General features: G+C 37.2%; 41 protein-coding genes. 33 read left to right on the top strand and 8 right to left on the bottom strand.

Going from position 1 to position 52,686, the window contains the following annotated elements:
- The 6 genes from DRF59_RS21025 to DRF59_RS18930 all read left to right on the top strand — a co-directional run.
- A partial coding sequence (locus DRF59_RS21025; protein ID WP_206606756.1) for an RHS repeat domain-containing protein occupies positions 1-952 on the top strand: 952 nt, incomplete at its 5' end.
- Between the two features lie 6 nt (positions 953-958).
- Complete coding sequence (locus DRF59_RS18950; RefSeq protein WP_115963876.1) at positions 959-1,300, top strand: hypothetical protein; 342 nt, start codon at positions 959-961, stop codon at positions 1,298-1,300.
- 192 nt (positions 1,301-1,492) lie between these two features.
- A complete protein-coding gene (locus tag DRF59_RS18945) occupies positions 1,493-2,086 on the top strand; it encodes a suppressor of fused domain protein (RefSeq protein WP_115963875.1) in 594 nt (197 codons plus the stop codon).
- A 120-nt stretch (positions 2,087-2,206) separates the two neighbouring features.
- On the top strand, positions 2,207-2,590 hold the full coding sequence (locus DRF59_RS18940) for a DUF2750 domain-containing protein (protein WP_115963873.1): 384 nt from the start codon (positions 2,207-2,209) through the stop codon (positions 2,588-2,590).
- A gap of 184 nt (positions 2,591-2,774) precedes the next feature.
- Positions 2,775-3,161, top strand: coding sequence for a hypothetical protein (locus DRF59_RS18935; RefSeq protein WP_115963871.1), 387 nt, complete (start codon positions 2,775-2,777; stop codon positions 3,159-3,161).
- Positions 3,162-3,237: 76 nt separating this feature from the next.
- Positions 3,238-3,570, top strand: a complete 333-nt coding sequence (locus DRF59_RS18930; protein ID WP_115963869.1) for a hypothetical protein — start codon at positions 3,238-3,240, stop codon at positions 3,568-3,570.
- A gap of 87 nt (positions 3,571-3,657) precedes the next feature.
- On the opposite strand, the gene DRF59_RS18925 is transcribed toward DRF59_RS18930, so the two are convergent.
- Positions 3,658-4,002, bottom strand: a complete 345-nt coding sequence (locus DRF59_RS18925) for a MerR family transcriptional regulator (RefSeq protein ID WP_115963867.1) — start codon at positions 4,000-4,002, stop codon at positions 3,658-3,660.
- Positions 4,003-4,281: 279 nt separating this feature from the next.
- Here DRF59_RS18925 and DRF59_RS18920 point away from each other — a divergent pair, with 279 nt between their 5' ends.
- Complete coding sequence (locus DRF59_RS18920; protein ID WP_115963865.1) at positions 4,282-5,163, top strand: AraC family transcriptional regulator; 882 nt, start codon at positions 4,282-4,284, stop codon at positions 5,161-5,163.
- A 34-nt stretch (positions 5,164-5,197) separates the two neighbouring features.
- Here DRF59_RS18920 and ccoG read toward each other — a convergent pair whose 3' ends face one another.
- Positions 5,198-6,640, bottom strand: coding sequence for a cytochrome c oxidase accessory protein CcoG (ccoG, locus tag DRF59_RS18915; RefSeq protein ID WP_115963863.1), 1,443 nt, complete (start codon positions 6,638-6,640; stop codon positions 5,198-5,200).
- Positions 6,641-6,897: 257 nt separating this feature from the next.
- On the opposite strand from ccoG, the gene DRF59_RS18910 reads away from it, so the two are divergent.
- Positions 6,898-7,791, top strand: coding sequence for an SMP-30/gluconolactonase/LRE family protein (locus DRF59_RS18910; protein ID WP_115963861.1), 894 nt, complete (start codon positions 6,898-6,900; stop codon positions 7,789-7,791).
- Between the two features lie 58 nt (positions 7,792-7,849).
- Here the strand turns inward: DRF59_RS18910 and DRF59_RS18905 are convergent, their stop codons facing one another.
- Positions 7,850-9,157 carry a DEAD/DEAH box helicase gene (locus DRF59_RS18905; RefSeq protein WP_115963859.1) on the bottom strand — a complete coding sequence of 436 codons (1,308 nt, stop codon included), beginning with the start codon at positions 9,155-9,157 and terminating at the stop codon, positions 7,850-7,852.
- A gap of 120 nt (positions 9,158-9,277) precedes the next feature.
- On the opposite strand from DRF59_RS18905, the gene DRF59_RS18900 reads away from it, so the two are divergent.
- From DRF59_RS18900 to DRF59_RS18870, 7 genes are all read left to right on the top strand, one after another.
- Positions 9,278-11,200 carry a DNA methyltransferase gene (locus DRF59_RS18900; RefSeq protein ID WP_115963857.1) on the top strand — a complete coding sequence of 641 codons (1,923 nt, stop codon included), beginning with the start codon at positions 9,278-9,280 and terminating at the stop codon, positions 11,198-11,200.
- A gap of 4 nt (positions 11,201-11,204) precedes the next feature.
- Complete coding sequence (locus DRF59_RS18895; protein WP_115963855.1) at positions 11,205-13,757, top strand: DEAD/DEAH box helicase family protein; 2,553 nt, start codon at positions 11,205-11,207, stop codon at positions 13,755-13,757.
- A 254-nt stretch (positions 13,758-14,011) separates the two neighbouring features.
- The gene (rpsA, locus tag DRF59_RS18890; RefSeq protein WP_050022612.1) at positions 14,012-15,802 is read left to right on the top strand and encodes a 30S ribosomal protein S1; all 1,791 of its coding nucleotides are present in this window, start codon (positions 14,012-14,014) and stop codon (positions 15,800-15,802) included.
- A gap of 216 nt (positions 15,803-16,018) precedes the next feature.
- Positions 16,019-17,443, top strand: a complete 1,425-nt coding sequence (locus tag DRF59_RS18885) for a T9SS type A sorting domain-containing protein (protein ID WP_115963853.1) — start codon at positions 16,019-16,021, stop codon at positions 17,441-17,443.
- A gap of 256 nt (positions 17,444-17,699) precedes the next feature.
- Positions 17,700-20,336 carry a T9SS-dependent M36 family metallopeptidase gene (locus tag DRF59_RS18880; protein WP_241505635.1) on the top strand — a complete coding sequence of 879 codons (2,637 nt, stop codon included), beginning with the start codon at positions 17,700-17,702 and terminating at the stop codon, positions 20,334-20,336.
- Positions 20,337-20,464: 128 nt separating this feature from the next.
- The gene (locus tag DRF59_RS18875) at positions 20,465-21,451 is read left to right on the top strand and encodes an EamA family transporter (RefSeq protein WP_115963849.1); all 987 of its coding nucleotides are present in this window, start codon (positions 20,465-20,467) and stop codon (positions 21,449-21,451) included.
- An 82-nt stretch (positions 21,452-21,533) separates the two neighbouring features.
- On the top strand, positions 21,534-22,529 hold the full coding sequence (locus DRF59_RS18870; protein WP_115963847.1) for an alpha/beta fold hydrolase: 996 nt from the start codon (positions 21,534-21,536) through the stop codon (positions 22,527-22,529).
- Positions 22,530-22,636: 107 nt separating this feature from the next.
- Here DRF59_RS18870 and DRF59_RS18865 read toward each other — a convergent pair whose 3' ends face one another.
- The gene (locus DRF59_RS18865) at positions 22,637-23,788 is read right to left on the bottom strand and encodes a multidrug effflux MFS transporter (protein ID WP_115963845.1); all 1,152 of its coding nucleotides are present in this window, start codon (positions 23,786-23,788) and stop codon (positions 22,637-22,639) included.
- 75 nt (positions 23,789-23,863) lie between these two features.
- On the opposite strand from DRF59_RS18865, the gene DRF59_RS18860 reads away from it, so the two are divergent.
- A complete protein-coding gene (locus DRF59_RS18860; protein ID WP_115963843.1) occupies positions 23,864-24,646 on the top strand; it encodes an AraC family transcriptional regulator in 783 nt (260 codons plus the stop codon).
- Between the two features lie 114 nt (positions 24,647-24,760).
- Positions 24,761-25,204 (top strand): SRPBCC family protein, encoded by a 444-nt coding sequence (locus DRF59_RS18855; RefSeq protein ID WP_115963841.1) that lies wholly within the window; start codon positions 24,761-24,763, stop codon positions 25,202-25,204.
- A 131-nt stretch (positions 25,205-25,335) separates the two neighbouring features.
- Here DRF59_RS18855 and rplS read toward each other — a convergent pair whose 3' ends face one another.
- On the bottom strand, positions 25,336-25,692 hold the full coding sequence (rplS, locus tag DRF59_RS18850) for a 50S ribosomal protein L19 (protein ID WP_002980648.1): 357 nt from the start codon (positions 25,690-25,692) through the stop codon (positions 25,336-25,338).
- A gap of 293 nt (positions 25,693-25,985) precedes the next feature.
- Here rplS and DRF59_RS18845 point away from each other — a divergent pair, with 293 nt between their 5' ends.
- The gene (locus tag DRF59_RS18845; RefSeq protein WP_115963839.1) at positions 25,986-28,721 is read left to right on the top strand and encodes a fibronectin type III domain-containing protein; all 2,736 of its coding nucleotides are present in this window, start codon (positions 25,986-25,988) and stop codon (positions 28,719-28,721) included.
- Positions 28,722-28,788: 67 nt separating this feature from the next.
- Here the strand turns inward: DRF59_RS18845 and DRF59_RS18840 are convergent, their stop codons facing one another.
- Complete coding sequence (locus DRF59_RS18840) at positions 28,789-30,321, bottom strand: toxin-antitoxin system YwqK family antitoxin (protein WP_115963837.1); 1,533 nt, start codon at positions 30,319-30,321, stop codon at positions 28,789-28,791.
- 292 nt (positions 30,322-30,613) lie between these two features.
- Here DRF59_RS18840 and DRF59_RS18835 point away from each other — a divergent pair, with 292 nt between their 5' ends.
- Complete coding sequence (locus tag DRF59_RS18835) at positions 30,614-31,321, top strand: CoA transferase subunit A (RefSeq protein WP_115963835.1); 708 nt, start codon at positions 30,614-30,616, stop codon at positions 31,319-31,321.
- 43 nt (positions 31,322-31,364) lie between these two features.
- Here DRF59_RS18835 and DRF59_RS18830 read toward each other — a convergent pair whose 3' ends face one another.
- Positions 31,365-33,167 (bottom strand): ABC transporter ATP-binding protein, encoded by a 1,803-nt coding sequence (locus DRF59_RS18830; RefSeq protein WP_115963833.1) that lies wholly within the window; start codon positions 33,165-33,167, stop codon positions 31,365-31,367.
- 122 nt (positions 33,168-33,289) lie between these two features.
- Here DRF59_RS18830 and DRF59_RS18825 point away from each other — a divergent pair, with 122 nt between their 5' ends.
- A complete protein-coding gene (locus DRF59_RS18825) occupies positions 33,290-33,943 on the top strand; it encodes a CoA transferase subunit B (RefSeq protein WP_115963831.1) in 654 nt (217 codons plus the stop codon).
- A gap of 658 nt (positions 33,944-34,601) precedes the next feature.
- Here DRF59_RS18825 and DRF59_RS18820 read toward each other — a convergent pair.
- Positions 34,602-35,417: a DUF4197 domain-containing protein gene (locus tag DRF59_RS18820; protein WP_115963829.1), complete on the bottom strand. Its 816-nt coding sequence runs from the start codon at positions 35,415-35,417 to the stop codon at positions 34,602-34,604.
- Between the two features lie 297 nt (positions 35,418-35,714).
- Here DRF59_RS18820 and DRF59_RS18815 point away from each other — a divergent pair, with 297 nt between their 5' ends.
- The 13 genes from DRF59_RS18815 to dacB all read left to right on the top strand — a co-directional run bounded on the left by DRF59_RS18815 (position 35,715) and on the right by dacB (position 52,546).
- Positions 35,715-37,916, top strand: coding sequence for a glycoside hydrolase family 20 protein (locus DRF59_RS18815; RefSeq protein ID WP_317126579.1), 2,202 nt, complete (start codon positions 35,715-35,717; stop codon positions 37,914-37,916).
- A 9-nt stretch (positions 37,917-37,925) separates the two neighbouring features.
- Positions 37,926-38,564 carry a Crp/Fnr family transcriptional regulator gene (locus DRF59_RS18810; RefSeq protein ID WP_115963825.1) on the top strand — a complete coding sequence of 213 codons (639 nt, stop codon included), beginning with the start codon at positions 37,926-37,928 and terminating at the stop codon, positions 38,562-38,564.
- A 141-nt stretch (positions 38,565-38,705) separates the two neighbouring features.
- Entirely contained in the window at positions 38,706-39,488 is a 783-nt protein-coding gene (locus DRF59_RS18805; protein ID WP_115963823.1) for a sulfite exporter TauE/SafE family protein, read from the top strand.
- 84 nt (positions 39,489-39,572) lie between these two features.
- Positions 39,573-40,994 (top strand): MBL fold metallo-hydrolase, encoded by a 1,422-nt coding sequence (locus tag DRF59_RS18800; RefSeq protein WP_115963821.1) that lies wholly within the window; start codon positions 39,573-39,575, stop codon positions 40,992-40,994.
- A 10-nt stretch (positions 40,995-41,004) separates the two neighbouring features.
- Complete coding sequence (locus tag DRF59_RS18795; RefSeq protein WP_115963819.1) at positions 41,005-41,568, top strand: YeeE/YedE family protein; 564 nt, start codon at positions 41,005-41,007, stop codon at positions 41,566-41,568.
- A gap of 26 nt (positions 41,569-41,594) precedes the next feature.
- Entirely contained in the window at positions 41,595-42,083 is a 489-nt protein-coding gene (locus DRF59_RS18790; protein WP_115963817.1) for a DUF6691 family protein, read from the top strand.
- A 110-nt stretch (positions 42,084-42,193) separates the two neighbouring features.
- A complete protein-coding gene (locus DRF59_RS18785) occupies positions 42,194-43,186 on the top strand; it encodes an isoaspartyl peptidase/L-asparaginase family protein (RefSeq protein ID WP_115963815.1) in 993 nt (330 codons plus the stop codon).
- Between the two features lie 65 nt (positions 43,187-43,251).
- The gene (locus tag DRF59_RS18780) at positions 43,252-43,812 is read left to right on the top strand and encodes a hypothetical protein (RefSeq protein ID WP_115963813.1); all 561 of its coding nucleotides are present in this window, start codon (positions 43,252-43,254) and stop codon (positions 43,810-43,812) included.
- Positions 43,813-43,828: 16 nt separating this feature from the next.
- Positions 43,829-44,491 carry a copper homeostasis protein CutC gene (locus tag DRF59_RS18775; RefSeq protein WP_115963811.1) on the top strand — a complete coding sequence of 221 codons (663 nt, stop codon included), beginning with the start codon at positions 43,829-43,831 and terminating at the stop codon, positions 44,489-44,491.
- Between the two features lie 119 nt (positions 44,492-44,610).
- Positions 44,611-47,079: a beta-mannosidase gene (locus DRF59_RS18770; protein ID WP_115963809.1), complete on the top strand. Its 2,469-nt coding sequence runs from the start codon at positions 44,611-44,613 to the stop codon at positions 47,077-47,079.
- Between the two features lie 239 nt (positions 47,080-47,318).
- On the top strand, positions 47,319-48,227 hold the full coding sequence (locus tag DRF59_RS18765) for an AEC family transporter (protein WP_115963807.1): 909 nt from the start codon (positions 47,319-47,321) through the stop codon (positions 48,225-48,227).
- Between the two features lie 241 nt (positions 48,228-48,468).
- Positions 48,469-50,916 (top strand): replication restart helicase PriA, encoded by a 2,448-nt coding sequence (gene priA / locus DRF59_RS18760; RefSeq protein ID WP_115963805.1) that lies wholly within the window; start codon positions 48,469-48,471, stop codon positions 50,914-50,916.
- 160 nt (positions 50,917-51,076) lie between these two features.
- Entirely contained in the window at positions 51,077-52,546 is a 1,470-nt protein-coding gene (dacB, locus tag DRF59_RS18755; RefSeq protein WP_115963803.1) for a D-alanyl-D-alanine carboxypeptidase/D-alanyl-D-alanine endopeptidase, read from the top strand.
- The last annotated feature ends 140 nt before the right edge of the window (positions 52,547-52,686 follow it).

Here is a 52,686-nt window from a genome sequence, read left to right as displayed (position 1 = left end):
ACAGGAATTGCAGGAAACCGGGTTTTACGATATGAATGCCCGTTTCTATATGGCAGATCTTGGAAGGTTCGGGCAACATGATCCTTTAAGTGCTAATACACTGGATCCTTACGGATATGGATATAATAATCCTATATTCTTTGCAGATCCTACAGGCTTGGAAGGGGAGCCTGTTCCGGGAGGTTCCGGCCCGGGAGGCCCGCAAGCAATAGGTACTGCTTCAAGTCCTATAGATGTGGGTGAAATTGTTCTGAATCCTCCGATCAGGGCTGTGTCCAATAATAATTTAGCAACCTGCTCATATTGTATGACAGGTCAGGGGCAAAATCTTAGAGAGCAGCTTAACATCCCGCCGCCGCCTTCACAACCCCTGCCTAAGATAAACTATATGACCTGCGGGCATTGTTTTGATGGTCCAATAAGGTATATTGGTGGAGCTGGTGATCCTTGGGGTATTTGGGAAATATTAGGAATTGCTGCGTCTTCTCAGGAGAGTACACCTATGAAGCTGGCTATATTACCACTATTGGTGGTGACCAAAAATGGTGATGATGCTTTAAAGCTTTTGGCTGCTGAGAAAGGCCTTATAGAAAGTCAAAGCAAAATCTGGAAAGTTGGACCTTATAATGAATTAAGAGGAGTTGAAACTGGATTAGATGCTCATCATGTGGGACAAAGTGCTGTAATGAAAAAGCTAGTTACTGATTTTGAACACAATACCGGTCCATCGATTTTGGTACCAGCAGTAGGCCATCGATTTAAAGGACCCAATGGGATTGTATCTAGAAATACCAAGGGATTTGAAAATGCACGACAGCTTTTAGCGAGAGATATATTTGAACTTCGACGTGTTTCTGGAAGTCAAAAATTACCTAATAGTGCACTAAAGGAGTTAATTGAAGTTAACAAGAATAAATTTCCAGAAGCATTTAAAAAAGCAAACAATAAATAATAATATATGAAACCAGAAAATTTAGTAAAAATCCTTAATAGAGAAGTAATTGAAGGCAATTTAGAATTGTACAAGAATTTATTAGATACCACAGATGAGGCAAATGACCCGGTATGGGCTGGAATTCTGCCTATATATATAAATCTGTCGAAGGAAGAAAGGGATGTATTTATTAAATTTTTAAGAATTGTTGAAATAAATACTTTATCACATGTATTAGGTATTTTAGATGGGTCTACATATTCTGATGAAATCGAGGAAAGTTTTATACTGACAACAGAGAATAGTAACGACAAAATTAATGAAGATTTACAGAATTTATTTTTAGAGCTTACTGAAGAAGAATAAAGCTGCTAATTGTGAAAGTAGTATTCTGAATTTTTCGTATAGCAAATTTGAGTGCTAAGAAATTAGCACTCAAATTATTTGTTAATATTCCACCAGCTCTTAAATAAATTGTAGAGAAATGGAAATGAATTACGCATGTTTATGCTAAGTAACAAAAACGAGTTTTATTATATTTAACAAAATAATTTTTTGATGTCTCAACAAGCTTCTGAAGAAAACAAAAACCTTTCTAACTATATAACAAATATTGTTGGTGTTAATAAAATGATTGAGCGTCATTATGACAGAGAAAAAAAGAATTTTATCGATATTTTTACATGTGATGACCCTCTCTATCCTGGAATAAAAATTTGTGGTACGATAGGAGTGTCTGATCACCCTAATAAAATAGAAATGAATGATAACAGCTTTAAAAACATTCCAATAGAGCTTTTAATTGGTGGATATCGAGAATTCAGAATGTTGGCTAATATTCTTTCTACATCAGGGTTTTATATTACTAAGAATGGGTGGGAATGTCAACCCGGTTCAGTATTTATGAGAATTGTTGAAATGTACTTTGAAACTTCTGAAATGAAGCATATTATGTTTATATCACCATTTTTGTGGCAGGATAAATTGCAACCGCTAAAACTTGAAACGAAAACTGTACATTGGCTTTTATGCATTCCTATTTCTGATGAAGAACTCGAATATAAAAATGCAAATGGTACATCAGCATTAGAAGACATTTTTCAGGAAAAAGATATTGATATATTTGATATTAATAGAAAATCAGCAGTTTAAAACCTATAAATCAAATCACTTTTAAAACAATCTGTTTTAAGTCCATACAATACTACTTATAATTTTTTAAGTTATAATCCAGACAGGGCTTTTATTTTATGATACTTTAAAAATTAGATTATGAATCCAAAAGAAAAAGAAAACATTTTAAAATTAAAACCATTTAAAAGGTATCAATATTTCATCAAAAAAATAGCTGATTTTGAAGAGATTTGGACAATTGTCGATGAAAATGGAGATTATGCAATATCCGAGATTGATGGCTTAAATTTAATATCATTTTGGACAGCAGAAGAATTCATACGGTCTAATTTAGAGGCTGGATGGGAAAATTGTAAACCATTGAAATTGACTCTTGCAGACTTGGAGGAGAGTCTATATGATATTATTAGATCGGAAGACTATTTAATAGATGTATTTCCAATAAATGCAAAATCGGGTTTTGTCGTTAAATTAGAAGAGTTTAAAAGAGATCTTGATGAAGAGTTAGAAAAGATTGAATAAAAAGATTTTTCATTTTGAAATGTTTTGTTAGTATTTAAGCTTCAAAAGCAATTGATGAACATAATCTATCAAGTTATATATATCTTAATGACGATCTTGTGATCCTTTGATGGAGAAGGCTTAAAAAAATCTAAAAATAATATGAGCAAAGAAATTTTTAAATCACCTAAATGAATTAAACTTTATGGATATAACAAATTTAGTAAAGAATGCTACAAATTTAAATGTAAATTGGAAATATGGTGATTTTTATGAAATTATTGAGATTTTATCAACAAAATATATTGTGAACTATGAAATTAATGAAGAAAAAGTTGCAATGATTCAGCTCGAAAATGAAATAATTGGTTTTTTATTTCGAAATTATCCTTTGTTTTTTATCGAGAATAGATACTTTTTGCAATTAAAAAAACTTTTAGAAAAAAATGATTATATACAATTTATAAATGTTGCTTCTATTTATCAAGAAGATTTATCAATAGATAATGTTTTATATAATACCTATTTTGATCATATGGATAATACAAATAAATTTTCTGCACAAGATTTATATTTTTATAACGTAACATAAAGGGTTTTAAAGAAAATCTCTATAATTTAGGAGTAAAGCTACGCTTTGAAACTAAAAACTTATTCCGTAATGAACAATGAATGATATTATAATAAACGAATTATTTGAAATAAGAAATTGTTTAGATCAAGTAGTTTCTTATTTAAAGAAATTAAGATCTAATTCATTTACTCTTGATTCATTTGTTCAAACGAAAGAACACCTTTATGAAATTTACAATGACAGGCTTGATTTTAGCTTTTACTCAGGGGAATACTATAAGGGGCTAGCTGAAGTAGTAAAACGAATTAAATATTCGGATTTAAAGAATGTAAGGTTGTCAGTAATTGATGGTGACAAAAAAAGCTGTTTCATTTTTAGTAGTGAAGACTACAGCATTATTCTTGGAATTATTTTTTATGATAACTAACACTTGAAGTCATATTAAATGGACCCTTCGTTTTGTCAGCAAAGACCAGATAATATTAAAATAGAATAAAGACCGATGCGCGCTTATTTACTCACCATCCTTTTCTCCTAAAGATTCTTTTAGCTTGATGAGTTCAGCTTTCACAAACTCAAGCCTGTCGATCAGGGTTATGGTTTCAGAAATTTTGCTGTTGGTGGTCAGGGCAACGCGGGCTCCGTCCAGGGTATATCCTTTTTCTTTCACCAGATGATAGATCATCTGTAGGTTTTTAATATCTTCCGGGGTGAAATAGCGGTTCCCTTTTCTGTTCTTTTTAGGTTTGATGATAGGAAATTCCTGTTCCCAATAACGTATTAATGAAGTGTTTACATCGAAAGCTTTTGCAACTTCTCCTATAGAATAATACAGTTTGTCAGGTAAATTTATTTTCATTTTTTAAATCCTAATCTTCAAAGATAAAAATTTTTTAAAGATTCATCCAAATATATCTTTCAAACAGGGGTAAGAGCTTCAGTTCTGACATGATTCTATGGTTTTACTTTTAGCTGTTGTAAAAATAAACATAGTACAGAAAAATTTTGTGTAACCTGTTTTATAAATAAAAATATACTCATGCGGGAGTTCTTTTTTCCAATAGGGCGAAACCTGTTTCAGAGGAGTTGCAGCTTGGCGGGATTTATAGTATTTTTATCGTAAACAATCTGTTTGTGCATGTCATTGATTTCCGTTCTTCATATTGATCTTTTCCAGTCCGGCAGGAATGTACCGGATTTTTACTTTAATACCATGAAAGAGCATCTGGTAGTAGGGCACCGGCATATTGAAAAGCCCCATCGCCATGATTTTTATGCAACGGTACTTTTTACTGCAGGGGAAGGAACTCATGAGATTGATTTTCAGAAATATGATGTTTCTGCAGGAAGCCTTTTCTTTTTATCACCCGGACAGGTACACAGCTGGGAACTTTCAGAAGATATAGAAGGATATATTTTCTTTTGTTCACAGGAGTTTTATGAAACACATTATGTGAATCAGAAGCTCAGAAACTTTCCTTTTTTCGGATCTGTGTCTTTTCCAAGAAAACTTCAGCTTGATGAGGTGGAGCTAAAGAAAAATATTCATTTATTTCAGGAGCTGGAAAAGGAATATCAGGTAAAAGACATCATGAAAGAAAGCTTCATCCTCTCCCTGATGTCCCAGATCTTTATCAATTCGGCAAGGCTGTTTTCAAAGGATTCAGAGACATCCCAGTCATCGGCAGGAATCTCTTATTTTAAGCATTACCAGGACTTTGAAGCACTTATTGAGAAGTATTTTCAGGAGCAGAAATCAATTGCTTATTATGCTTCTTTATTAGGAATGACTCCCAAGCACCTGAACAGGATTGCACGGACTGTTGTACAGAAAACAGCAACCGATGTCATTACCGGGAGAATAGTGCTGGAAGCTAAAAGAATGCTGATGTACCTGGATGAAAGCCTTGTTGAAGTGGCCTTCCGGCTGGGCTATGAAGAATATTCTTACTTTGTAAGAGTATTCCGGAAACATTCCGGAATGACTCCTACTCAGTTTATTAAGAAATACAAGGTCTAAATTTCTGAGTTCAGTATGAATATTGAAGTTAGCTCTACAATGCGAGTTTAAACGGTCCTTCAAACGTAGTCTCAAAAGAATCTACCAGTTTACCTTTCTCATCAAAAACCCCGATAACCATATTTTGCTTTGAAAACTTAATATCATCTTCAGGGAATGTGATATTGATGTTTCCTTTCAGGATCTCATCTCCTTTCAAAATGATCCTTTCAGATCCGAAATAAGTGATCTCCGCATTGGCCGGACTGACAACCCTGATGGTCAGTATCTTCTTTTCATTGGATTTATTGAGCAGGGTATAGATAAATGTATTGGTGATTTTGCCGTTTTTAATAAAGAATGTAGAACCGGCCGGTTTGATGAACTTTGCTTCCATAGATCCTCTGTCATACATCAGGAATCCGAGGAATCCGATCAGTAAGGCCAGAAAAACAGTAGTAGCTTTCATCCTTGAGGTAAACCTGAATTTTTCACGGTTTTCAATTTCCGCTTCCGTAGCATACCGGATCAGCCCTTTGGGTAAACCTACTTTATCCATCACTTCATCGCAGGCATCAATACATGCAGTACAGTTTACACATTCAAGCTGCTGGCCATTCCTGATGTCAATACCCGTAGGACAGACAACCACACACTGGTTACAGTCTATACAGTCACCTTTTCCGGTTGCTTTCCGGTCTTCATTATTTCTCCATTTGGAACGGTTTTCCCCTCTTTTGAAATCATAATACACATTGATGGTCTGCTTATCGATCAATACGCTCTGGAGTCTTCCATAAGGACAAACCAGTGTACATACCTGCTCACGGAGCCATGCAAAAACAAAATAGAACGTCAGGGTAAAAAAGATCATGGTAATGAACTTTAGGGAATGTTCACCGGGGCCTTCATTCATAATCCTGAAAACTTCTTCATACCCTACAATATACATGAACATAAAATGTGAAATGACAAGTGAGATAAGAAGGAATACGGCCCATTTTGTAAGTCTTTTCCGTATTTTTTCAGCATCCCATTCCTGCCGGTCAAGCTTCATCTGCTTATTCCGGTCACCTTCTATCCAGTATTCTATTTTCCGGAAGACCATTTCCATAAAAAGGGTCTGGGGGCACAGCCATCCGCAGAAGATCCTTCCGAATACTACTGTAAACAGCATGACAAAGATCACGGAAGTCACAGCACCCAAAGCCAGAATAAAAAAGTCCTGGAGATAGAATGGCTGTCCGAAAATAAAGAACTTTCTGTCAATTACATTGATCAGCAGGAAAGGATTGTTGTTGATCTTCACAAACGGGAGACCGAAGAACAGCGCAAGCAGGATATAGCTGGTGTAGTTTCTGTAATTCGTATATTTTCCTTTAGGTTTCCGGGGAAAGATCCATTTTCTCTTTCCGGTTTCATCCATTGTTCCTACTGAATTTCTGAAATCTTCATTTTCTGTCTCCAGAAATTTGACTGGGTTAGACTCTGCACTCATTATTGTAAGCTAAAAAGTATTAAGGTGATATTTATGAGGAATCAAACTGCTTTTTCTGAGTATCTTTTGTGAAAAAAAAAGTTATTGATCCCCGTACTGCAAAGCTCCGGATTATAAAATCGATTAACTAATATGATCTGCTTATAAAATAGTACAATTAAGACATTTTATGTTTTAAGGCAGGCGATGTACAAGAGTGGTAAAATAACTTTGACCCTAATTGCTGATGTTGTAAATTGCAGGCTTAAAAGTGAAGTATGAAGAATATCTGTAAAATTGGGATGATTGGTTTGGTTTTAGCATTGGTTAACTGCCAATCAGTAAATTATAACAAAATGTTTTATGAAGATGTAAAACCCGAAAGAGTTTCTGATCAATTCAGTTTTACAGAAGGACCTTCAGCAGATAAAGAAGGAAATGTATATTTTACCGACCAGCCCAACGATAAAATCTATTATTGGGACTGGAAAACCAATCAGGTTATAGAATTTCTGGATAAAACAGGAAGGGCGAACGGAACTCATTTTGATAAAGACGGTTATCTGATCACCTGCTCGGATGATCAGGGGGAGATCTGGAAAATATCAAAAGACAAAAAAGTTGAGGTGATCCTGAAAGGATTTGAAGGAAAAAGACTGAACGGTCCCAATGATGTCTGGAATGATTCATTCGGCGGAATGTACTTTACAGATCCTTTATATGAAAGGGATTATTGGGTAGATTTTAAACAGGAGCTGCCACATAAAAGCCTTTACTACCGGGATAAAGACGGAAAGATCTCTAAGCTGGAGACTTTTGTACAGCCTAATGGAATTGTAGGAAGCGAGCAATTTAAAAAGCTGTATGTTTCAGATATCGATGCCGGGAAAACATACGTATATGATGTGTTGGGAGAAGGAAAACTATCTGAAAAAAGACTGTTCTGTGAGATGGGCTCTGATGGAATGACCCTGGATAAGCACGGAAATTTATACCTGACCGGAGACGGAGTTCACGTTTTTGACCGCAGCGGAAAAAAAATCTATCATATTCCGATTCCTGAAAAATGGACTTCTAATGTAACTTTTGGAGGAGAGCATAATGACATCCTGTTTATTACCGCCTCAAAATCTGTGTATACCTTGCCTACAAAGGTAAAAGGAGTGAAATAATAAAATAGACTATGAAAAGTGCTTCTGACCATAATCAGAAGCACTTTTTACTTGCAGGTTAGTATGCAATTTCCATTTTAACCTTTTTTCCCTTGAGCTTTTCATTTTGGAGTTTTTTCAGAACACTGCTCACTTTATTTCTGGCAACCGCAACGTAGGAGGTCGTATCTTTTACTTCGATAATGCCGACATCTTCTTTTTGCAGTTCCCCCTTTTTAATGAGGTATCCTACAATATCCACTTTATTCACCTTGTCCTTTTTTCCGGCGCTGATGTAGATGGTCTGATAAGGAGTCTTTTCCGGAATTGTATGGAAGCCCGCCACACTTTCTTCCGGGGTATTGCTTTTAATAAAAGGAAACTGTTCTTCCTCTGTCATGATCAGGTATACAAAGCCTTTGGCATTCATCCTTGCCGTCCGGCCGTTCCTGTGAATAAACGCATCCTCTTTCGGAGGCAGCTGGTAATGTACAATAGATTCTACTTCAGGAATATCAAGACCTCGGGCAGCAAGATCGGTGGTGATCAGAATTCTTGCGGAATCATTTCTGAATTTCAGTAAAGCACGTTCCCTTTCATCCTGTTCCATTCCTCCATGGAAGGTTTCCCGGGCAATTCCCATCTGATGAAGGAGTTCTGAGATACGGTCTACCGCATCCCGGTGGTTACAGAATATGAGGGTTCTTTTATTTCCGATTTTACAAACCAGGCTGAACAGGGTGTTCAGCTTTTCCTCAGGAGTGGTCATCACCTTCCTCAGTTGGATATCAGGTTTTACTTCATTTTCTTTAAGGAAGCTTATGATCTTTTCATCCTTCAGACCGGTGAATGACGGAATGTTCTCCATGACCGTAGCAGAAGTAAGAATTCTTTGGGTTACCCCTTTTAATGAACCGATGATAAATTCCATATCGTCATGAAATCCTAATTCTAAGGCTTTGTCAAACTCATCCAGTACCAGGGTCCGGATAGTTGTTGGATCAAAATTATGGTTTCTCACATGATAGGTAACCCTTCCGGGAGTCCCGATCAGTACAGCAGGAGCCTCTGTCAGATTGTTGACCTCGATTTTTTTATCATGTCCCCCATAGCAGACTGAAACTTTGAAATCTGTGCCCATTGATTTAAAAACCTGCTCAATCTGTAAAGCGAGTTCCCTTGCCGGAACCAATATCAGGGCCTGTACCCCCTGGACATTCTTTTTCAGATTGCGGAGAACAGGAAATAAGAAGGCCAGTGTTTTTCCTGAACCTGTGGGTGAAAGCAAAACAATATCCTGTTTTTGCTCAGCGGCTTTATAAGTAGATTTCTGCATCTGATTCATATCCTGAATCTGCAGTTTTTTATAGATCGATTCTAATTCCATATTGCAAAGGTAGGTGATTTTGCCTTTATAAGATTTTTATGCATTATTTATTTGTATTACGGTAATCCGTAATGTCTTTATATGTTTTGATAATAGATTTGAGACGTAAAATCTAATACCATGAAACTCTATCAAATCCTTGAAAAGCAAATTAAGAAAGAACCTAATTATGTTTCTGATAACGGAGAAATTAAAAAATGGGTTGTCCTGAATAAAGCACAGAATTTTGACGAAGAACTGATCGGATTGCTATTGGAAGATGCGGATCTGAAGGAAAAATTCTTCCTAAAGGTAAAAGATGCCTGGGTGTTTAAGCAAAACCTTTTTATCCGGTTTCTTGAACAAAAGAACTATCTCAATGACAGCTATACTCAGTTCAAAAATAAAGTAGGGTTAACCATTGATGACAAACATCTGAAGCAACGTAACGAAGTGTCATTGGTCTGGCCGTTTAAAGACTGTATTCTGGAGGGCGGACAAAGCCGTGAAGAAGATAAAAGAGAAGAGATTTTCTTTAATGAGGTACTGGCCCAGGACGAAATTACCGAACTGCTGGATCCAAAAGTGCTGACCAACGCCAAACGGTTTGATAATGAAGGAGAACACTCCTTCGATCAGTTCAACCGCAACGAAAATGGAACCATTACTGATAACCTCATTATCAAAGGAAATAATTTGTTAGCATTACATTCTCTGAAAAAAGAATTTGCCGGAAAAGTGAAACTTATTTATATAGATCCACCTTATAATACGGGGAATGATAGTTTTCAATATAATGATAGTTTCAATGAGAGTTCATGGCTTACTTTTATGAAAAATCGTTTAGAAATAGCGAGAGAATTACTTTGTAGAGAAGGGAAAATATTTATTCAATGCGATGATAATGAACAGGCTCCTTTAAAAATTCTTTTAGATGAAGTTTTTAAAAAACAAAATTTTGTAGAAACATTTATTTGGAAAAATACAGATAATGCACCAGCTCTTTCGAAGAAATCTAGAAAGAATATAGAATTTATTCACTGCTATGAAAAATTGTTAGATACAAAAAGTTATATAGGAAGAGAGAGTGATAATGATGATGCACCATTATTAAACAGTGGTAATCAGATAACTATTTTAGAATTTCAACCTCAAATAATCGAATTCAAAATTCCAGACAATACTTATAAAAAAGGGAATTATGATAAGATTGAATTACTTAATGATCTGATAGTTAAAAATGGTAGAAATGAAAATATAATTAAACTTAAAGGACGTTTTAAATGGCAACAATCATTTTTAAATTCTGAAATAGAGAGTGGTACTTATTTCATCATTAAATCTAATAAATTTTCTATCAGATATCAAAGAAAAAGCCCCTCTAATTTGGCTCCAGATAAATTTTTAGATGAAATATATTTATCTAAAGCTATGGGAATTGAAACAAATGAAGATTCAAAAAGACATATCGAATCTCTTAATTTAAATTTTGATTCTTTTCCAAAACCAGAATCTTTAATTGGGTTCTTAATCAATGCTGTTACAGAAGAACATGATATTGTTTTAGACTATCATCTCGGAAGCGGGACTACAGCATCCACAGCTCAAAAAATGAACCGTCAGTATATTGGAATAGAACAAATGGATTATATCGAAACTGTTTCTGTAGAACGGTTGAAAAAAGTAATTGATGGAGAGCAAGGTGGTATTTCCAAATCTGTCAACTGGCAAGGCGGTGGTTGCTTCATCTATCTCGAACTCAAAAAATACAACCAAACCTTCATAGAAAAAATAGAAGAAGCTGAAAATGAAGACGCTCTTCTTCAGATCTGGGAAGAGATGAAAGCCAAATCTTTTTTGAATTACAATGTCGATATCCGGAAGCAGGAACAGCATATTGAAGATTTTAAAGCATTAAGCCTGACCGAGCAAAAACAGCATCTTTGCGAATTGCTGGATAAGAACCAGCTCTACGTTAATCTTTCTTCTCTGGGTGACCGTAATTTTGAGTGCAGTCCGGAAGAACAAAAAGTAACGCAAGCATTTTATCAACTTAAAAACTAAACCTATGGCATTTTTACATGAAATATTCAACAATCCTTTTGCACGTAAAGCTCTGGCAGAAGTGATGTTGCCCAATGAGATTACGGATAATCTGAAATTCGGGATCCGCCCCTACCAGGAAGAAGCTTTCAGGCGTTACCTCTATATGGAGCGGGAGGATTTTGAGGGTAAACCGAAGAAGCCTCTTCATCTTCTCTGTAATATGGCGACAGGAAGTGGGAAAACCCTGGTGATGGCTGGTCTGATACTTCATTTATATGAGAAAGGATACCGGAATTTTCTGTTTTTTGTCAACAGTAACAATATCATTCAGAAAACAATAGATAATTTTCTCAATCCCCACACTTCCAAATATCTGTTTAAAGATAAGATTGTGATCGGTGGCAAAGAAGTTTTTGTGAAGCCCATTGATAATTTCGAGGAGTCTGACCATGACAATATCAATATTAAATTTACAACGATCCAGCAGCTTCATATAGATCTGAATAATACAAAAGAAAACAGCATTACCTATGAAGATTTTGCAGATAAAAAACTGGTACTTATTGCTGATGAAGCGCATCATCTGAACAGTGGAACCAAAAGCGGGAACCTGTTTGGTAGCTGGGAAGAAACCGTTCTGGAGATTTTGCATCAGAATTTTGAGAACATCCTGCTTGAATTTACTGCTACTCTGGATTATGAAAGCCGGGAGATTACAGGGAAATATAAAGATAAAGTCCTTTTCAAATATGATCTTGCCCAATTCAGAACCGATAAGTTTTCAAAGGAAATTAATCTTGTCCGTTCCATGTATGACGAAAAAGAAAGAATTATCCAGGCATTGATCCTCAATCTATACCGTCAGGAACTGGCCGCTATTCACCATATTAATCTGAAACCGGTTATTCTTTTCAAGGCGAAAAAAACAATTAAAGAATCGGAACAGAATAAAGAAAACTTTCATAAGCTGATAGACGGTTTCTCTGAAGCAATGGTTGAAAAGATCCGGAAAACGTCTGCTGTTTCTGTTGTTCAAAAAGCTTTTGATTTTTTTGAATCCAGAAATATTTCAGATAATGAACTTGTAAAGAGGATAAAGACTTACTTCAGGGAAGAAAACTGCCTGAGTGCCAATAATGATCTGGAAGCAGAGAAAAACCAGATCCTGCTCAATACCCTGGAAGAAGAAAACAATCCGATCCGTGCCATATTTGCAGTTCAGAAACTTAACGAAGGCTGGGATGTTTTAAATTTGTTTGATATCGTAAGGCTGTATGAAGACCGTGATGGAAAAGAGGGAAAACCGGGAAAGACAACACTTTCGGAAGCCCAGCTGATTGGCCGTGGAGCAAGGTATTATCCGTTCGCCATACAAGAAGGGGAAGATAAATTTGTCCGGAAATACGATGATGATATTTCAAACGATCTGAAAATTTTAGAGGAACTGTATTACCATACCAAAGAAGACAGCCGTTACATCTCAGAACTTAAAAAAGCATTGGCAGATTCCGGAATATATGAAGATGAAGCGATGCTTGAAACCAAACAGTTAAAGCTGAAGCCTCTGTTTAAAACCACCGAATTGTATAAAAACGGAGTTATATTTTCCAACAGGAAAATACCCAAAAACTTTGATAAAATAAAATCCTTTAAAGATCTGGGGATTGTTAAGTCCAGGTTTAGTCATCAGCTTTCTTCAGGAAGCGGAAAAACATCCGGTGTCTTTTTTGAACTGGAAAATCCGGTTCCTTCAGATGAACGGATAAAAACCGAAGGAGTCAGAATCAAAGATATTCAGAAGCATGTTATCAGATATGCCTTAAGCCGGAATCCTTTTTATTACTTTGATAACCTGTCACGCTATTTTCCCGGTATAACATCCATCCGGGATTTTATAGAAGATGAAAAATTTTTAGGCGGAATGGAAATCGTATTTTATGGAACCCAAAGCCGCCTCCGGGAAATTTCACATTTTGATTACCTTCAGGCATTGAATGGATTATTGCAGAATATAGAAGCGGATATTAAACATAATATTCCGGATTATGAAGGCTCGTCATTCCAGGCACAGCCTGTTCGTGAGGTTTTCAGGGATAAAGAGATCAGAGTAAAGAAAGGCAGTGTAAAAGCAGATGGACAGGAAGATGTAGTTTCCCATGAACCCTGGTATGCTTATAATGCCAATTACGGAACCGATGAAGAAAAAAGATTTGTTGATTTATTTTCCAGACGCTTCAAGGGGCTGAACCAGAAGTTTCAGGATATACACCTGATCCGGAACGAAAGGGAAGTTAAGATTTTTGATAGGCTGGGACGAGCTTTTGAGCCGGATTTTATTCTGTTTTGCAGCCAGAAGAAAGATAAACAGCTGACATACCAGGTTTTTATAGAACCTAAAGGAACTCATTTAATTGATTATGATAGGTGGAAAGATGATTTTTTAAGAGATATCGGCAACGAACGAAAAACGGTTCGCATTCATACAGATGAATATTTAATTACTGCGGTACCGTTTTATAACCATGACAATGAGAGGGATTTTGAAGAAGCTTTGGAAAAAACACTTACGAGTTAATCTGCCAGCCCTGCTAATCTTTAAATTTTTGAATCCGTAATCTTTTAATAAATTTCCCTGAACTTCAGTGGTTTAGAAGGAATGTCTGAAATGGAAAAACTATTGCTTATCTCAAATAAAATACCTATCTTTGCACCCACTTTTTGTGTTAAAGGTCTGAGAAAGTAAAATATTAAATATTAATTACTTCCGTATTTTTCAATCACATTTGTTAAGACCGTTGAAGGAGAAGGAATACAAATTTTTTTAGAATTATGTCAAAAGAGACAAATTCAGCAGAATTATTATTAAACCAAAACGTAGCACCTGAACAATTTGACTGGGATTCATTTGAATCTGGTCTTGATGCTGATGCTAGAAAAGAGAAAAGTGACTTAGAGGAGATCTACAACGGATCATTAAACAACCTGGACGATAATGACGTTCTGATTGGTAAAGTTGTAAGATTAACTGACAAAGAAGCTATCGTAGACATCAACTTCAAATCTGAAGGTGTTATCTCTCTAAACGAATTCCGTTACAACCAGGGTCTTAAGGTAGGTGATGAAGTAGAAGTAATGGTTGACAAGAGAGAAGACAAAACTGGTCAGTTACAATTATCTCACAGAAAAGCAAGAACGCTTAAAGCTTGGGATAAAGTAAACGAACTTCACGAAACTGGTGAAATCGTTAACGGTTTTGTTAAATCCAGAACTAAAGGAGGTATGATCGTTGACGTTCACGGAATCGAAGCATTCTTACCAGGTTCTCAAATTGACGTTAAGCCAATTAAAGATTACGATCAGTTCGTAGGAAAAACTATGGAGTTCAAAGTTGTGAAAATCAACCCTGAGTTCAAAAACGTAGTAGTTTCTCACAAAGCATTGATCGAAGCAGATATCGAAGGTCAGAAAAAAGAAATCATTGCTCAGCTTGAAAAAGGACAGGTTCTTGAAGGTACTGTTAAGAATATCACTTCTTACGGTGTGTTCATTGACTTAGGTGGTGTAGATGGATTAATCCACATTACAGACCTTTCTTGGTCTAGAGTAAACCACCCATCTGAAATCCTTGAAGATGGTCAGACTGTAAAAGTTGTAATCCTTGATTTCGATGATGAGAAAACAAGAATCCAGTTAGGTATGAAGCAACTAGAAGCTCATCCTTGGGATGCTCTTTCTGCTGACCTGAAAGTAGGAGACAAAGTAAAAGGAAAAGTAGTAGTTCTTGCTGACTATGGTGCATTCGTAGAAATCGCTCCAGGTGTTGAAGGATTAATCCACGTTTCTGAAATGTCTTGGTCTACTCACTTAAGATCTGCTGGTGACTTTGTGAAAGTAGGTGATGAAGTAGAAGCTGAAGTATTAACTTTAGACAGAGAAGAAAGAAAAATTTCTCTTGGTATCAAGCAATTATCTAAAGATCCATGGGAAAACATCGAAGCTAAGTATCCGGTAGGATCTCAGCATGTAGGAACTGTAAGAAACTTCACTAACTTTGGTGTATTCGTAGAGTTAGAAGAAGGTATCGACGGATTAATCTACATCTCTGATCTTTCTTGGACTAAGAAAATCAAGCACCCATCTGAATTCTGTGCAGTAGGTGATAAATTAGACGTTGTAGTTCTTGAATTAGATATTCAGGCTAGAAGATTATCTCTGGGTCACAAGCAATTGACTGAAAATCCATGGGATAAATTCGAAACTAAATATGCTGAAGGAACTATCCACGCTGGTAAAGCAGTAGAAGTTCACGATAAAGGAGCTTCTGTTCAATTCGAAGATGCTGAAGTAGAAGCATTCTGCCCTTCAAGATTATTAGAGAAAGAAGATGGATCTAAAATCAAAAAAGGTGAAGAAGCTGATTTCAAAGTAATCGAATTCAACAAAGAATTCAAGAGAGTAGTAGTATCTCACACAGGTATCTTCAGAGATGAAGAGAAGAAAAACGTAAAAGAAGCTTCTTCCAGAAACGTATCTTCTTCTTCTAACAATGAAGAAAGATCTACTCTTGGAGACATCGATGCATTAGCAGAGTTGAAAAGAAAAATGGAAGAAGGTAAATAATCTTGAACCATTGTAAATATAGAGCCGCTCGTCAGAGCGGCTTTTTTTGTATCTTATAATAAGTTAAATGTAAATTGAATCTGATTAAATTTACTGATGAATTTTGTTTTATTTATTAGGTTTAAATTCATTTTATATAAATATTTTTAATTAATATTTGTTTTTATTTAGTAAATTATTAATTTAACTGCGATAAAACTAAAATAAAATTAAACCATGAAAAAAACTTTTTTACTTTTCCTGATTACATTTGTAATGTCTGTTTTTAAGGCGCAAAGTGGTGGTACTGATTATATTGTTATTCTTGATAACGGTCCTTCCATGGATAATCAGCGTTTTTCCGATATGAAACTGGGAGCCACAAAACTTATAGAACAGCTTTTGTCCTGTAATCCGGGGAACCGGGTAGCAGTTGTTCATTATGGCGCGGGAAAGTATGGAGATACCAGCCCGAGCTATAAACCAACCCTGTATATTGAATCTGATTTTACCAATAATACTTTTGTAGGCCAGCTTATTGACAGGAGACTCGATTTTGGTGATCATTTTCATGAAGCATTAGGGCTTATCGGAACTGCTTTGGATGGAGGAAACAGCCCTGATATTATCAGTTCGCAGACCACGTTGAACAGGGATCCCTCGGCTCCTCTGGTAGTCGTGGTGTTCTCTGACGCAGAAAGAAATGCCGGAGTCTTCGGAAGTGAATCGTATCTGGTAAATTATGACTATCCCAGCTTAAATACACCTGAGGCATTTAAAAACGTAACTTCTTTTAAAGTTGACAGACAGGCAAAATTTGCGTTTATCCATCTGAGTACAAACAGCCAGGCTATTGAAGCGGCTGCATGTATAGCAAGTGTGGGTGGGAATTACTCCGGCAGTATGGAAAGCAATACTGATGATCCGGATTATGGTATTTTACCCAGACTTTATTACGGCAGAACAAGTTCGTTTGGTATGAGTAGCTATGAGGTTGATTACTGGTCTGATCTTGCGGGTAATATCTGCAATGCTGCAGGGTGGGGATCGCTAAGTTTTCTGTATGAACCAAGTGGATGCGGGACAAACGGGGTGCAAACCATAAACGGGCAATTTACCTTGCCTGCAGGTGCTGTATTGAATGGGTTTAAGCTGGTTATGAGAGATAATGCTACTGCTGCAGACTATACGGTCAATTTCAATCCAACCATATACGGCGCAAATCAGTTTACCTATCAGCTGCAGCCTTCTGATTTCAATCTCCCATCAGGTGTTACCGGGAAGTTTAAATTTATCCTTACCATACAATATTCAGTAGCGGGTGGTACTTATGAAGTAATTAGCTGGAATGGTTATCCGTTCTTTGATTATGACATTAATATGGATTGTACGACAAAAATGGCACCAAAAGACCAGCTTAAGAACTCTATATTAACGATTTCTCCTAATCCTTCAGATGGTCCCTTTAAAGTAACCCTGGACAAAGAAATTTTATCAGGTAAACTTGAAGTGCTGGATGTAAATAATAACAGGATATTTACAAAACCTGTTAAAGGAAAAGTTTTTGAAATGGATTTAAAAACACAACGCCAGGGCATATATATTATTAAAGTTACGACAGATAAAAATGAAGTCTTTTCGGGTAAATTGATAAAGAAATAATTTTTAAAAAAAAACTGTTCATCTGAACAGTTTTTTTATTTATGAAAATATTCCTTGAAGAATGATATATCAGACAAGTGCCTGAAGGAGGGGTATTGCGGAGTGGTATTTGTTGAATGAAGTCTCTTTGTTGAGAAATATTTAATTTGGTTTGTTGTGAATAAAATTATTCTATATTGTTTATTTTTAAGTAAAATATAATAATAGTTGTGTTTATTTGTTAAATATTTGTAGATTAGCGGCTTTAATAATGTATATGAAAAATAAATCTCTACCTGTTTTGTTTGCTGTGTTTTCAGTGTTTCCGGCATTTTTGTTTGGACAAGATAATGAAAGGCTGATAAAAGATTATATTTCTCAAAATAAAATAAGGGAATATAAAAAGGCTGATCTTGCTAACTTTATTGTAGATAATGTAGATTATTCAAAGTCGTTAAACGGAAATGTTGTTCATTTTCTTCAGACTTATAAAGGGCTGCCTGTTTACAGTTCAGCAGGAACAGTTCTTATTAAAGATAATAAAGTTGTTTACTATACGGATAACTTTATAAAGGATTATACCACATCTACAGCATCTACCGCTGTTATTAATAAAAAAACAGCACTGCAGAATATTGCTGAAGAATTAAAAAATGCTGATATTGCTGATTTTACTATTCTGGAACATCTTGAAAAGAATAACCATAAGGCAACCTCAGCGAATCAAAGACTGGTGTATGCTAATGACAGAAATGGAAATCTCCGTCTGGCATACGAATATACTTTGATGGAACCAAAGTCTCCGAATTATTGGAGCATTTTAGTAGATGCCGGTACCGGCAGCATTTTAGAGAAAAATAACCTGACATTATCATGTAGTTTTGAGCCTGGAGCTTTTGGCTCAGAGCATCATGATCATTCGCATGATATTAATAAAACCTTTATAGGTCCTGAGAATGGATCTGCAAATAATAATTTTTCATTCTTTGTTCCGGATAATGCATCATATAATGTATTCCCTTTACCTATAGAAGCGCCTACTTTCGGATCAAGATCTGTAATCAGTAATCCGTGGATATTAAGTGCTTCTCCTGAAGGATGGCATTCTGACGGAACCACACATTATACAACAACCAGAGGAAATAACGTATTTGCTTATGAAGATGTTGCCGGAACCGCTTTAACCATACCTCCCGGTTATTTACCAGGTACTCCGGCTGATGGAGGAGCTACAAGGAATTTTGATTTTCCTTTCAGTATTAACGGAACTCCGGTTAACAACAGAAATGCTTCCATTACCAATTTATTTTATCTGAATAACAGAATCCATGATGTTTTCTACCAGTTCGGTTTTACAGAATCCGCGAGAAATTTCCAGCAGAATAATTTTGGAAAAGGAGGGCTGGATGATGATTCTGTGTACGCAGAAGCCCAGGATGGAGGAGGTTTAAACAATGCCAATTTTTCTTCCCCTCAGGACAGCTATAATCCTAGAATGCAGATGTACCTTTGGTCACCTGTAAACAGAAAATTCTTTTACAATACTCCGGCCGCCGCGGTACCACGTCAGCCAGGTGTTGGAACGGCGGAATTTGGGAACGCATTAAGTGCAGCAGGAGTTACCGGAAATGTACAGTTATCTCCGGTTTTAGATGGATGTACTGCACTTCCGGCCAGCTCGCTTACAGGAAAAATCGGTCTTGTAGAAAGAGGAACATGTTCTTTTGTGATTAAAACAAAAAATCTTCAGGATGCCGGTGCTACAGCAGTTATTATTTATAACAATGCTGCAAACGGTTCTACACTGTCGAATATGTCCGGAACAGATGCAACAATAACAATCCCAACAGTGTTGATTACAAATGCTGAAGGAGAATACATAAAAAATCAGCTTACGGCAGCTACAACGGTAAATGTTACCCTGAAGAATGATCCGGCAACAAGTATCACCCCTGACGGAAGTTTTGATAACGGGATTGTTATCCATGAGTACGGACACGGGATTTCCAACAGGCTTACAGGTACAGGATATAACTGTCTGAATGCAGGCGTAAGTAAAGAGCAGATGGGTGAGGGATGGTCAGACTTCTTTGCATTAATGCTTACCAATAAAGCAGGTGACAATGCTTCGGTACCGAGAGGAATGGGAACCTATGCCAGCGGACAGCAAATAACCGGAGGGGGAATCAGACCTTTTAAATACTCACCTGACCTTACCATTAACGGGGTTACTTATGGAGATACCAACGGGCTGGAATATATGAATTCCAATAATGTCCTGGTTCCGGATGTACACTCAATCGGATTTGTATGGGCTACCATGCTGTGGGATCTTCACTGGAAATATGTTGAGAAATATGGATATTCGTCAGATGTGCTATCCAATACAACCAATGGAAGCACAAGGGTCTTACAGCTGATTACAGATGCTTTGAAGCTTCAGGTATGTAACCCTAGTTTTGTGGAAGGGCGTGATGCTATACTGGCAGCGGAAATGACAACTACCCAGGGGCAGGATAAATGTATGATCTGGAATGTTTTTGCAAGAAGAGGGTTAGGAAAGAATGCTTCAGCAGGGCTTAAAAATGACATTAATGATCAGGTGGAAGACTTTACGGTACCTGCAGAATGTGTATTGTCTACGGATGAAACGACATCAATTAAAAATACGAAGATTTCAATCTATCCGAATCCTGCTAAAGACGAGTTCTATATTAACTTCCCTGGAAATACACTTGGAAAAGTAAGTGTTGAACTCTATGATATGACGGGTAAACTGGTTTCATCAGAAGATAAAATTTCCCCGGAAACTAAAAAGGCGATTTCTACCAGCAACCTCGTTAACGGTACTTACATCGTGAAGGTAAAAGGACTGGGTATTGAAGCTGCTTCTAAAGTGATTGTTAAAAAATAAAATTATTTATATATCAATTGAAGATCGCCACAAGCTTGCTTGTGGCGATTTTATTTATCTATTACGGTAACGCTTCAGAAAGTTTTTAATTTATATGTCGTACCTTTGCCGGCTGTTAAAAAAATATTATGAAGAAGAAAAATATACTAAAAGGCGTTTTATTTGTTGGGATTGGAGCTAGTATATATGGTATGTTGGCCACTTTTGTAAAAATGGCTTATCATGATGGCTTTACAACCTCTGAAGTAACCACTTCTCAATTTGTATTGGGGCTGTTGGGGCTTTTGATCCTGAATGCTGTTCAGACTGTTACTTCAAAACAAAAATTGCCATTACCAAGTTCTAAGGAAGTCAGAATGTTAATGCTTGCCGGAACATCGCTGGGGGGTACCAGCTTGTTTTATTATATTGCAGTTCAATATATTAATGTTTCCATTGCTATTGTATTGCTGATGCAATCCGTATGGTTCAGTGTGGTGGTGGAAAGTATTTTGACAAGAAAGCTGCCTAATGCAAGAAAAGTAATATCAGTAGTCATTGTATTGCTGGGAACGGTTTTGGCTACTAATCTTATCAATATGGAAATTGAGCTGGACTGGCATGGTGTATTTTGGGGGCTGATGGCGGCTGCTTCATATACTTTGACGATGTTTACCTCAAATACCATAGCTACGCATCTTCCGGTTTTCAGAAAGAGTATGGTTATGCTGGCGGGTGGCTCAGTTGTAGTGTTTACATTTTTATTTTTTGCCCAGATAGGACCGATGCATTTCGAAGGTTTAAAATCAATATATCTTAATTTTACAGAAAATACAGAACATATCCATCCTTTTAATTATTCTATATTCTGGACTTACGGAGCGGTTCTGGCTTTATTTGGAACAATTATTCCCCCTGTTTTATTCAATATCGGCTTTCCGAATGCCGGACTTGGATTAGGAAGTATTGTTTCATCACTTGAGCTTCCTGTTTCTGTAACGATGGCTTTTGTGCTATTGGGTGAACAAGTGTTTTTAATACAGTGGGTAGGAATTGTTCTGATTCTTTTTGCAATTGTTTTAATGAATTTACCTTCAAAGAAAGAGAAAGAAATTTCAATGGCTGAACTATCTTAAAAAAAAGTATTTAAATAAATATGAATTGAAACTGTTCCTTTTGGAGCAGTTTTTTTAATTTTAATACTTTAAAAATAGTTTCATGAAATATTTCAGAAATATAATAACGGCCGCCATGCTGATTACGGTTTCGTCTGTAGTTTTTTCCCAGGTAAAGCCATTGGATCCTTTGCTTTCGGAATACCAGTATCCTTTTGAAGTTCATTTTATAAATCTGAAATCCCAGAATAATACTTTAAAAATGGCCTATATGGATGTTAAGCCCCAGAAACCTAATGGAAAGGTCATCATGCTTCTTCATGGGAAGAACTTTAATGGAGCATATTGGGAAAGAACGGCTAAGGATTTATCTGCAAAAGGATTCAGGGTGATCATTCCGGATCAGATCGGATTCGGGAAATCATCTAAACCTCATAGCTATCAGTTCTCTTTTTCGCAGCTGGCAGAAAATACCAGAGCAATTCTGGATGAACTGAATATTGAGAAAACGATAGTATTGGGACATTCAATGGGGGGAATGGTTGCTGTCAGGTTTACTCTTCTTTATCCTGGAAAAGTTCAGAAGCTGGTACTCGAAAACCCTATCGGGCTGGAGGATTATAAAACTTTTGCATCATACCAGACGATTGATCAGGCGTATCAGTCAGAACTTAAAAACACTGCTGAGACCTATAAAAATTACCAGCTGAAATTTTATTATGATAATAAGTGGAAAGAAGAATATCAGCCCTGGCTTGACCTGATTGCGGGCTGGACATTGCATAAAGACTATCCGCAGGTGGCCTGGAATGCAGCTCTGACATCAGATATGATTTATAATCAGCCTGTTTGTTATGAATTTAAAAATATAAAAACCCCGACGCTGCTCATTATAGGAACAAGAGACAGAACTGCTATAGGAAAGGATCGGGCTCCTAAGGAACTGCAGCCGAAGATGGGGCAATATCAGGAACTGGGAAAAAAGACACAACGGGAAATTGCGGGCTCCAGGTTGGTGGAGCTTGAAAATGTGGGACACCTTCCTCATATAGAAGTATATCCGAAGTTTTTTGAAGCGTTATATGGGTTTGTACAATAGGATTTGAGGTCAACTTCTCCTTGAAATAATAAATTTTGTCTGATCATCTGTTTTGTGCTTTAAGTAATAATGATCCGGCTATACAATAAAAAAAGAAATTATTCCTGCTATGGAATAATTTCTTTTTTTTGTTTAAACAGGATTAAAGTACAGACTCCGGCTGCAGAAAAAATAAAACAGGCTGCTCCCAGATTTTGAATGTACCCTATACTTATAAGTCCGGACCCGATTAATATATAATAGAGCAGTCCTAATAAGGCTCCGGCACTTCCTGTTTCGTTTTTATACCGTAATAGTGCTGTACTTAAAATATTGGGAATTGAAATGCTGAATGCCATAACAATAAAGAAATAAGGAATCATAAAATATATTCCTTTATCAATCAGACCCCATACGGCAGCGGAAGCAAAGAAAGCCCCCAGAGTACCCATCCTAATTAAATTTTCGGGAGATATATTCCTGCATAGTAAGAATCTGTTAAACTGGGCTCCTGCAAATGTTCCTATTCCTAATATAACACTGCTGTAACCAAAAATATAGGGTGAATACTGCTGTTCCCTGAAAATAAAAGGAGCTAAGGAATAGTAAGAAAACAGCAAAACATTAAAACTCATGATGAGCAGGCAGCATCTGATAATTTCATAATCTTTAAGCATTCGGCTTAATAAGCCGGCCAGGGTGCTGATATTGATTTTTTTTCCTGGCTGGTACGTTTCAGATATTTTTTTTCTGGAAAGAATGTAAAATAAGACAGCAAGCAGGTATAATGTAATAAAAATCCCCTGATAGCCTGTGAAAGAAGCGAGTAAGGAGCCAGTGATCATTCCGATAACCGGACTGATGGATAAGCCTGTTCCGACCCAGGAAAATGCTTTACTGATGTTTTCCTTATCATAGGTATCCCGTAAAATAGTTTGTGTCACAATAGAGCCGACCGAGATCCCAAAAGCAGAAATCATTCTGGCAATCAGTAATATGGTGAAATCAGGAGCTAAAACTGCGGTTAAAGTACCTGCTCCGTAAGTAATGAGTCCATATTCCAATGCCTTTTTTCTTCCAATCCTGTCGCTTTGTATTCCCCAGAATGCTACACCCAATGCAAATGTCATGAAATACAAACTTATGGTAAGTGTGGCGGTTTCTTCCTGCACCCGGAACTGTTCCTGTACCATAGGTAAAGCAGGACTGTAGATCGTTTCTACAAACTGGGGAAGCATGACAAGCAGGGTCAAAAACCAGAGAGGATTTGTCTTTTTCATTTTTTTCTGCAAAGTTTTGAAAAATTTAAAGTATATTTATAATGATATAAAAACAAAAAACATCAAAAATAAGACATGGCAGTGTTGTTACAAGATGAAGAATTTGATGCTGATCGTATTCAGGAAAAAGTTATAGGAATTGCTTCTGCTATGGTGATGCACGATTCCGGGTTCCATTTTCATAAAACCAAAGCCCAGCTGTTGTACGCCCCCTCGGGCTGTATGACGGTAACAACTTCTGACAGACAACTGATCCTTCCTCCGTTCAGGATGTTGTGGATTCCTGCAAAAGAAGTTCATAGGGTGAACTTCAGGAATGTAGTAGCTTACAGGTCTGTTTACTTTGATGAGGATCTTGCAAGAAAAAATATGGGGACAGATTTTAAGGTGCTGCACGTAAATCCTCTGCTGAAGGAAATTATTGAAAGAATTTGTTTCTGGGACTGGATGGCACCCAATCCTTGTCAGGAAAATATTCTGAAGGTATTCTGGGATGAGATTAAAACGGCTCCGGAAGAAAATCTGGACCTTAAAATGCCTTCTGACAGGCGTTTTAAAAAAGTTACAGAAGAATGGACACAGCGTTTTTCAATGCCGCCAATGCTGAAAAAACTTGCCGGACAAACCGGAGCTGTGGAAAAAACAGTCAGCCGTATTTTTAAAAAGGAAACGGGGCTGACCTATCAGGAATGGAGGCAGCAATGGCGTCTTCAGAGATCTATTGAACTGTTGGTTGAGGGAAATCCAATAGGGGAGGTTTCACATATTTTAGATTTTTCATCAGACAGTGCTTTTATAGAATTCTTTAAAAAACATACCGGATCTACCCCCCTGCAGTATCTTCTAAAGAATGAATAATGTTTTTTAGTTATTTAGATACACTAAGATTTAAAGTTTTATTTTCTTGTCTTATGAAAAGTCCGGTGATAAATAATTTGCATAAAATTGTAATGTACTAATCAACGATTTGACATGGATAATTACAACAATACAATAGAAATAAAAGCCACAGCTGAAAAAGTGTATGAAGCATTGACTCTTCATATTCCACTTTGGTGGTCAGAAATGTTTACCGGCTCTTCATCGCAGGTTGATGATGTATTCACAATCAGGTTCGGGGATCATATTTTCAAAACGATGAAAGTGAAAGAACTGGCGGATCATTCAAAAGTGATCTGGTATGTTGAAGATTCTCTAATAGCTCTTCCGGAGCTGAAAAATCAGACAGAGTGGATCGGAACCACCATTATTTGGGAGATAGAACAGAAAGAGGGCGGAAGTTTACTGCATCTTACGCATATGGGACTTAACCAGGCTGTAGAGTGTTATGATTTGTGTACAGGCGGCTGGGTTCAATTTATTGACAGTCTTAAATTATTCCTGGAAACCGGAAAAGGCAGGCCGTACAGGCAATAATCGGTATTATCAATAGATAGGTCTGAGAAAGATAGAAGGAGAACTTTTAAAATAAAATTAATAACCTTATGTACAAAAAAAGAGGCTGTTTACATGTAAACAGCCTCTTTTTGCATTTATTGTTGTCTGAATTATTTCTTCTTGTAAGCAGCGTCCTTAATTCTGGCTTTTTTACCTCTAAGGTCTCTGAAGTAGTAAATTCTAGCTCTTCTAACTCTACCTCTTCTGTCAACTTCAATTTTTTGAAGTGCAGGCATGTTGATAGGGAATACTCTTTCTACTCCTACATCACCACTCATTTTTCTGATGGTAAAAGTTTTTGTAGATCCGGTACCTCTTAATTGGATAACTGTCCCTTTGAAGAACTGAGTTCTTGTTTTTTGTCCTTCTTTAATTTCGTAATACACTGTAATTGTATCACCTGCTTTGAATTCAGGGAATTCTTTTTTCGCAATGTACTTGTCTTGTACGTACTTTAATAAATCCATTATTAATAAATAAAATGTTAAAGCTAAGCAACTTACACGTTTTTCGTCAGAGGTTGAATAACAGGTTGCAAATGTACAAAATAGTTTTTGAATATACCAAATAATTACTGTACTAAAAACTATAATTTTTTCATTCCCGTATTGCTGAAAAGTTAACAGATTCTTTAAGATTCCATCAGAGTGAATTTATATGGGAAATCTACTTTTGCCCGAATAGAAAATCAGGATAATGAACTATTAAACAACTGAGATACAATTTAAAACTATACATGCTATTTTAAAATTAAACTATTATGAGACATTATTTCTTCTTCTTTTGTTTCGTGGCCCAGATGGCATTTGGTCAGGTTTTGTTTCCATATCTGCAAAACCCTGCACCAAATTCTATGATCGTCAACTGGAAAACAGCTTCCAATAATGAAACCACTGTGATCTACGGTAATTCCCCGAATAATCTGAACGTAACGGTAACCGGTACAACCAATATCTTTTCAGATACGGGATATAACAATAACTATTACTATCATACAGCAAAAATCACCAATTTACAACCCAATACAAAGTATTATTATAAGATCAGGACAGGAGCAAGTGAGTCTGCAGTCTATAACTTCAGAACTCTTCCGCTGCCCGGGCAGGCAGCTACTCCCAACGGAAAGATCCGGTTTCTCATTATGGGGGATAACCAGATCAAGGCAGAGCCCAGATATGACAGTCTTACATTGAGTGCTTTTAAAAAGCTTAAACAAAAGTTCGGAGCTATGGCTGATCCTTCAGATAATATTGCGCTTACCTTTATGGTGGGGGATCAGGTAGATGTAGGGACATTAGACCATTATGAGAACGTTCATTTTAAAAAGAATACAAAGCTTTCACCATATATGCCGATTCAGACCACAGTAGGAAACCATGAAACGTATGGAAGTTTAGGAATGAATTCTTATTATGCCCATTTTTATATTGATGAAATCAAATATAAGAACATCAGTTCCGGAAATGAAAACTATTATGCACAGCAGGCAGGAAATGTATTATTTATAAGCCTGAGCTCTGAGCATACTGGATCAGCACAGCAGACATGGCTGCAGCAGATCCTGAATGAAGCCAATAATGATTCCACAGTAGACTGGATCATCTCATTGAGTCACAGGCCTTATCAGGCGGAACAGTATGTGGGGGATATCTCCGCCTGGGTAAGAAATAATGCAGTTCCGCTTCTAACCACTTCAGATAAATATCTGATGCATGTGGGGGCACATCATCATCTGTATCACAGAGGACAGCTAAAGAATACGCCCAACTACCAGATCATTTCCGGAGGAACAGCCTGGGACCAGTATTGGGGGATGTCTAATGAGCAGGATTTTGATGATGTTCAGAAAACATTGACAGACTGGACGTACCAGATTGTAGAAGTAGATGTACAAAATGGGAAGGTAGATGTAGAATGCTACTCAATAGGAGGAATATATACCAAGAAAAATAACGAGCTGATAGATTCTTTTCACAGATATAAAAATCAGCCGAAACCTTCAAAACCCTCCATTACCAATACTTTTCCGGGATCGGTAACCTTACCATTGACGCTGAATGGAAGTCCCTTTTCATCATCAAACGGAGAGCTGTTGAATACCACCCAGTTCATGATCAGTAAGACCGCAGATTTTTCAGTGATCGAGAAAGAGGTTTATCGCGACTTTGAGAACTGGTTTGGTAAGGACGGGAATGGTAATCCTGATAAGACCAAAAACCTGAACGAAGGAGTAGACATTACTAAAGTAACCCTTGCAGCGAACTCTATACCCAATGGAACCTATTACGTAAAAGTCCGTTACAGAGACAGAAACCTTGAATGGAGCGAATGGAGTGATGTAAAGCAGTTTGTCATTACAGGAAGTGTTGTTTCAAATCCCACTTTTGTGCTGGATAAAAATGAATATATGCAAAATGAACCTATAACGGCTACTTTTACGGGAGGACCCGGAAATCAGCAGGATTGGGTAGGTATTTATAAGAAAGGACAGATTCCTGTAACTTCAACTTCTCAGGGCTATATCTATACCAACGGACAAACAGCGGGAACAGTTACTTTCCCTAATGGACTGTCTAACAAAGGACAATATTTTGCAGGGTTCTTTGCCAATGGCGGATATACCGAAATCACACCGAGAAAAAGCTTCTATGTAGGACCAAAGGTTCAGCTGCAGGCCACAGCCGATACCTATCCTGTAGGAGGAACAGTTACGATTAATTTTACCAATGGCCCGAATCTGGTCAAGGACTGGATAGGGATCTATAAAATGGGACAGACTCCCGGAACTACAAACTCCATACAGTGGAGCTATGTCACCACCTCTTCAGGGACTCTTAATTTTACAGGGCTTCCAAAAGGATATTATTATGCCCAATACCTGCTTGAAGACGGATATAACGGAATAGGAGATAAAGTATTCTTTAAAGTTGGTGATATCGTAACGGAACTATGGATCAATAAGCCGGTTTACACATTGGGCGAAAACATTACGGCTTCATGGACGGATTCTCCGGGAATTATTAAGGACTGGCTGGGGATTTATCCGCAGAATATCCAGACCCCGGATGATAATTTCATTTCCTATACTTATTTTGACGGTGTGACACAAGGAACAAAAACAATACAGGGAACAGCAGTACCCGCATCGCCCGGAAACTATTATATGGTAATGTTCACCAATGATTCTTATACTGAAGTTTCAAACAGGGTACAGTTCCAGGTAACATCAACATTAGGTGTTGAAGAAGCAAAAAGCACAGAGAAAAATGTGGTTTTATATCCTAATCCTACCAAACCCGGAGAGCCCACTTTCATTAAAAGTGATTATCCGATCGAGAAAATTGAATTGGTATCGGCCTCAGGAGAACTGCTGTATGTTTCAAAGAACATTAATAATCAACGCTTCTCTTTAGTTAATGAAAACCTGCCTAAAGGCGTTTATTTTGTGAAAGTCCATTCCAGAAAACTATTTACCTTAAAACTGATTATTCAGTAAAAACAGGATGAAATTAACTTAAAAGGCTGACAGAAATGTCAGCCTTTCGATATAATGAAGATATGTCTTATTCAAAAATGTCAAATAAATCCCCTTCCTGAATAGCTGCCTGATTTTCGCCGGAAAAATAATCCTCTCCGGTATCTGCCAGAACTTTGGAATCCTGAACAAGCTTTCCGTCTGTATTATACATTTTTAATAGGATCCACTTTCCGTTGCGCTCAAGCTCTTTAATACCGTTAGCCATTTTCAGTTTAATTTTTCCGCTCTGAAGGATTCCTTCTTTTACAGAAGCCTTGCCGGCAGGTTTACCTTTGACGTACTGAACGATTTGCCCCGTAAAGTTATAATAGTCTTCATTTTCATTTAACGGCTGGGTGAAAGTATATACAATAACTCCTTTATCATTATAAATAGTAGCTTCATATGTGTTCTTTGACGTATTAAGTTTCTTTTCAGATTTCAGCTTCTGATCTTCAGTATAAGTTCGTGTATTTACAAGGATCCCGTCCTTATATTGAAGTTCACTTAATCCTTCATAGGCAGTTCCTTCATAAGGCAGATCATCCTTATAAGTTACTGTTGATCTTAATTTTCCATCCGGACTGTAATACTTGATTCCTTCGGTAACATCATCCTTTAAGATTTTCTCTGAAAGAAGCTTTCCGTTGTCATCATAAGATTTATTCAGGATAATCGAGCCATTTTTATAAACATTAATGGAAGAAATCTGGGTATAGTCATTGTTAAACTCATAATCCTCACCATCCATAGGAGTATAAACATCGGTGGCTTTATCATATTGATATACCAGATGTCCTATTTTATTTCCGGATTCATCATACGTGGTCTTATAGCCGTCTTTTTTATTTTTTTTCTGTTCCTGTAGTATTTTCCCGTTTTTACTGTAAATAATTCCTTCCTTCACACTGCCGTCACTTTTATATTTTTCGATTTTCGAAATCCTCATTGGATTTGGGTAGTAATCTACAAGCATATTTTCACCGGGTTCGGAAGATCCGCTGCCCAGGTATTTCCCTTTATCACCGTAAAATTTCGTTTCATATTTACCCTCTTTGCCTGTAATTGTTTCATAACGGATCCCCTTTATATCCTCATCATAAATAATTGTTTTTACCGGTAAAGAATTTTCAAAGACCGTCATACTGTTATAAAAATAATCGTTTTCAGGGTCTTTATAGGTATAGGAAGTGCCGTTAAAAGTCCCGTCAGCTTTATAAATTACATCTTCTGACAGTTTTCCGGCTTCATCATAGGTTTGCGCAGGCCCAACCTGTTTACCGTTAGAATAGGTTACAATGCTCATCACTTTTCCTTCGGGAGTATACCAGGTAACTTTTCCATCGAAAACTTCGTTGTTGGGTGTGATGTCCGAAGCCAGCCCTTCCATCTGAAGGGTTCCGTTTTTATAAAAATCTTTGATTAAAGTAAGCTTGCCCTTCGGTGAGGTTTCACGGTAATATTCCATTTTATCCTGGCTTGTCTTTTCCCAGTTTTCATCGAAATAAGTTCTTTCCTGTGCATATACGTGGATGCTGAGCACAAACGCAAGTATTGCTGATGTAAATAGTTTTTTCATGTTTTTATTACGTTTTGATTGTGTATTTTTTTTGTGTAGCGGGGGGCTTCATATATAGAAATGATGTGATCAATAAAATAATAATTGATGGATAATGGTCGGCAAAAATAGTAAAATATCATGGTATTACGGGTGTCAACTGAAAATATATCTATATAACGGGATTTGTTATGTTTTTAAATTAAGCGCATACTTCGAAGGAAAATACCATACGGAATAGCCGGATGAATTCTGAATATCGGTTATATGAGAAATTTTATTAAATTTAGCGAACAGAAAATCTAATATTATCATGATAGATAAAAGAGTAAATAATGCAAAGGAAGCCATTGAAGGAATTAAAGATGGAATGACATTGATGCTTGGCGGATTTGGGCTTTGCGGTATTCCGGAAAATTCAATTAATGCCCTGGTAGAAAGTGATGTGAAAGATCTGACCTGTATTTCAAATAATGCAGGGGTAGATGATTTCGGGTTAGGACTGCTGCTTCACAAGAGACAGATCAGGAAAATGATCTCTTCTTACGTAGGGGAAAATGCAGAATTCGAAAGACAGATGCTTTCAGGAGAACTGGAGGTTGAACTTACTCCACAGGGAACTTTGGCTGAAAAATGCAGAGCTGCTCAGGCAGGAATTCCTGCTTTTTATACTCCGGCAGGCTACGGAACCGAAGTGGCAGAAGGAAAAGAAGTAAAAGAATTCAATGGAAAGCCACATATTCTGGAGCATGCTTACGATGCAGACTTCTCAATTGTAAAAGCATGGAAAGGGGATCATGCCGGAAATCTTATCTTCAAAGGCTCTGCAAGAAACTTTAACCATCCGATGGCTGGTGCTGCGAAGATCACCATTGCTGAGGTAGAAGAATTGGTGGAACCTGGGGAACTTGATCCCAACCAGATTCATATTCCGGGGATTATGGTTCAGCGAATTTTCCAGGGGGAAAAGTTTGAAAAAAGAATAGAACAGAGAACAGTGAGACCCAAAGAACAGGTTTAAAATAAAAACATAAAAAAGCGCTGAAAATATTTCAGCGCTTTTTTTATGATTGTTGAGTCATGGTTTTTCTTTCCCCGATCTGTTGACGCCACATGGCATAGTAGAGTCCTTTTTCAGCAATCAGTTTATCATGCGATCCTGTTTCAACTATTTGTCCTCGTTCAAGCACATAAATTCTGTCTGCATGCATAATCGTACTTAAACGGTGGGCAATAAGAACCGTAATCTGTTCCCTTTCTTTTGAAATATCTTTGATAGTTGAAGTGATTTCCTCTTCTGTAATACTGTCTAAAGCAGAGGTTGCTTCATCAAAAATCAATAAATGAGGCTTCCTTAAAAGGGCACGTGCAATGGCAATTCTTTGCTTTTCTCCGCCACTCAGTTTCAGGCCTCCTTCACCGATAACCGTTTCAATACCTTTTTCTGCTCTTTCTAATAAAGCGGTACAGCTTGATTTCTGTAAAGCCACCTGAAGTTCCGGTTCTGTAGCCATTGGATTAACAAACAGAAGGTTTTCTTTAATGGTTCCTGCAAAAAGCTGGGTATCCTGAGTGACAAAACCAATCTGATTTCTCAGTTCGTCAAAATCAAACTCCTTTCCATTGATGGTATTGTAAAAAATATTACCTTCCTGAGGCCTGTACAGTCCGACCAGTAATTTTACCAGTGTACTCTTTCCTGAACCGCTGGGACCTACAAAAGCTATGGTTTCTCCATTTCTTACCTCAAAAGAAATATTGTTCAGGGCTTTATACTGGGCAGATTGATGCTTAAAGGATACATGTTTGAATTCCAATTCTTCAATAGATCCGATTTGTTTGGGGTGGGCAGGTTTTTCTTCCACTTCTTTTTTCATGAGACGATCAAAATTCTGAAGGGAAGCTTCAGCTTCACGATAGGAAATAATAATATTCCCGATTTCCTGCATAGGTCCGAAAATAAAGAATCCATAAAACATAAGGGACAGATACTGACCGGGCGTAACAATATTTTTAAAAATTAAATATAATAAAGTCAGGGTAATCATCTGTTGAAGAAAATTGACCATAGTTCCCTGGATAAAACTTAGAGAGCGGATACTTTTAACCTTTCTCAGTTCAAGGCCAAGGATTTTATAAGTATTGTTGTTTAAACGAATAACCTCTTGTCCGGTTAATCCCAAGCTTTTGACAATTTCTATATTTCTGAGACTTTCAGTAGTACTTCCGGCTAAAGCCGTGGTTTCCGAAACAATGTTTTTCTGGATGACCTTTATTCTTTTACTTAATAAATTGGTAACAACAGCAATAAGAAGAATTCCACAGATATAAACCGGCATAATGGACCAGTGTAGACGGATGGCATACACCGAAACGAAAATAATACTCACCAGGATTCCGAAGAAAATATTAATGAAATTGCTGATGAACTTTACCGTATCTTCTCTTACTTTTGTTAAAATAGATAGGGTCTCACCACTTCTCTGATCTTCAAACTCCTGAAAAGGCAGTGCCATGGAATGTTTTAACCCGTCCGTAAATATTTTAGCTCCAAATTTTTGGGTAATAACACTCACCACATAGTCCTGAAAAGCTTTGGCAATCCGGCTCACCATGGCAGTCCCGATCAGCAGTCCCAGAAAATAAAAAGCACCATGGTATACTGGGCTCCCGTATAAATATTCATGGAGGTTTCTGGGAAGGAGCTTTTCTTTATCAAAAAAATTAGGATGGGTTACCAGCTGGTCCAGGATATTCCCGGTTATGGCAGGGGCAAATAAAGAAAAAACCTGATTAATAGTAGCGAGAAGCAAAGAAATGACAATCAGCCACTGATAAGGTTTCAGATATTTAAAAAGTATTTTCATTCTGTTAAAAATAATGTGTAAAATTACAGATATTATTTTAACTAACAGTGTTAATTATGGAACAGAACAAAGTCCTTTTGTATTCAAGTGAAAATATTTAAATTGCAGTCTAAGTTTTTATTATGCTTACAAAAGAACAAATTGCCAAAAGAATTTCAAAAGAACTGAAAGATCGTTATTATGTTAATCTGGGAATCGGGATTCCCACTTTAGTTGCCAACTATGTCCCGGAAGGTATTTCCGTAGAATTCCAGAGTGAAAACGGAGTTCTTGGAATGGGGCCTTTTCCTTTCGAAGGAGAGGAGGATGCCGATATCATCAATGCCGGAAAGCAAACCATCACTATTTTAGATGGAGGATCATTTTTTGACTCTGCATTCAGCTTTGGGATGATCCGTGGACAGAAAGTAGATCTTACCATTCTGGGGGCAATGGAAGTTTCGGAGAACGGAGATATTGCCAACTGGAAAATTCCGGGGAAAATGGTAAAAGGTATGGGAGGTGCTATGGATCTGGTTGCTTCTGCTGAAAACATCATTGTTGCCATGATGCATGTAAACAAAGCAGGAGAAAGTAAAATCCTTAAAAAATGTACACTTCCCCTGACAGGAGTAAACTGTGTTAAAAAAGTAGTTACTGAACTGGCGGTACTGGATGTGACTCCGGCTGGATTCAAATTAGTGGAAAGAGCACCCGGGGTTTCAGTAGAAGATATCATCAAAGCTACAGAAGCAGATCTGATCATTGAAGGTGAAATTCCTGAAATGCAATTCTAATCTGATAAAAATAAAAAGTTTCGGCCTCACTTTGTGAGGCCGAAACTTTTATATAAGTTGTAAAAAACGACATAGGAGATCGGAGCGTGAAGAAAATGAATCCTGAGAACGTTAAGAAAATTATCCTGTCTGAAGCGCGAGAGCAATTCAGAACTGATTAAGAAATAATGATTTCGCACAAGTTTAGAATTTTTAGAGAACAGGATTTATTTTTAGCGGAGAGATCCGGGTCTTGAATTTTTGTTTCTTTTGTTTCAAGACAAAGAAATTAAATTTAATAAAAATGCTGGTTATAAAAACCGTCTCATTATCAATTAAAACTCTGACAGATATTTCTATATAATGACTTTAAAACGACATAGGAGATCGGAGCGTGAAGAAAATGAATCCTGAGAACGTTAAGAAAATTCTTCTGTCCGAAGCGCGAGAGCAATTCAGAACTGATTAAGAAATAATGATTTCGCGCAAGTTTAGAATTTTTAGAGAACAGGATTTATTTTTAGCGGAGAGATCCAGTCTTGAATTTTTGTTTCTTTTGTTTCAAAACAAAAGAAATTAAAGAAAAAAAAGCTGCTTCATGATGAAACAGCTTTTATATTTAAAATTGTAGCGGTTAGTTTATCATCTAATTTTTAACCTCTTATATCTAACTTCTCATTTATTTTCTATCCTGTGCCCCAAAAACCTTCTGCAGAATACTTGTCGTTCTCATCGCAGGTGTATTTCTGATCCCGCTTTCCTTATCTGCCACCATTTTGAACACTCCGTTAATGGTTTCTGTAGTAACATATTCATTAAGATCAGTTGTAACAGACTGTCCTGTAAATGTATTATATTTTGAGATCAGGTTTTTCCAAACAGCATCTGCACCTACTTTTCCCAATGAAGCTTTTACTTTAGGCTGAAAAGCAGTAAACAGCTGGCTTTGGGTTTTGCTTTGAAGATAATTGGTTGCCGCATTATCTGTTCCTAACAAAATATTCTTAGCGTCCGTAATGGTCATGGAAGTAATTGCGTTGGTAAAAATTGGTGCGGCTTCCGTTACGGCATCTTCAGCTGCTCTGTTCAATAATTTTACCCCTTCATCTGCAAGACTTCCCATTCCGATAGAGCGTAATGTTGTATCAATCTTTCTTAATTTTTCGGGCATTAATATTTTCACCGCCTCATTTTTGAAAAAACCGTCTGTGAGGGCTAACTTCTTTACTCCATCAGTTACTCCAAGATTTAATGCTTCTTTTAATCCGGATGAAATCTGGGTAGAAGTAAGATTTCCGAGATTAGCGGATGAACTGACCGGGTTGCTGGAAGGTGCTGATGTAGTTGTACCGGAAGTAACGCCTTTTGTTTTTACAGGAGCATTCAGGTCAACACCTGTTTTATCTTTAACTGTTGATTTTATGATATCCAGAAGCTGAGCTTGTGTAGAAATTGAAAATAACAATCCGGCTGCCAGTAAAATATTTTTTTTCATCGTTTTTTATGAATTTTATTGTTAAGTTTTGCTAGTGACTTACACTTAGCAAAAAATAAACCACAAATTTTTTCGATGATATTTTTTAGGAGATGGACCGGATGAATAGCTGTGAATCTTTATGAGTTTCCGGTTAGTAAAGAAATATCCAATGATTATTTATGGATTAATTGATGAAATGAGCTGCTAGTTTTTAGAAAATAATTATCTTAGCTACAATCTTAACCATATCCAATGATCCGGACTTTTTTTGCATTATTCATGCTAATTTCAACTGTAATTTTTGCTCAAAATAAATTGAACTTAATTCCTTATCCTCAAAAAATAGAATTTTCTAAAGGCGAATTTATAATTCCTGGAAACTTTATATTAGACGAAAAACTTTCTAAAAAGGAGAGAGAATATTTCAAAAAATATTTTGGAAAGTTTTTTACATTGGCCTATGGTAAAAATGAGGAGATCCATTTGGTAAATGCATTATTTCCGCCATCCGCCCAGCCTCTAAGCGAAGAGCAAAAAAAAGAAAAATATGCTATTGAAATTTCACCAAAACGTATTGTTATTCAGTCTTACACAGAACAGGGCCGTTTTCTGGCACTTCAGACTTTGATTCAATTGTTTGAAGAATATAAAACTGTCAAGAAAATTCCTGCAATGAAAATTGAAGACCAGCCAAGGTTTGCATGGCGCGGGATGCATCTGGATGTCTGCCGCCATTTTTTCACAGTAGATGAAGTAAAGCAGTATATCGATTATCTGGCGATGTACAAACTGAATACCTTTCACTGGCATCTGACTGATGATCAGGGCTGGAGAATTGAAATAAAAAAATATCCGAAACTAACCCAAATAGGATCAAAACGTAAGGAATCAATGATTGGAGCCTATGTGGATAACACATTTGACGGAAAACCTTACGGGCCTTATTTTTATACTCAGGAGCAGATAAAAGATGTGGTTAAATATGCCCGGGACAGACATATAACAGTGGTGCCGGAAATAGAAATGCCGGGACATGCTCTGGCTGCCCTGTCCGCCTATCCGGAATTAGCCTGTACAAGCGGTCCTTTTGAAGTGGCTACCAAATGGGGTGTTTTTGATGATGTTTTCTGTCCTAAGGATGAAACCTTTACGTTCCTTGAAAATGTACTGGATGAGGTGATTCAGTTATTTCCTTCCCAATACATCCATATTGGCGGTGATGAATGCCCGAAAACAAGATGGAAAGAATGTACACATTGCCAGGAACTGATCAGAAAAAATAATTTAAAGGATGAACATGGCCTTCAGAGCTATTTTATCCGGAGAATTGAAAAATATGTGAACAGCAAAGGCCGCAAGATTATCGGCTGGGATGAGATCCTGGAAGGCGGTTTAGCTCCAAATGCTGCTGTAATGAGCTGGACAGGAGTGAACGGAGGAATTGAGGCTGCAAAATCAAAACATGTTGCGGTAATGACACCTGGAGCATACTGCTATTTTGATCATTATCAAGGAGATCCGCAATCCGAGCCTAATGCTTTTGGAGGGTTTACACCATTAGAAAAGGTATATTCTTATAATCCGGTTCCTGCTGAGCTGAATGCTGAACAGGCAAAATATATTCTGGGGGTTCAGGCCAATCTCTGGACCGAGTATATCCTGGACTTCAGCCATGTTCAGTATATGATTTTTCCAAGATTGATGGCGCTTTCAGAAGTAGGATGGGGAACATCTGACCCTGAAAATTATAAAGAATTTGAAGGAAGGGTGATCAACCAATTTAAAATCCTGGATCAGATGAAAGTAAACTACGCCAGAAGCATTTATAACATTGTAGGGAAAGTAGTACCTGCCGATTCCGGAATTGCTTATGAGTTATCAACTTCACAAAATTCAAACGGAATAAGATATACACTGGACGGAACTGTTCCGACAATAAATTCTGCTGCTTATGAGCGTCCTGTTTCTGTTCCTGCTTCTTTAACAATTAAGTCTGCTTATTTTGAAGGCGGTCAGTTGAAAAGTGCTGTTTCTTCTCAGCAGTTTACCGTTTCAAAAACGACCGGGAAAAAAATTACTCTTGAGCAGCAGCCCAACGAAAATTACTCTTTTGGAGGAGCCTTTACACTGGTTGATGGGATTATTGGAAATGCACGCCAGTTAGGAAAAACATGGCTGGGATTTCAGGGGAAAGATGTGGCGGTAACAATAGACTTCGGACAGAAAACTGCTTTTACCGAAGTATATTTTAATACTTTGGAGAATAAAGGAAGCTGGATCCACCTTGCGAAATCTGCAAAAATTTTTGTTTCTGATGACAACAGAAATTTTAAATTGATCAAAGAAATCGGGACGGGAGAAATTCAGAATGCCAAAGGAAAGATCAAAGTAAATGTAGGAACACAGAATGCCAGATATCTTAAAGTAAATATTGAAAATGCAGGTATTATTCCGGCTGGAAATCCCGGCGCAGATTCGAAAGCATGGTTATTTGTTGATGAAATTGGCGTAAATTAGAATAAAAAAATGCAGAACGAGACCGTACTTTCTTCCGAATTTTCATCTCCGGATCTGGTAGAAAAGCTGTATCAGTATGGTACAACGAAGAATTATCATGAAGGAGATATTATTTTAGATGAAAATGCTTCCATCCGCTCAATTCCTATTGTAATGAAGGGAATGCTGAAAGTTATCAGAACTGAAGAAGACGGACGTGAAATTTTGCTGTACTATATCAAAGCAGGAGAAAGCTGCATCATGTCTTTTCTGGGCGGAATGCATAATGAAAAAAGTATCGTAAAAGCTGAAATTGAAGAAGATGCTGAAATCCTTTTTCTGCCTGTAGATAAGGTGTCTTTATTCATCAAAGAACATCCGGAATGGCTGGATTATATCTTCAGACTATATCACAAGAGATTTGAAGAACTGCTGGACATTATCAATGCCATTGCTTTCAAAAAAGTAGATGAAAGGCTATTGAACCTTTTGAAGAAAAAATCAGAGCTCATCCAGTCAGATACAATAAATACCACTCATGAGCAGCTGGCAAATGAGCTCGGGACTGCAAGAGTAGTGGTATCCAGACTTCTCAAGCAACTGGAAGATGACGGAAAGCTCAAATTAGGCAGAAACAAAATCACTCTTCTGAAACCCCTCAATTCATAACGGCTCATTTTATAATTTCTTTGGAGCTGTTGTGAATATATTAAGGTTTACTTGTATTAAATTCCTTCCTTATGTAACAAAAGTAACTGTAGCTCTCCTCCCGTTTTCCCAGTTTTGCATCAGAATTATTTGAATAGCGAAATGGAAATTATAGGATACGCAGCAGCCGTTTTAATAGGGGTTTCTCTTGGCTTAATAGGAGGTGGAGGAAGTATTCTCACTGTTCCCGTACTGGTTTATCTCTTCGGTATCGATGCCTTTCAGGCAACGGAATATTCACTTTTTGTAGTAGGGATAAGCAGTCTGGTAGGGTCGGTGTCGTATTTCAAAAAAAGATTGGTCAATTTTAAGATGGCATTGGTATTCGGAGTACCTTCAGTCATTTCTATTTTTCTGACCAGAATATACTTGCTTCCATTACTTCCTGAAGAAGTACTCCGGATACAGCACTTTACCATTACCAGAAATGTTTTTTTACTGCTGATTTTTGCAGTGTTAATGATTCTGGCTTCTTATAAAATGATAAGAAAAAATACTTCAGATCATGAAACAGATAGGAATAATGCTTTGCTGGCAGCAGGACAGGGTTCAATAGTCGGTATTTTAACTGGATTGGTAGGAGCGGGGGGAGGCTTTATGATCATTCCTGCATTGGTAAATCTGCTAAAAATTCCTATGAAAATTGCAATAGGAACTTCCCTGGTTATTATCTCCCTGAATTCTTTGATAGGATTCTTTTCTTCTCTGAATCATATGGAAATAGATTGGAAACTATTGATTTCTATTACAGTCATTGCCGTAGCAGGAATAATAATAGGTTCTCAATTATCAAAGAAAATCGATGGCAAAAAGCTGAAGCCTGCATTTGGATGGTTTATTCTCGTGATGGGTATTTATATTATTACCAAAGAAATTTTTCTTTAATACTCTTATGTAACAAAAGTAGCTGTAGAAGCAAAAAGAAAGAAGGAAATTTGTATCAGATAACAAAATCAAAAAATAAATACAATGAAAATAGAACAGATTTATACGGGATGCCTCGCACAGGGGGCTTACTATATTACCTCAGCCGGAGAAGCCGCCATTATTGATCCTTTAAGGGAAATCCAACCTTATATTAACAGATTGAAAGAAGATGGAGTACAACTGAAGTATATCTTTGAAACTCATTTTCACGCAGATTTCGTCAGTGGGCATCTTGATTTAAGCCATAAAACAGGAGCTCCGATTGTATATGGGCCAACAGCTAATCCTGAATTTGAGGCTGTCATTGCAGAGGATGAACAGATATTTGATATTGGAAACATCAAGATTAAGGTTCTTCACACACCGGGGCATACCCTTGAAAGTTCATGCTATCTGCTGATTGATGAAAATGGCGTTGAAAAAGTTCTTTTCAGTGGTGATACTTTATTCCTTGGAGATGTAGGGCGTCCGGATCTGGCACAGAAAGGAGCAAATATGACCAAGGAAGAGCTGGCCGGGCTTTTATATGATAGTCTTTACAATAAAATTTTACCTTTGCATGATGAGATTACTGTCTATCCGGCTCATGGAGCAGGTTCTGCTTGTGGTAAAAACATGCAGAAAGAAACAGTAGATACATTGGGGAATCAAAAAAGAACCAATTATGCTCTAAATCAAAAAGACCGGGAGAGCTTTATTAAAGAAGTAACAGACGGGCTTTTGCCACCACCTGCATATTTCGGAATGAATGTCATGATGAACAAAAAGGGATACAGCAGTTTCGATAAAGTTCTTTCACAAGGATTAAATGCATTAGATTCTGATCAGTTTGAGGAAATTGCTGAAGCTTCAGGAGCTTTGATTTTAGATGTAAGAACCAACCGTGATTTTGCCAGAGGTTTTATCCCACAGTCCATTAATATAGGATTGGATGGTGACTTTGCCCCATGGGTAGGAGCTTTAATTGCTGATGTAAACCAGCCTATTCTGTTGGTAACTGAAAAAGGTTCTGAAGAAGAGGCGGTAACCCGTTTGAGCAGAGTAGGATTCGACAATATTTTAGGATTTTTGGAAGGAGGCTTTGAGGCATGGCAAAAGAGTGGAAGAGAAGCAGACGTTGTAAACCGTATTTCTGCTGAGCAGTTTGAAACCGAAATAAAAGGGAAAGAAGCAAAGATCATCGATATAAGAAGAGAAAGTGAATACAATGCAGAACATATTCATGAAGCTTACAGCAAACCTCTGGCATATATCAATGAGTGGATTCATGAGATAGAGCCGGCAGAACATTTCTACATGCATTGTGGAAGCGGTTACAGAAGTACAATGGCTGCGAGTATTCTGCAGGCAAGAGGATACAGAAACTTTACAGAAGTTGAAGGAGGTTTTAAAGCTATTGCAGTAACAGATGTTCCTAAAAGTGACTTTGTTTGCCAGACTAAAATTTTAAATAAATTAGATTAAAAAAGAATAAATGTTGGAAATGATAAAAGAACCGTGGCCGTGGTATATTGCCGGGCCGCTAATTGGACTTACTGTCCCTGCTTTACTGATTTTGGGGAATAAATCCTTTGGAATAAGTTCTTCGTTAAGACATATTTGTGCTGCCTGTCTGCCTGCCAATGTTAAATTTTTCAGATATGACTGGAAAAAAGAAGCCTGGAATTTATTTTTTGTATCAGGAATTTTCTTCGGAGGAATGATTGCAGCCCATTTTTTGGTGAATCCTAATGAAATAACAGTGAACCCTGATCTGAAAACAGAATTGGCAGGCTACGGAATTACAGATTACAGCAATCTGGTTCCTGTACAACTTATGAATTTTGAAAGTTTATTGACCTGGAGGGGTTTTATTATAATGGTTGCTGGTGGGTTTTTAGTAGGTTTCGGAACAAGATACGCAGGAGGCTGTACCAGCGGACATGCTATTATGGGGCTTTCAAACTTACAGTGGCCTTCTTTGGTGGCGACAGTCTGTTTTATGATCGGAGGATTTTTAATGGCTAACCTTATTTTGCCTGTGATCCTTTCCCTGTAAGTATAATTTAAAGAGAATTTGAAATAATGATAAAAGAAAAAGAGAAGGATATACGTCATCAGGATACTGTATGTGTAAATGAAAGTACTCTTACTCATCCATGGTATTACAATCTGAAGTACCTTGTGGCAGGAATTATTTTCGGAATTATTTTTGTAAAAGCAGAAGTGATTAGTTGGTTCAGAATACAGGAAATGTTCCGTTTACAGTCTTTTCATATGTATGGAATCATTGGAAGTGCTGTATTGGTAGGAGTAATCTCAGTATGGCTTATCAAAAAGTTTAACATCAAAACCATCTATGGTGAGCCCATTACATTAACCCCTAAAAAATTCAATAAGGGCCAGATTTACGGGGGATTGATATTTGGCTTTGGCTGGGCTATCACCGGAGCGTGTCCGGGACCTTTATTTGCACAGATCGGAACAGGTGCTTTGGCAGTTTCCGTTACGCTTATAAGTGCTATTGCCGGAACATGGGTATACGGATATTTCAGGGATAGACTGCCTCATTGATATAAGGAGTCTTGAAAAAATAATAAAAAGACTGCAGAAAATGATCTGTAGTCTTTTTTCTTTTTCTAACAGTCCAAAATTTGTTAATTTGTAAGCCTAATACACCTGGTATGCAAAGCAGACGAAATTTTATAAAAAAAACAGCCGCCGCTTCTCTGGCGCTTGCCGTAAGTCCCTTAGATTTAATGGCTAAGGAAGTAACCGAAAGTAATAAATCAATAAATAAACCAATCGTACTTTCTACGTGGAACTTTGGATTAAAAGCAAATGAGGAAGCATGGACCGTCCTGGGGAAGGGCGGAAAAGCATTAGATGCCGTTGAAAAAGGAGTCCGGCTGGTAGAGCTGGATCCTAAAGAGAGAAGTGTAGGATATGGAGGACGTCCGGACAGGGATGGCAGGGTTACCCTGGATGCCTGTATCATGGATGAAAATTATAATATCGGCTCAGTAGCATGTCTGGAGAATATAAAAAATCCTATTTCTGTGGCCAGGGCCGTTATGGAAAAAACGCCTCATGTGATGTTGGTGGGAGACGGAGCATTTCAGTTTGCCCTCACCCAAGGTTTTAAAAAAGAAAATCTTCTTACCCCGGAGTCCGAAAAAGAATGGAAGGAATGGCTGAAAACCAGTCAGTATAAACCTGTCGCTAATATTGAGAATCATGATACTATAGGAATGATCGCCCTGGATGCTCAGGGAAATCTTTCAGGTGCATGTACTACCAGCGGAATGGCATTCAAAATGCACGGAAGGGTAGGAGATTCACCCATTATCGGTGCCGGTTTGTTTGTAGATAATGAAGTAGGAGCAGCTACGGCAACAGGCCATGGAGAGGAAGTGATAAGAACAGTAGGAACTCATCTGGTTGTAGAACTGATGAGACAGGGAAGATCTCCACAGGAGGCCTGCAGGGAAGCGGTGGAAAGAATTGTTAAAATTAACCAGAGAAGAAATAAAAATCTGAAAGACGTTCAGGTTGGTTTTATTGCACTGAATAAGAACGGGGAGTATGGTTCATACTGTATTCAGGACGGATTTAATTTTGCCGTTTACGACCAGAAAGGAAACCGGTTGGAAAAACCTGAATTTGCTTTAAAATAAATTGTAATACACAAATTGAAACTTAATAAAACGGCTTTAGCCAAAAAATCCAGATCAAGCAAGATATGAAAAGAACGATTATCGTTTCCTTATTTCTGATTATCGCATGCAGGGAAGAAAAGAAGGAGGTGAAAAATATTGCGGAACCACAACAGATTAAAGAGAAAATAGTTTTAAATAACGAATCTGATGAAGTGGAAAATGCGAAAAAATGGCTTGAAAAAAGCATTGAAGATTATTTTAAAACAGATCTGGGAAGTGCAGAAAAGAGCATGGAGAAGATAACAACAAAAGACTATTTTGATTATAAGAGCGATGCTATGAACGTAGATATGGAAGTAGATGGAAGCCTTACGGAAAAAGAATTTCAGGAGAAATGGAGAAAGAAATTTGATGTTCAGAAAGCAGGAATTGGGGTAGGATTTCTGATAAGTGGCCAGGACTGGGATGAAATCAAGGTTTCAAGTTGTAAGGTACTTACAGCAGGTGAGAATGACTTTTTATTTGATGTAATCCTTTCTGATAAAAAGCTCAAAGCTGAATATCCAATCAAAGTCAATGTAATCAAAGATAATGGTTCCTTCCTTATTGCTGATGTGCAACAGGAAGTACCTGTATTTAATTAAGTATACAAATATAAAAATGTCAAAAATAGAAATAGCTTGTTTTAATCCGGAATCAGCAATAATTGCATTTGAAAACGGAGCAGACAGAATAGAATTATGTGATGGGTTAAGTGAAGGGGGCACTACTCCGGGTTTTGAAGTTACCCGTCAGCTCAGAGAAAAAATAAACATTCCGCTTTTTGTAATGATCCGCCCCAGAGGTGGAGATTTTACCTATTCGGAGACAGAATTTGAACAAATGAAAGAGGATTTGATCCGTTTAAAATCTTTGAACGTTGATGGCTTTGTTTTTGGAATCCTGGACGAGAATGATGAGGTAAATGTAGAACAAAATAAGGCTCTGGTAGAACTGGCATCACCACTTTTCTGTACCTTTCACCGTGCTTTTGACAGGGCCAGAGGGTTGGAAGAATCTTTGGAAAAAGTAATTGACTGCGGCTTCAGAACAATTCTGACTTCCGGTCAGAAACCCAATGTATCTGAAGGAAAAGAAAATCTGAAAAAGTTGGTCGAACTTTCCGGTGGAAGAATAGAAATACTTGTAGGAGGGGGGCTCCGCTCATCTAACATTGAAGAGATAAGATCGGTAACCCAAGCTGGTTACTTCCATTCTTCTGCGATTACTGATGGAGGAGCGTTTGCGAATCCAGATGAGGTAGTTGCCCTTAAGAGTAAGTAGTATGATATGCACTCAGTTTGTCATTCCAAGTGCAGCGGAATAAATTTTATAGTAGAGATTCCTTCGTCCCCCGGAATGACAAATCACTGGCATGGTAACGATACAAAACAAACTTATTAATGAATAAAACCATTTTTTTTGCTTTCCTTTTCATTCAGAATATGATTTTTGCACAATCTTCAGAGAGAGATTTATCTTCAGAGAAGTGGCAGTTTAGAAACTCAGAAGATAAGACCTGGTTTCCTGCGAAAATACCGGGAACGGTTCATCTGGATCTGATGAATAATAAAGTTATTCCGGACCCGTTCAGGGATGAAAATGAAAAAAAGGTACAGTGGGTAGAAAATACAGACTGGGATTATCAGATGAGTTTTACTGTTTCATCAAAGGAAATTGAATTCCAAAATGCCGAGTTGATATTTAACGGGCTGGATACCTTTTCAGAGATCTATCTTAATGGTCAGCTTCTGGGCAAAACAGATAACATGTTCAGAAAATGGCCGTTTCAGGTAAAGCAATATCTTAAAGCCGGTAAAAACACAGTACAGATAAAATTTAAATCTGCCGTTAATACCGGGAAAGAGCTGGCAAAAAAAGTTCCGTTCACGGTGCCGGAATCTCCACGAAGCTTTGTCCGGAAGGCTCAGTATCAATTTGGATGGGACTGGGGGCCAAGACTGGTCACTGCCGGGATCTGGAAAGAGGTGAAACTGATATTTTGGAATACAGCTAAAATTGAAAATATAAAGGTAGAGCAGAGAAATATATCCGATAAGAAGGCTGATTTATATATTCATGCTTCAATTTTTGCAGACAAAGAAGGAGAATATGCAATCAGTGCTAATGGGAAAACTGAAGCTGTTCATTTAAAAAGAGGACAAAACCAGGTCAATATTCCTTTCAATATCAGGAATCCGAAACTCTGGCAGCCAAATGGATGGGGAGATCCTCATTTATATACTCTGAAAATAGCATTACAGAAAGATTCAAAGCTTATTTCTGAAGAAACAGCAAAAATTGGCTTAAGGACGGTTGAACTTATTCAGGAGAAAGATGAAAAAGGAAAATCGTTTTATTTTAAAGTGAATGGCAGGCCTTTGTATATCAAAGGAACCAACTGGATTCCGGCAGACAGTTTTTCTCCAAGAATTACCAAAGAAAAATACCATAAACTGATCAAAGATTCCCGGGAAGCCAATATGAACATGATCCGTATCTGGGGAGGAGGAATTTATGAGGATGATGAATTTTATAAAGCATGTGATGAAAACGGCATTTTAGTCTGGCAGGATTTTATGTTTGCAGGAAGTTTTTACCCGGCAGATGAGACATTTTTGAACAATGTAAAAGAAGAAGTAAGGGATCAGGTTAACAGACTTCAGAACCATCCGTCAATAGCATTGTGGTGTGGGAATAATGAAATAGATGAAGCCATTGTCAACTGGGGATATCAGAAACAGTTCAAATACTCAGAAAATGACTCGTTGCAGGTTTGGAAAGACTATAAAAAATTGTTTCATGATGTAATTCCGGATGCATTAAAAGAAAACCTTACCCCAGATAAAAATATCTACTGGCCAAGTTCACCGTCCATTGGCTGGGGGCATAAAGAAAGTCTTACAGAAGGTGATTCCCACTATTGGGGAGTTTGGTGGGGGGAGCAGCCATTTGAGATTTATAATGAAAAAGTAGGCCGTTTTATGTCTGAATATGGTTTCCAGGGGATGCCAACTCTTGAAACCACAAAATCAATGTTTTCCGGAACTCCGGATTTAACCCTTCAGAATCCGGTCATTAAAGTTCATGAAAAACATGCACGTGGCTGGGATATCATTAATGAATATTTAAAGCGTGATTATAGAATTCCTGCAGATTTTGTACAGTATAATTATATGTCACAATTGCTCCAGGCGAGAGGAATGCAGATTGCCATTGAAGCTCACCGCCGGGCAAAGCCTTATAATATGGGAACCTTATATTGGCAGCTCAATGATTGCTGGCCTGTAGTTTCATGGTCTTCCATTGATTATCTTGGCAACTGGAAAGCCTTCCATTATCAGGCAAAAAGGAGTTTTGAGCCGGTACTGGTATCAGTCTTGGAGAATGATAAAAACTATGATGTTTATCTGGTAAGTGATTTAACCAATGAATTAAAATCTGAAACAAAATTTGAATTGATAGATTTCACGGGAAAAATACTTTGGAAAGCTGAGCAGTCAGATCTTCTCAATGCTGATTTCAGCAAGAAAATCCGGAGCATCAGTAAAACAGAATTAGCCCGGTTTGACCTATCCAAAGCTGTTTTAAAGATCAGCTCTGAAAAAGATGTAACATTTGAAAAGCTGTTTTTCTTTAACAAACCTAAGGATATAAAACTTTCAAAACCTGAAATAAGAATCAAAAGAATATCAGCCACAGAAATTGAAATATCGACAGATATCCTGGCAAAAGATATTTATTTGATGGGAGATACTCACTTTAGTGATAATTTCTTTGACTTGCTTCCCGGAGCTTCAAAAAGAATTGTTATTTCGAAGCCTTTAGAAAATGTTGAGGTGATGAGTCTGTGGAATGTGATGAAAGATTAAAATATATCTTGAAAATATTTTTTAAGGAGCTAAAATTATAAACCATGTCAAGGGTCAAAAACTTGACATGGTTTATAGGGTTTCTGGAGATAATGAAAGGTTTAATAAGTTTAAAGATGAAGAATAAAAAGTGTTATTCTCAATATTAGTTTTTATTAGAAATTCTACAAAAAAAATATAAAATTTACCTTTCCAACTCAAAAATCAACCGTAAATTTGCCATATATTTAATTACAGTTATGGTAAATTTTGTTCTGATTGCAGTGTGCATTATTGCAGGAATGATATTCAAAGCAACAAAATCTATCCACCCAGATGCCCACAAGGGTATCAATACCTGGATTCTTTATCTTGCTCTTCCGGCAGTTTCATTTAAATATCTGCCTAAAGTAAAATGGACAACAGAGATGCTGTTTCCGATAGCAGCCACATTTTTAATTGCTGTATTTTGCTTTTTCTTTATGATGTTTTACAGCAGAAGCAGAGGGTATTCAAGGCGCTCCAGAAGTACTTTGGAACTGGCAAGTGGTTATAGCAATACTTCCTTTATAGGATTTCCATTGATCAGTGCTTTTTATGGGGAAGGCCTTCTGAGTATCGCGATTATCTGTGACCAGACTATGTTCTTTGCCCTTTCTACACTGGGAATTATTGCTGCAGTAAAGGGAGGAAGTAAATCCGGAAAGGTAAGTGCTCAGTTTATTTTAAAAAGATTAATCACATTTCCTCCATTAATAGGCTGTATTTCTGCCCTGGTTTTGTCGCAGTTTATTGATTTTACTTTTGCAGAGCCGTTTTTCGATAAACTGGCAGCAACGGTAAGCCCACTAGCCTTGTTTTCAGTAGGATTGCAGTTGAAATTTAACGGCTGGAAAAAACTGATCCCACAGATGTCCATGTCTATGCTTTATAAGCTTATTCTGGCACCGGCAATTGTTCTAGGAATGGCTTTATTATTAGGAATAAAGGGGAATATAGCAAAAATTACAGTATTTGAAGCAGCTATGCCTACACTTGTTACGTCAAGCATTATTGCAGAGCAATTCAGGCTGAATACCAAGCTTACAAACCTGATCATCGGAGTCAGTATTATTGTAGGATTTTTTACCTCTGCATTCTGGTATCAGATTACGGAACTTCTTTTTTAATTGTAGAGTCGCAAAAGTTAAAGATTAAAATTCTGATCATATACATTTACTTAGATTTAAAATGAAAATTTTCAGATTTAAACTTATTTGTACTTTTTCATATGAAGCTTATTATCTAAAATAATTAGACTTTTGTGGTTTGTCCGGGAAGTTTAACTGATGTTTTGAGCAGAACAAAAGAATCTTCACAAAGTTGCAGTTTTCTAAAGAAAAATCTAATTTTACACTTTAAATAATTCCCTTGCAATACGCTCAAATTGTTTTACCGTTGAATTTAAAAGGATCCTTTACCTATAAGGTTCCGGAAGAACTGATGTCTGAAATCCGGTTAGGAATGCGTGTTCTTGTTCCTTTTGGCGGAAAGAAGATTTATACGGGAATTGTTTTTGAACTTCATGATATTGCACCTGAAAATTTTGTTGCAAAAGAAGTGATCAATATTCTGGATGAGAAGCCTATACTTCCTGAAGAACAGATCCGTTTCTGGACCTGGCTTTCAGAGTATTATCTGTGTAGTCTGGGTGAAATTTACAGATTTGCTTTTCCTTCTTCCTTAAAGCTTGAAAGTGAAACCTATCTGAAGTTAAAACCAGGGGCAGTAGTTAATTTTGAAAATCTGGATGTTAATGAAATGTACCTTATTCAGGCATTGGAAGTAAGGCAGCTTATTAACCTGACCGATATTGAAGCATTTATTCCTAAAAAAGATATCATCAGAACGATTAATTCACTTATTGATTTACAGTATATAGAAATTGATGAGAAAATCGCTGAAAAATATAAGGCTAAGGAAGTTGCATATGTGCGTATACAACAAGAGGTACTGAATAATCAGAACCTCACAGAGATTCTTTTAAAACTGAATAAAGCTCCGAAACAAAAAGAACTGTTTCTCTTTATTTTGGAAAAACAGACAGAAAATCCGGATCTGCATATTAAAAAATCTGATTTATTTGAAGATGGTTATTTCGGAAGTTCCCACTTAAAAGCCTTGTCTGATAAAAGCCTTGTTGAAGAATATTATATGCAGAAGGACAGGATCGAAAGTTATGAAGGGGAAATAGAAGAGCTTGAAGAACTTTCTGTTCAGCAAAAAGCGGCAAAATCTGAAATAGATGAAGCTTTTGAAGAAAGAAAAAATGTTTTGCTTCATGGTGTTACTTCATCAGGGAAAACCCATATTTACCTGGAGAAGATTGAAGAATGTGTAAAGGAAGGAAAGAATGTACTGTTTTTGCTTCCTGAGATTTCCCTTACCAAACAGATTACTCAGCGGTTAGAAAAAAAATATGGAAGACAATTAGGTTTTTACCATCAGAAACTTACTGATTTTGAAAGGGTAGAAGTGTGGAGAAGAATTAAGCAAAATGACATCCGTATTCTGATCGGAACCCGTAATGCATTGTTTTTGCCTTATCAGAATCTGGGTCTTATTGTTGTAGATGAAGAACATGATTCTGCTTACAGGCCAAGGGAAGTATCTCCTTATTTTAATGCTAAAGATGCATCATTGGTTTTGGGCAGGCTTTATCAGGCGGGAGTTATCCTGGGTTCTGCCACCCCTTCCGTTGAAAGCTATTACAGCGCCAGAAAAGATAAAATGAAATACGTTTTTCTGGATGAGAGATTTGGGAATGTAAATCTGCCGGAATATGAGCTGATTAATTTTAAAGAAGCTCAGGAATCTAAAAAAGTTTCAGGTAATTTTTCTTTAAGGCTGATTGATGAGATCAGGAAAACCCTTGATGAAAAAAAACAGGCTATTGTGCTGCATAACCGTCGCGGTTACGCAAATGTGGTGGAATGTGAAAGCTGTGGTTATGTTAATTATTGTTCGAATTGTGATGTGGTAATGACGTATCATAAAGCAGCTAATGAGATGAAATGCCATTACTGTGGGCAGAGAGCATCAAAACCGAAAACATGTCCGAAGTGTCATTCTGAAAAACTGAATGAGAGAGGCGTGGGAGTGGAGCAGATTCATGAAGAAGTTTCCAAATTATTCCCTGAAAATGAAGTGGATCGGATGGATGTGGATTCGATGCGTAAGAAATTTGCATATGAAAAGCTGTATGAGAAAATTGAGGATGGAGAAACCGATATCGTGGTGGGAACCCAGATGATCTCGAAAGGGCTTGATTTTGACCATATTGAACTTGTTGCCATTCCAAAAGCTGATGCGCTTCTATATGTTCAGGATTTCAGGGCGGAAGAAAGAGCTTATCAGCTGATCACGCAGGTTTCGGGTAGGGCAGGACGGGTTTCCGGAAAAGGGAAAGTTTTCATTCAGACCTATAATCCGGAGCATTCCGTATTTCAGCTGATCAAGATGAATAATCCTGCAAAAATCTATAAGTATATTCTTACGGAACGGCAAAAATTTCATTATCCGCCTTTTACCAAGCTAATCATGATCGAGTTGAAACACAGGCGGGAAGATAAAGCAGACCGTGCCTCTCAGTTTTTAGGCTCCATTTTAAGGAAGTATCTTCCGGAAGATTGTATTCTGGGGCCGGAAAGAGCTCAGATCGCAAGATTAAATAACTTATACCAGTTCCAGATTTTACTGAAGTTACCTCGGGGGAAAAACTACGAAAAGTTCAAAAATCTTGTTTTGATAAGTTTGAAAGAATTTGATGAAATTACTGCGTATCAAAGTATTAAAAAAGATGTTTTTGTTGATTTTTAACAATTTTTAACAAAATTTACACTCTTTTATAATGGAGCTGTGAGCCGTTGTATGACAATAATTTCTACTTTTGGACGTTGATAAAGTGTTTGAGTTTTGAATAAGATGATTTAACCTGTCATTTTTTTAAAGGTCAAACTACAGAACAAAAAGAAGATAGATGGTAAATTTCAGAAAATATATTTCAAGCGCAGCGGTATTGGCTTCTGGTTTTTTCCTGGCTCAATCTACCGTTTCTACTGTCCTTTATTCTCAAAATTACGACAATCAGAAAAATAGTTTAAACCTGCCTTCTCCCGTTAGTTCGGTGGTGGAAAAGACTGTTTTGTCAGCAAAAGAATTAGTAGACATTAATGTAAACACAATGATGGCGGATCCCGTGCTTAAAAATGCAAATTGGGGGTTCGTAGTGTATGATCCTAAAACGAAGAAGGTGATTTCTTCGTATAATGAGAGTACTCCGTTAGTTCCGGCTTCCACTACAAAGCTGTTAACTACAGAAACAGCTTTAAACCTGCTGGGTGAGAATTATCGGTGGATGACCCAGCTGGAATACTCGGGAACTGTGGATGAAAACGGGGTGTTAAACGGAAACCTTTACATCATTGGAAGTGGTGATCCCTCTTTAGGAACCAACAAGGCAGGAGCCTGGTCTTACAGGGATATTATTTCAGACTTCGTAGGTGGTCTTTCCAGGGAAGGAATCCGAAAGGTAAATGGTGATATTATTATTCAGACAGCGCTTTTCAAAGGCAATATTTCAACGCTTCCGGAAAATGTTGTATGGCTAGAAAACAACAATTATTATTTACCGGTAGGTACCACCCGCGGAATTAACCCCGCCAATGAAAAGCTGATCGTAAAAAAAGCAAACTTCTCTCCCGAGAAGAAATTTTTCTACGTTTCTCCTTATGCCAATCAAATGGTATATGCTGAAAAATACGACGGAGACGGAACTCTGACAACAAAACTTCCTGATGCCCCTGCTTATCTGGCAAATTCTTTCAGAACAACCCTGGTAAAAAGCGGAATTCCTGTGAGCGGAAAAGTAACTCCGAAAATGACGGATTCAGCACCGGAAACCAGAAAGATGATTTCAGCTTATAAATCTCCAACTTTAAGTGATATTGTTTACTATACAAACCAACATAGTGATAATTCATTGGCAGAAGCTCTGCTGAGGACAGTAGGGTTCCAGAAAATGGGTGATCAGACTTCTGAATCGGGAAGAATGGTAGTAACAGGTCATTTGAGAGAAACCGGATTTGATATGGAAGGTCTGAACTATATGGACGGGAGCGGATTATCAAGAAGTAATAATGTAACCCCTATTTCTCAGGTGAAGTTTTTAACGTCACTGATGGATGAAAAATATTATAAATCTTATCTGACTTCTCTGCCGGTAGGAGGACAATCAGGAACTTTGAAAAGAATGTTCCTGGGAGAAGGAAACGGACAGGTTTTTGCTAAAACAGGAACTTTAAATAAAGTAAAGACTCTGGCAGGATATCTGAAAACTCATTCAGGAAAAACCCTGGTATTCTCCCTAATGGTAAATAATTATGCAGGTTCAGTGGATATGGTAAAGAAAAGAATGGAAAAGATTCTGGAACCGGCATTAGACCTTTAAAAAAGATTATTTGACTAGTCCTGAAAATCTGATACAGATTTAAGTACAAAAATAAATAATTAAACCAGAGTAATTTTACTATTACTTTGGTTTTTGTTTTTATAGGTTTTCATTTTAATTTGTGACTGGTTATGCATTTG

The organism is Chryseobacterium flavum (genome assembly GCF_003385595.1).
GTDB lineage: Bacteria > Bacteroidota > Bacteroidia > Flavobacteriales > Weeksellaceae > Chryseobacterium > Chryseobacterium flavum.
The sequence above is the reverse complement of the archived record's forward strand: the minus strand, read 5'-3'. Positions and strand labels throughout refer to the sequence as shown.

Excerpts from the sequence above, each read along its gene's own strand:
- DRF59_RS18950 (WP_115963876.1), top strand. The coding sequence starts at position 959 with ATGAAACCAGAAAATTTAGTAAAAATCCTTAATAGAGAAGTAATTGAA.
- DRF59_RS18945 (WP_115963875.1), top strand. The coding sequence starts at position 1,493 with ATGTCTCAACAAGCTTCTGAAGAAAACAAAAACCTTTCTAACTATATA.
- DRF59_RS18940 (WP_115963873.1), top strand. The coding sequence starts at position 2,207 with ATGAATCCAAAAGAAAAAGAAAACATTTTAAAATTAAAACCATTTAAA.
- DRF59_RS18935 (WP_115963871.1), top strand. The coding sequence starts at position 2,775 with ATGGATATAACAAATTTAGTAAAGAATGCTACAAATTTAAATGTAAAT.
- DRF59_RS18930 (WP_115963869.1), top strand. The coding sequence starts at position 3,238 with ATGAATGATATTATAATAAACGAATTATTTGAAATAAGAAATTGTTTA.
- DRF59_RS18925 (WP_115963867.1), bottom strand. The coding sequence starts at position 4,002 with ATGAAAATAAATTTACCTGACAAACTGTATTATTCTATAGGAGAAGTT.
- DRF59_RS18920 (WP_115963865.1), top strand. The coding sequence starts at position 4,282 with ATGTCATTGATTTCCGTTCTTCATATTGATCTTTTCCAGTCCGGCAGG.
- ccoG (WP_115963863.1), bottom strand. The coding sequence starts at position 6,640 with ATGAGTGCAGAGTCTAACCCAGTCAAATTTCTGGAGACAGAAAATGAA.
- DRF59_RS18910 (WP_115963861.1), top strand. The coding sequence starts at position 6,898 with ATGAAGAATATCTGTAAAATTGGGATGATTGGTTTGGTTTTAGCATTG.
- DRF59_RS18905 (WP_115963859.1), bottom strand. The coding sequence starts at position 9,157 with ATGGAATTAGAATCGATCTATAAAAAACTGCAGATTCAGGATATGAAT.
- DRF59_RS18900 (WP_115963857.1), top strand. The coding sequence starts at position 9,278 with ATGAAACTCTATCAAATCCTTGAAAAGCAAATTAAGAAAGAACCTAAT.
- DRF59_RS18895 (WP_115963855.1), top strand. The coding sequence starts at position 11,205 with ATGGCATTTTTACATGAAATATTCAACAATCCTTTTGCACGTAAAGCT.
- rpsA (WP_050022612.1), top strand. The coding sequence starts at position 14,012 with ATGTCAAAAGAGACAAATTCAGCAGAATTATTATTAAACCAAAACGTA.
- DRF59_RS18885 (WP_115963853.1), top strand. The coding sequence starts at position 16,019 with ATGAAAAAAACTTTTTTACTTTTCCTGATTACATTTGTAATGTCTGTT.
- DRF59_RS18880 (WP_241505635.1), top strand. The coding sequence starts at position 17,700 with ATGAAAAATAAATCTCTACCTGTTTTGTTTGCTGTGTTTTCAGTGTTT.
- DRF59_RS18875 (WP_115963849.1), top strand. The coding sequence starts at position 20,465 with ATGAAGAAGAAAAATATACTAAAAGGCGTTTTATTTGTTGGGATTGGA.
- DRF59_RS18870 (WP_115963847.1), top strand. The coding sequence starts at position 21,534 with ATGAAATATTTCAGAAATATAATAACGGCCGCCATGCTGATTACGGTT.
- DRF59_RS18865 (WP_115963845.1), bottom strand. The coding sequence starts at position 23,788 with ATGAAAAAGACAAATCCTCTCTGGTTTTTGACCCTGCTTGTCATGCTT.
- DRF59_RS18860 (WP_115963843.1), top strand. The coding sequence starts at position 23,864 with ATGGCAGTGTTGTTACAAGATGAAGAATTTGATGCTGATCGTATTCAG.
- DRF59_RS18855 (WP_115963841.1), top strand. The coding sequence starts at position 24,761 with ATGGATAATTACAACAATACAATAGAAATAAAAGCCACAGCTGAAAAA.
- rplS (WP_002980648.1), bottom strand. The coding sequence starts at position 25,692 with ATGGATTTATTAAAGTACGTACAAGACAAGTACATTGCGAAAAAAGAA.
- DRF59_RS18845 (WP_115963839.1), top strand. The coding sequence starts at position 25,986 with ATGAGACATTATTTCTTCTTCTTTTGTTTCGTGGCCCAGATGGCATTT.
- DRF59_RS18840 (WP_115963837.1), bottom strand. The coding sequence starts at position 30,321 with ATGAAAAAACTATTTACATCAGCAATACTTGCGTTTGTGCTCAGCATC.
- DRF59_RS18835 (WP_115963835.1), top strand. The coding sequence starts at position 30,614 with ATGATAGATAAAAGAGTAAATAATGCAAAGGAAGCCATTGAAGGAATT.
- DRF59_RS18830 (WP_115963833.1), bottom strand. The coding sequence starts at position 33,167 with ATGAAAATACTTTTTAAATATCTGAAACCTTATCAGTGGCTGATTGTC.
- DRF59_RS18825 (WP_115963831.1), top strand. The coding sequence starts at position 33,290 with ATGCTTACAAAAGAACAAATTGCCAAAAGAATTTCAAAAGAACTGAAA.
- DRF59_RS18820 (WP_115963829.1), bottom strand. The coding sequence starts at position 35,417 with ATGAAAAAAAATATTTTACTGGCAGCCGGATTGTTATTTTCAATTTCT.
- DRF59_RS18810 (WP_115963825.1), top strand. The coding sequence starts at position 37,926 with ATGCAGAACGAGACCGTACTTTCTTCCGAATTTTCATCTCCGGATCTG.
- DRF59_RS18805 (WP_115963823.1), top strand. The coding sequence starts at position 38,706 with ATGGAAATTATAGGATACGCAGCAGCCGTTTTAATAGGGGTTTCTCTT.
- DRF59_RS18800 (WP_115963821.1), top strand. The coding sequence starts at position 39,573 with ATGAAAATAGAACAGATTTATACGGGATGCCTCGCACAGGGGGCTTAC.
- DRF59_RS18795 (WP_115963819.1), top strand. The coding sequence starts at position 41,005 with ATGTTGGAAATGATAAAAGAACCGTGGCCGTGGTATATTGCCGGGCCG.
- DRF59_RS18790 (WP_115963817.1), top strand. The coding sequence starts at position 41,595 with ATGATAAAAGAAAAAGAGAAGGATATACGTCATCAGGATACTGTATGT.
- DRF59_RS18785 (WP_115963815.1), top strand. The coding sequence starts at position 42,194 with ATGCAAAGCAGACGAAATTTTATAAAAAAAACAGCCGCCGCTTCTCTG.
- DRF59_RS18780 (WP_115963813.1), top strand. The coding sequence starts at position 43,252 with ATGAAAAGAACGATTATCGTTTCCTTATTTCTGATTATCGCATGCAGG.
- DRF59_RS18775 (WP_115963811.1), top strand. The coding sequence starts at position 43,829 with ATGTCAAAAATAGAAATAGCTTGTTTTAATCCGGAATCAGCAATAATT.
- DRF59_RS18770 (WP_115963809.1), top strand. The coding sequence starts at position 44,611 with ATGAATAAAACCATTTTTTTTGCTTTCCTTTTCATTCAGAATATGATT.
- DRF59_RS18765 (WP_115963807.1), top strand. The coding sequence starts at position 47,319 with ATGGTAAATTTTGTTCTGATTGCAGTGTGCATTATTGCAGGAATGATA.
- dacB (WP_115963803.1), top strand. The coding sequence starts at position 51,077 with ATGGTAAATTTCAGAAAATATATTTCAAGCGCAGCGGTATTGGCTTCT.